The sequence below is a fragment of the Gilliamella sp. B2785 genome, assembly GCF_026537005.1.
Classification (GTDB): Bacteria; Pseudomonadota; Gammaproteobacteria; order Enterobacterales; family Orbaceae; genus Gilliamella; species Gilliamella apicola_E.
On record NZ_JAFNNC010000005.1, the window covers coordinates 173,015 to 230,685 of the forward strand.

Genomic DNA, 57,671 nt, shown 5'->3' on the forward strand with positions numbered 1-57,671 from the left:
TGGGTTGGATTTAATTTTAAAAAGCGGTCAATTGACGCAATGGCCATAGGATAATCCGCATTTTTATAATAAGCATAAATCAAATCGAGTTGGACTTGTTGTGAATAAGGTCCAAAAGGATAATTTTTATCAATCGTTTCTAAAACAGTAATACTCGATTTTAAATTCCCACCTTCAAGCTCAGTTTTGGCTTTATTGTGTAACTCAATTTCTGATACATTTTCAACATCAGGCTTTGTACTCGTACAACCAATTAGCGCGCTACTTAAAGCGATGGCTAACAAAGTATTTAAACGAAGTTTCATTCAGTTTTAATCCAAAATATAATTAAACATTAAAGGCAATGATTAGTATATAATACTCTAAATCATAACAGCTTAAAATAGATAAATTACACATGCACAAGTTAAAACTTTCATCAGAAATAGAACCAACACAACTTGGAATGCGTCTGGATCAAGCTTTATCGGAGCTTTTCCCTGATTACTCAAGATCTAGAATTAAAGAATGGATCGTCAATAATCACGTGTTAGTTAATAATAATATTGTAAATAAACCCAAAGAAAAAGTTCTCGGTGGAGAAAAAATTACTATAGACGTTGAAATCGAAGAAGAAACATATCACCAACCTGAAAATATCGAACTCAATATTGTTTATGAAGATGATGATATCTTGGTTATCAACAAACCTCGAGATCTTGTTGTACACCCCGGCGCAGGTAACCCAAATGGTACAGTGCTAAACGCATTGCTTTATCACTATCCTGATATTTCAAGAGTACCAAGAGCGGGTATCGTTCATCGCTTAGATAAAGACACAACTGGGCTAATGGTCGTTGCTAAAACCATCGAGGCACAAACCCACCTAGTTGAATCGCTACAACATCGTGAAATCACACGTGAATATGAAGCGGTAGCGATGGGAATCATTACAGCAGGTGGCACAATCGATCAACCGATCACTCGCCATCCTACTAAACGAACGCATATGGCCGTATTCCCGACAGGAAAGCCAGCGGTAACCCATTATCGAGTCATGGAAAAATATCGACTTCATACTCGACTACGGCTAAGGCTAGAAACTGGCCGAACTCACCAAATTCGTGTACATATGGCTCATATCGCGCACCCACTCGTTGGTGATCCACTATATGGTGGACGACCAAGACCACCAAAAGGCGCGAGTGAATCCTTTATCCAAACGCTACGCGAATTTGATCGTCAAGCTTTACATGCAACAATGCTACGTTTATATCATCCAATTACAGGTGAACTTATGGAATGGCATGCGCCAATACCGGATGATATGTTAACACTAATTCATGCGTTACAAGAAGATACAGAACTTCATAAAGATGAACTTGATTGGTAAATAAAAATGATTAAATCAATATATCCTTATTGGCCTGCACCGAGTAATGTTCGCGCTTTCACCTCCACTCGTATTGGAGGGGTAAGCCTTCCCCCTTTTGACAGCTTAAATTTAGGCAGTCGAACAGGGGATGACTTAAATAACATCGTAGAAAATAGAAATCGCTTAATACAAGCTGAAAAAGTACCGAGTGAACCTTATTGGTTAAATCAAACACACAGTACAACTGTCCTAGATATCACAAAAGTAAAACCAGCAATCAATGCGACACGATTTGAAGCTGATGGCTCCTACACTAAGCAAGCTAATCAAGTCAGTGTAGTTTTAACTGCTGATTGTATGCCGGTACTATTTTGCTCAGTTAAAGGCGATCAAGTTGCTGCTGCTCATGCGGGTTGGCGAGGACTATGCCATGGTATTTTAGAAGAAACCGCAAAAAAATTTCAATGCAACACCAATGAAATTCTCGTCTGGCTAGGACCAGCAATCAGTGCACAAAAATTTGAAGTAGGTATTGAAGTTAAAGAACAATTTGAAGAGTATGACAAAAATGCTCACCATGCATTCAAATTTATCGAAGGCAAAAAATATCTGGCCGACCTTTACATGATAGCTAAACAGCGATTAAACGCGATCGGAATTACTCAAATTTATGGTGGTAATTATTGCACGTATACTGAGCGCGATCTGTTTTACTCCTATCGAAGAGAAAACAAAACGGGAAGAATGGCGACAATGATATGGTTTGAAGAAAAGTGATAAACCACTAGTTTAATGGCAGTTAATAAAAAACTACTCAATATCAGCAAACTTATGAGTCTGTAAACTTAACAGCCATTTATTATCGATACGATTATGGTTAATCTGACCTAACAACTCAATGGTATCAAACATATTCATCTCACCATTTATCTCGCAAGGAGACAAATAATAACGCTTAGCTTCAATATGCTGTTCAATGAAGTGACAAAAATCGATAAAGCCCGCTTGTTTTTCAGCGACGATTCGAACTTCATTGGCAGTTGATTGCAGAATGTTTTGGTAACGACTTTGATAACAAAATTTAGGACTCAGAGCAACATAGTCAATTAATGGATCAACCTTACCCAGCCCATTACTCTCAATAGCAATATAATAACCAGCCTGCTTCAAATGGGACAACAATATTGGTAAATCTCTAACCATAGTAGGCTCACCACCGGTGATAATAATATTAGAACTCTTATATTGCCCGACCATCGCCAGTAATTGCTCTAACGAAAAGCGCTTAAAATGACGAAAATTAGTATCGCACCAACTACAATTCAAATTACAACCAGCAAACCGAATAAAAATAGCAGGCATACCCGTATTATAACCTTCGCCCTGTAAAGATTCGAAGATTTCAACAATGCGATACTCAATCATTTTTCGCTCCGATGATACTCACAATAAGAAGAGGGGGTCTCCCAAAGCTTAATCATCGACACCGGCAAAAACTGAGACAAACGTTCGAAAATAAATTGGCTCATTCCTTCCGCCGTAGTACGGCAAGGAAAAGCAAAAACTTTACGCTCCATTTGTTCTAAAAGCATAGCTATTTGGCGTTCATTAGCATTATCTTGATGATAAAGATAAGCATGATCCAATTGATCAACAATCTGCTGTTTTACAATCAACTTAAGATCTGCATAATCCATTACCATATCAGCGCTGGATCCACTGGAAATAAGATCATCGCTGATCTCGACTAACAAACGGTAGGTATGACCATGAAGGTTATGACATTTTCCATTATGCCCATCAAGCATATGACAAGCATCGAATTGAAACTCTTTAGCAATTTTAAACATATAATTTCCTAGTTTTTTTACGTGGGATGGATCACGAACCACGGTTGGCTAACTTAAAAGCGAGGCTAATATAAAGGATAAAAACCCATGTGTCACCCAAATTTTCTCAACCTAATTGATTAATCGATGATTTTTCAAGCTACTTTATCTTTCGCAAAGAAACGAGTAATATATATACAGCTTTGTTTCAAAAAATCGTCAAAAATATTGTTAATCAGCTCTTGAAATTTATTCTTCCACACTTATTTAGTGAATATGCAAATGGATTGAATGTTTTAAACATTTAAACCAAATCTATTGCTTAGGAGATAAATAATATGAGGTTAGATAAACTCACAAACAAGTTTCAACAAGCTTTAGCTGATGCTCAATCAATGGCATTAGGTAAAGACAATCAATACATAGAGCCTATACATGTGCTATCAGCCATGTTAAACCAAGAAGGAAGCAGTATAAATCCATTACTCGCTGCTTCAGGCGCAAATGTTGCGACATTACAACAAGAACTAAATCAAGCAATCGAACGCTTACCACAAGTTCAAGGTATTGGTGGTGAAGTTATACCATCACAAGAATTTATTAAAATCTTAAATTTATGCGATAAATTATCCCAAAAAAATGGCGATAGCTACATCTCGTCTGAACTATTTATATTAGCGGCATTAGATGAAAAAGGAAGCCTAGCAGATATCTTAAAAAAAGCAGGCGTTACTAAAGAAAAATTTAGCCAAGCTGTTAACCAAGTGAGAGGAAGTGATAACGTGAACGATCCTAATGCTGAAGATCAACGTGGTGCATTAAAAAAATACACCATTGACCTAACTGAACGCGCAGAACAAGGAAAACTTGACCCAGTAATCGGTCGTGATGAAGAAATTCGTCGCACAATACAAGTATTACAACGTAGAACTAAAAACAACCCAGTACTCATTGGTGAACCAGGCGTTGGTAAAACCGCTATTGTTGAAGGACTTGCACAACGAATTGTTAACCGAGAAGTACCAGAAGGATTACGTAACAAACGCGTATTATCATTAGATATGGGCGCATTAATTGCTGGTGCTAAATATCGTGGTGAATTTGAAGAACGCTTAAAAGCGGTATTAAAAGATATTGCCAAAGCGGAAGGCAGCATAATTTTATTTATTGATGAAATTCACACCATGGTTGGTGCAGGTAAAAGTGACGGGGCGATGGACGCTGGAAACATGTTAAAACCAGCATTAGCTCGAGGTGAACTACACTGCGTAGGAGCAACTACACTTGATGAATATCGTCAATACATAGAAAAAGATCCAGCATTAGAACGTCGATTCCAAAAAGTCTATGTAGCAGAACCAACAGTTGAAGACACGATCGCAATCTTACGTGGCTTAAAAGAGCGCTATGAACTGCATCACCACGTACAAATTACTGATCCAGCCATTGTTGCTGCTGCAACTTTATCGCATCGTTACATCTCTGATCGAATGTTACCCGATAAAGCGATCGACTTAATCGACGAAGCAGCATCAAGCATCCGTATGCAAATGGATTCAAAACCAGAATCATTGGATCGACTTGAAAGACGTATTATCCAACTCAAACTTGAACAACAAGCGCTCAAGAAAGAGTCTGATGATGCAAGTAAAAAACGACTAGAGATGTTAAACGATGAACTTGCTGAAAAAGAAAAGGATTATGCATCACTTGAAGAAGAGTGGAAGTCAGAGAAGGCTGCACTTTCGGGCACTCAAAATATCAAGGCGGAGCTGGAAAAAGCGCGTACCGAGATAGAACAAGCTCGCCGAATGGGTGACTTGAACAAAATGTCCGAATTACAATATGGCAAAATTCCAGAGTTAGAAAAGAAACTGGCTTCTGCAACGCAATTAGAAGGCAAAACCATGAAGTTATTGCGTAACAAAGTCACCGATAACGAAATTGCCGAAGTGCTATCTAAAGCAACGGGTATTCCTGTATCAAGAATGCTTGAAAGCGAAAAAGATAAACTACTTCACATGGAAGAAGCCTTACACAAACGTGTAATCGGTCAAGACGAAGCGGTTGTTGCTGTTGCTAATGCGATTCGTCGCAGTCGAGCAGGGCTATCTGACCCTAACAAACCAATTGGATCATTCCTATTTTTAGGACCAACAGGGGTTGGTAAAACTGAACTTTGTAAAGCATTAGCTAACTTCATGTTTGACAGTGAAGATGCAATGGTTCGAATTGACATGTCCGAATTCATGGAAAAACATTCCGTGGCTCGATTAATCGGTGCGCCTCCTGGATATGTTGGTTATGAAGAAGGTGGCTATTTAACTGAAGCAGTAAGACGTCGACCATACTCCGTCATCCTACTTGATGAAGTTGAAAAAGCGCACCCAGATGTATTTAATATTTTATTACAAGTGCTTGATGATGGCCGATTAACTGATGGACAAGGGAGAACTGTGGATTTTAGAAACACAGTCATTATCATGACATCTAACTTAGGTTCAGACCTAATTCAAGGTCACGTCGAACTAAGTTATGACGAAATGAAAGCTTTAGTTATGACAGTGGTAACCCAACATTTCAGACCGGAATTTATTAACCGAATTGATGAAACAGTGGTATTCCACCCACTAGGTCAAGAAAACATTAAAGCAATTGCAAAAATACAACTCGCTCATGTTGAAAAACGCCTAGAAGAACGTGGATATGAAATGGATATCTCTGATAGTGCACTAGAACAACTTGCCAAAGTTGGCTTCGACCCAATTTATGGTGCAAGACCATTGAAACGTGCAATACAGCAAGAGATTGAAAACCCACTAGCTCAACAAATTTTATCGGGTAAATTAGTGCCAGGTAAAAAGATTCATCTAGACGTAGATGATGGAAATATTGTTGCAAAACAATAAGGTTACTTACTTATTGCGTCGAATAGGCAACAATATAAATAAGCCAAAAAGCCTGAAAAGAAATTTTCAGGCTTTTTTATCACAAAAATTGCCGCCATGTGCATCTCAATTAAATAAAAAAAAGTTGAGGAGCGGGGTTTTTGAGGTGTTAATTGCAGAAATAATTAGAAAATAAAAGTCCTGAAAGCTTTTTGTCAGACTTTTTTGTAGAAAATCTTAAAACTTAAAATTGACAGTTCAACTAATTAGAAAAAATTCTTGTCTTAAATTTATCACCTAAATTTAACACCTAAATAACCGCCTTATTGACTATAAAAATTGGTAATATTTTGGGTTTAATCCTTTCAATTAATAAAAAAGATGGAATTAAATGTTCATCTCTATTTCGGCTTTATCATATTGTTTCTCTATAGAGAATTTGACAAAATAAATAAAAAGCCAGTTAATTCATTCTAAAGGACACAAATATGATCAAGTTAATCATCACTGATTTAGATGGAACATTCTTAAATAGCCAAGGCGACTATGACCGTACATTATTTACCCAAGTCTATGACCTTATGGCAAAACAAAATGTCCAATTTGTTGCATGTACTGGAAAACAGTGTGAACGAGTAGACGAACTCTTTGCCGATTATCTCGATAAAATTTGGATAGTAGGCGATAGTGCCACCACAATCAAACATAAAGGTGAATTTATCTATCGCTCTTTCATTGAAAATCAACTTGGTCAACGTATCATCAAAACCCTTGAACAAGCGAGTCAAGAGCATGTCATCATTGCATGTACTGCAAAAGGTGCAGTAATTAAATCTAATTTGCCTGCACACCTAAAACAAAAAGTCCGAGGATCGTATGCAACAATCATCGAAGTGGATGATTTTAAAACTGTCGCTGACAACTTTATCAAAATTACCGTGTATGACGAAAAAGAACAATGCCCACAAACACGCAAGCATTTAACACCGTATGATAATGACGTCTACATCGTCGTATCAGAAGCCGCTTGGATAGATATCACTGAACACAACGTCCACAAAGGCAACACTATCAAAAAACTACAACAAATCCTAAATATCACCTACCAGGAAACAATGGCATTTGGTGATGGCCTCAACGACATTGAACTACTCGAACAAGCCAATTACAGCTTTGCAATGCGTAATGCTTTCGACGAAACTAAAGCAGTAGCTAAATTTATTACTGGTTCAAATAATGAAAGTGCCGTAATGACAACAATACAACTTATGTTAGCACTTCAATAAAAAATTGAGGAGTGGGGTTTTTAAGACTTCAAAAACCCCGCTCCTCAACTTTATTTATTCTCAATTTGCCACTGATTTATCTCATCTAAAAGCAATCATTAAAATACTGCTCGGATTAAATCATCGTCATATAAACCTGATTATTGAGTAAATTCTTCGGATCAAACTGCTGCTTGATAGCGTGCATAAGTTGGCGATTGGCTTTGGGAATAGCATCATTATAATAGCTCACTTTCGCTGTACCAATGCCATGTTCTGCCGAAGGTAATCCACCAAGTTCAAGGCATTTTTGATAAAGAGCTTGATGAACTTGCTGTAGATCGGTATCCCACTGTTTATCATCACGATCATCACGCAAAATGCATAGATGAATATTTCCATCACCAGCGTGACCAAAGGCTAACATGCGTACCTTGGTTTTTGCTTCAAGCTGTTTGGTGAAGTGAATAAAATCGGCAATACGATTTATTGGAACCACAATATCAATCGGATCTTGTTCGGTCACTGCCTCAACCGCTCGCACTAATGAACCGCGAATCGTCCAAATTTGACTAGCTTGATTGCTATCTTCAGCAACAAAATAGTCACAGTCACCTAAATTCGCTAATAATTGCTTTCGTTGCTGTTCGATGGATTGTTGATCTGATCCATCAAGCATAATAATCAAATAAGCTTGGCTATGAGGTAGTGGGAATTGAAATCCTGAATACTTTTCGCCCCATTGTGCAACTTTACGTTCCACAAACTCTAGCGCGGTTGGCGTTAGGGTATGTAAAATGGTTGTGATACTGGCAATAGCCTGCTCAATAGTATTAAAACCAACAACAAATGTTTGAGATACTTTCGGCTTGGCGATCAGTTTTAACGTACATTGGGTAATGATGCCTAAAGTACCTTCACTGCCAATAAACAGATGCTTTAAAGCAAGACCAGTATTGTCCTTAACATTTTTACTGCCAATATTTAACACACTCCCATCTGCCATCACCACCTCAAGTGCTTGCACATAGTCACGAGTTACACCGTATTTTACCGCACGCATCCCTCCTGCATTAGTACTGATATTTCCGCCAATAGTGGAGGTTTTAGCACCCGGATCAGGTGGATAAAAAAGATCATACTGCTCAACAAACTGTTGTAAATCCTGCAATAAAATGCCGGGCTGTACCGAAATAGTGAAAGTTTCCTTGTCTAACTCAACAATCTCATTCATCAATGATAAATCAAGAATAATGCCACCATTAGGAATAGTTGAACCCACTAAATTCGTCCCAGCACCGCGAGTGGTAATATTCAGATTATTGGCATTGGCAAATTTCACCACATCCGCTACTTCTTCGGTCGTTTTAGGATAAACTAATATATCAGCCTGCCCATATTTAAGCTTTAAACCATCGGTCAAGTAGGATTGTGGGATGGCATCTGCCAAAACAATGCGTTTTGAATCTTTAATGATAAGATTGTTCATACTAAATTACCCACTATTTATAGCTTCTATCAAAGTGATTGGCTAACTTGTCACCGAGGTATTGAATCACCATCACAATAAAAATAAGAATAACAATACACAAAATAAGCACCTCGGTTACATAGCGTTGATAACCATAACTGATCGCTAAATCACCAATACCACCGCCACCAACAACCCCAGCCATTGAGCTAAAGCTGATAAGTGAAATAGTGGTAACCGTTGCGTGTCGTATTAATTGCGCCATTGCCTCAGGAAACAATATCCCAAAAATAATACGCATATGTGATGCACCACTTGCTACCGCAGCTTCGATCACGCCTTTATCAATTTGGCTAAAAGCGTTTTCTGCTAATCGTGCATAAAATGCAATAGCGGCAAGTGAAAGCGGTAAAATTACCGCTTTAGGGCCAACTGCGGTATCAACCAATAGCGCGCCTAAAGGTAACACCGTAACCATTAGGATTAAAAATGGAATTGAACGGGTTGCATTGACAATAAAATTCGCAATACTGTTAATGATTCTATTTTTAAAGAAGAATTGATTTGACATTAAAAACAGCAATAATCCGATTAATGTGCCGAAGATCAAACCAGCTAATAATGACCAACTTACCATAATGAATGTCTCGTAAGCGGCTTTCCATAACATTTGCGCTATTTCGTTAATGGTGAGTTTAATCATTAGTTTATTTCCTCAATAATGACTTCTTGATCGGCCAACTTGGTGATTAAATTTTGGATATTAGTCGATTCACCAATCAGCTCGATCACCAAATTACCTAAAGCTTGATTGTCGAAATATTCAATAAACCCATGCAAAATATTAAATGACACACCGGTTTCAATCGCTGATTGATACAGAATTGGCTGGGTAGTGTTTTCGTTAATGTAACGCAAACGGACCAATTTTCCTTTTACATTTTGCTTTATAATATCTGGCAAATGGGTATTTTCATCGATATTAAGAAATTCTTGTGTGAATGGCTGTTTAGGGCAGGCAAAAAGGTTAAACGTGGTATTCATTTCGACAATTTCACCTTGTGACATTACTGCAACTCGGTGGCAGATTTTTTTTACCACATCAATTTCATGGGTGATTAAAACAATAGTTAAACCAAATTTTTGATTAAGCTGTTTTAACAAATCAAGAATCGCGCTGGTAGTAGTTGGATCTAAAGCACTGGTGGCTTCATCACACAACAAAATTTTGGCATCATTAGCCAGCGCTCTGGCAATACCGACTCGTTGCTTTTGCCCACCACTGAGTTCAGCAGGGTAGGCATTCGCTTTATCACTTAACCCAACTAAAGCAAGCAATTCGTTGACTCTATTTTTAACCGCATCGCCTTTTTTACCAGCGGCTTTAAGCACAAAAGCAATATTTTCATAAACGGTTTTTGATGATGCTAAATTAAAGTTCTGAAAAATCATCCCAACATGAAAACGAAACGCTTGCAATTCACGCCCACGTAAGGTTTGAATATCAACACCATTAATAATAACTTGCCCGGACGAAGGTTCAGCAAGCCGATTAAGCGTTCTTACTAAAGTACTTTTTCCCGCACCGCTCGAACCAATGATCCCGAAGATCTCGCCTTGATTGACATCAAACGAGACCTTTTTAACCGCTTCAACAACTTGATCTTTGGCTTTAAATCTTACAGAAACATCTTTTACTTGAATTAAAGTCTGCATAATTAAAATAACTGATAATCAGGTTTTTGGAAGGTATAGAAAATACCGTTTTTATCATTAATGACTTGAGCAAACTCAGGTGATTTAAGCACGTCGATAATGTCTTTACCTAATGTATCTTTTGATTCAGTGCGAATCGCAATTACATTTTTATGATCTTTATCTAACACTTCATGATAAAGCGCCTTAGAAAGATCTAAACCCGCACCAATTGCATAATTACCATTAACCACTGACAATGCAACATTGTCAAGCGAACGTGGAGTTTGTGGTGCTTCAATTGGCACAATCTCTAAACCATAACGGTTTTCGATAATGTTTTTAGGGGTTAAATTGTTTTTATCCACATTTGGATCAAGCTTAATCAACCCAGCTGCTTCTAAAATGCGTAAAGCGCGAGCTTCGTTAGTTACATCACTTGAAATAGTCACTTGATCGCCTTGTTTTAATTGCGAAAAGTCAGTAATTTTATTTGAATAAATTCCTGCGCCAGCTGTTGGTACAAAACCAATCGCCATAATATCTAAATTACGCGCTTGCTTAAAATTATTAAGATAAGTTAAATGTTGAAATAAATTAACATCAATATCTCTATTTGCTAATGCTAAGTTTGGTTGAACATAATCGCTAAATTCACGAATTTCGATATGGTAACCTTTCTTTTCTAATCCAGGCGCAATAGCTTGTTTAAACATGTCGCCATAAGGACCAGCTGCAACACCAACTGTAATTTGATTCTCTTTTTTAGCATTATCACAGCCAGTTAATACTGAAGTTAAAATGACTAAACTTGCCACAATTAATTTTTTAAACATAATAATTTTTCCTTAAGTTTGGATAATCTTTCTAAAGCTGCAATCAGCGTTGGTTCTTGTTTAGCAAAATGGAAACGAATATAACGATATTCAGGATGTTTAAAAAAGGCTGACCCAGGCACAGCCGCTACGCCGACTTCTTTAATTAACCATTCGCAAAATTCAAAATCGGTCTTAAATGGATTAAACGCCGAAATATCTACTAAAACATAATACGCACCTTGAGGCTCATAATAAGCAAGGCCCAACTCATCTAATCCGTTCAAAAATAAACGGCGCTTAGCGGTGTAAGTCTCGGTCAATTGTTGATAATAATCATCCCCTAAAGCTAACCCAGCACAAGCGGCTTTTTGTAGTGGGGCAGCAGTGCCAACGGTAAGAAAATCATGGATCATCTTACAACCGTCTATAATCCTTTTATCAGCAATAATATAACCAAGGCGCCAACCGGTTATCGAATAGGTTTTCGACAACGAGCTACAACAAATAGTCCGCTCTTTCATATTTGGAAAACTTGCCAAATAAAGATGTTTATGCGGAGCATAAACCATATGCTCATACACTTCATCGGTAATAATGTAGGCATCAAACTCAATCGCCAATTGACTTATATAATCAAGCTCATCCTTAGTAAATACCTTGCCACAAGGATTGCTAGGATTACATAAAATCAGCGCCTTAGCGCCTTGCTCAAACGCTTCACGAAGTTGCTGTTTATCAAATTCAAATGTCGGCGGGATCAAAGGTACATAAATTGGGGTGGCATCAGAAAGAATGGCGTCCGCTCCGTAATTCTCATAAAACGGCGAAAAGATAATAACTTTATCTTTTGGATTACAAACCGTCATTACCGCACACATCATCGCCTCGGTACTACCACAAGTTACCAACACGTTTTCGTCTGGGTTGATATCAATTTGCATTAACTTTTGTTGCTTTTTAGCTAACAGACGCCGAAACTCAGCCGATCCCCAAGTGATCTCATATTGATGAGGACCACAATCGGCAGCTTGTTTTAACGCATCGATTAAAGGTTTCGGCGGATCAAAATCTGGAAACCCCTGTGACAAATTGATAGCTTGATATTGATTAGCGATCCGAGTCATCCGACGGATAACCGAATCGGAAAAGTGATCGAGTCGATTGGCTAGTTTATGCATTGTTTTTTATATATTAAAATTATGAAGTTGGAGATTATAATATAAAATCTTTCTATGACGGTTAAATAATATATTTATATATAGTTATACTTTTTTCTTATAACGGAGTCGAAAATAGCGACTAGATTTTAAAAAAGTTGAGGAGCGGGGTTTTTTAATCTCCAAAAAATATTATTTTTATAACCCTTTTTTTAATCAAAAAATAAAATAATTAAAAATCATAATATTAAAAAGGTATTAAAAAAAAGGGTTTTTAAAACTCCAAATGCCCTTTGCCTTTTTGCAAACAACGATTATAGTATGTCTTGTTCTAGGTTTATGCCGTGTAGGCAGTTAATAAATCCAGACCATAATCTATTCAATGGTGAGCTAGGGTTTATGCCGTGTAGGCAGTTAATAAAATATAATTTTCGAATCAATCAACTCAAGTCAGTTTATTCAATGCAGATAATATCCCGTTTCTTAAAAAGTTGAGGAGCGGGGTTTCTGGGGTTTTAAATCCGCCCTAATAAAACTTTCATAGGGTTAAAAATGAGGATTTTTAGTGAGTGATAAATTTGATATTGATCAAATAGCAAATAGTTTATCTAATGATTATCTTTAGATCTTTCCTGATCCTCTTTACAAAGATTAACGATCTTAAACGCAAAAAATATTGCGTTATATTTTTCGGGTCACTATACTTTGAGATCATTTTAGCTGAGTAGCTAAAACATCAGCAATAAACATAAAATTGCAAATAAATCATAAATTTAATTGACAAGGTAGTCTAAATGCATTATAATTTTCAACAGGCAACAGGCAACAGGCAACTTGGCCAACCTATAATTTAAATTCGCCTAATTTAAACTCTCAACCTCTTTTTTTTCACTCCAGTTTATTAATCGACGAAAATGTAAGATCGCGTAGTCGATCGTTGCGTCTACCGTTACTTCGATCGCCATTTGGATCAATCCGATCCTCTCTCGGATCTAAATTATTCCGACTGATCTTTTTATCGCTAAGCTTATTGTTAATACCTTTTTATTCCAGCTATGCATTAACCTCTAAAACCTCAAATCTGATTCACGGTAATGCTCCGTATTTAACGTTTGATGGTGGTTATACAAGAGTGACAAACACTGACGGTCTGCTTGGTATTACATTATCTAACGGTACACAATATACGCCTTCAACCAATCCTTCATCTTCTTCAGCACCAATCGTCTTGCCCGTTGCAGGTCAGAGTTTTGCTGATATAGGTATGTTGGTTCCTACTGATACTAATTCAGTCGCTTTAAGTTCTCTTATCGGTCCGCCTTATAATTATTGGGGAGATGATGATGGTGATGGAGATATCAGTGCGACCGGCTCTTTAAATTTATCTATCGTCGATAAAAATGGGCAATCAGTATCACGTAATGCAGTACCAAAAATCTGTAATGCACCTTATCAAGTAAAATTAACCAATACAGATGGTATATTAAGCACACGTTATGGTCTTCCAAGTCATAGTAGCTTTAGTGCAAGTAATGTGACCTATTATATCAATCCTAATCCATCGCCAACGGTTTGTTTTGCAAGGCCTAACCTATTGTATGGTAAGAACAAGGAGAATAATTGGCCACTAGATTTTAGCGGTCCTGCCTCGATTTGGGACCCTGCTAATGGTTTTCTTCCTCAATCATCTTACGGTTTAAACTTTCCGACTACTGGTGCTAATGGTTTGTACTTCGATTTAGTCATTTCGGATAGTAATCAGGTATTGTCTTGGCCTCCTGTTTCTCAGGGGGGGATAACCGCTACTATGAGCAATTCCACAAGTACAGGTGTTCGAGTTACATTAACAGGTCCTTTCGCCACTGAGTCCCAACAAGATTCTGGCTTTCCAGGTCCAATACCTAAGCCACCTTTACCTCTGACCTTTGAATTAGTCGGTCGCGATAGTCAAGGTAATGCAATTGTTAAATATGGTTTTACGCTAAAGCAGTGGTTCGTTAACCGTGGTACTGGCTATGAGGACTTTTATCCTGATCTTGCCTTTTGGTGTAACAATTTAGGTTATCGCGTATCACGCGTAAGTGATTTAACTAATTCAAATCATCGTATGGGCGCAATCCCTTCGTCATCTGGTAATCATTATCAGCGTCGCATTGGTTCAGGTTTTTTCACGGAGTGGGGCAAAATGGACGATTACTCAGGAGCTGACTTCATAAGTGCTTACTATTGGACTAGTGATCTGGATGCTAATCGCAATTTTATTGTGTACGCACTCAACGGTTATGTGAATTCGTACCAAAATGACGCAAATAACGGCGGACTTTGTACTTATCCTTAGTTCTTATTTCTTCATCCTTAATCTTTAGGTCGGGGGTTGGAGTGATAAAAATAGTATTAAGTGATTAAAAGTAAGCTACGAGTCAACGTCGTTTAGCCATAAAAAGCGATTTTGTGGCTTAGCGACGTTTGAATAACCCGCTTAGGCGGGTTTATTTTTGAGGTGTTTTATCGCAAAAAAGTTGAGGAACGGGGTTTTCTAAGCCCCCAAAAATATTATTTTTATAACCCTTTTTTTAATCAAAAAATAAAATAATTAAAAATCATAACGTTAAAAAAATATTTAAAAAAAGGTTTTTTAAAACTCCAAATGCCCTTTGCCTTTTTGCAAACAATGATTATAGTATGTCTTGTTCTAGGTTTATGCCGTGTAGGCAGTTTAGAAAACCAGCGCCCAGCAGATGCGGATCTAGCATTTGGTTTATGCCGTGTAGGCAGTTTAGAAAAGAACGAAGCATTAAAAATAATTAGAGCTATCGGTTTATGCCGTGTAGGCAGTTTAGAAAATAGCGTTGAATCAATTTCTTTTTTGAATCCTGGTTTATGCCGTGTAGGCAGTTTAGAAATGTGCCATTCGAAGAAACCGTACCAACACCCTGGTTTATGCCGTGTAGGCAGTTTAGAAAATCTTTCATATCAGAACTAACAAATGGTAAGGGGTTTATGCCGTGTAGGCAGTTTAGAAAATTACCGGGTCCGTTGTTTCCAACTGATAAACGGTTCATGCCGTGTAGGCAGTTTATAAAATAAAATTTTCGAATCAATCAATACCAGTCCGTTTATTCAGTGCAGATAATATCCCGTTTCTTAAAAAATTGAGGAGCGGGGTTTTTGAATTATCATTTTTATTAAAAATCCCCCTCAATCTGAAATATCTAATTTATCTATTAGAGCGAAAGCTGAAATCTATATAACCTAGTTAACTTTCTACGTTAAAATAACTAACTTTATTTTTTATCGCAAATTAAAGGACAAACCTAATGACAACCGAATTGACAACGCTTGATAAGATTAAACGCCAAATTGCCGAAAATCCGATTATTCTTTATATGAAAGGTTCGCCAAAATTGCCAAGTTGTGGTTTTTCAGCTCAAGCTGTGCAGGTGTTATCGCAATGTGGTGTGCCGTTTGCGTATGTTGATATTTTACAAAATCCAGATATTCGTGCTGAATTGCCAAAATTTGCTAACTGGCCAACCTTTCCACAACTTTGGGTTGAAGGGGAGTTGATTGGTGGTTGTGATATTATGTTAGAGATGTTTCAAACCGGTGAACTACAAACCTTGATCAAAGAGACTGCAGAAAATCATAAAAACGATTAATAATGTTGAGAAAGAGAGCGCTGAGCTCTCTTTTTTTATATTTTGACTATTCTTCTGTTTTCGACTCGACTAAAGGCCAGCCACCTAATCGTTTAAAACGGTTAACGATTTCACAAAATAAAATAGCCGTCTTTTCGGTATCATAAAGAGCTGAATGTGCTTGTTTATGATCGAACGGGATATTTGCCGTTTCGCAGGCTTTAGCCAGAACTGTTTGCCCAAAGACTAAACCACAAAGTGATGCCGTATCAAAAGTCGCAAAAGGGTGGAAAGGGTTGCGTTTAATACCCACTCTTTCAGCCGCAGTCATCAAAAAACTGTGATCAAAATGCGCATTATGTGCCACTATTACAGCACGGGTACAGTCATTGGCTTTGATTCCGGTGCGAACTAATTTAAAGATTGCCTCAATTGCTTCTTTCTCATCAACCGCGCCTCGTAACGGATTATTGGGATCAATGCCGTTAAAAGCTAACGCTGTTGGCTCTAAAATAGCATCGGCAAAGGGATTGACATTAAATTGCAATGTTTTATCAGGCTCGAGCCAGCCGTCATCTGTCATTTTAAGTGTAATGGCTGCGATTTCTAAAATAGCATTGAGTTTTGGATCAAATCCGGAGGTTTCTATATCGATAACCACGGGATAAAATCCTCGAAAGCGTTCACAAAGTTTTGGCACAATAGTTAGTCTTATCTATCTAAAATGAGAGGTATTATGCCAGTTTTTACTTTTTTCGCCTAGTTTTACCTACTTAAATCAATTAAGTTTTTAACTTAGTATGACCAGTTAATCCTCTTAAGTTTTATTCTTTATAGGCGTTATTAGCATCTTACTTATCCTATTTTGCTTTGCTATCAAATTTTACTACTGTGCGTTAAGTCTATATTAAGCATGTTGTCCCGAAATCTAAACGAGCCAAGTGAGTGATTAAATTTGAGACTTAATCTTGAATAAGCAGGATGGTAAAAGACTTAAAATAATTGTTTAATTAATCATAATATCGGGTGAGATATTACGAGAAAGCGACTATAATTAGCGCCAAACAAAAGGGCGAAAAGTTTTTATCTTAAGCATTTTGTTAAGACTGTTTTAGTTTAATTCTAAGGTTTGCGAGGGCATTGTGCATAATTTCGAACTTCAACACATCATTGATACACATCTGCAAGTGACACGATATCGTGACTATGCGCCAAATGGTTTGCAAGTTCAAGGTCGTCCGGAGATTAACAAAATTGTGACAGGGGTAACGGCTTGTCAGTTATTGTTAGATAAAGCGGTTGAGCTAAATGCTGATGCGATTCTTGTTCATCATGGCTATTTTTGGAAAAATGAGCCAGAGACAATAACTGGCATAAAGTATCATCGAATGAAGACGTTACTTAGCCATGATATCAATTTATATAGTTATCATCTTCCATTAGATGGTCATCCAGTATTGGGTAATAATGTGTTGCTTGGGCAAATGTTTGATATTACGGTTGATGCGCGTGATGATATTACCGATTTGCTTTTTAAAGGCACGTTAGCGAATCCGTTAACCGCAATTGAATTTAAACAGCTACTTGAACAGAAGCTACATAATGGTCGCCATTCAGTTTTATTTTGTGGTGATAATGCCCCAGCAGTGATTAAGCGAGTTGCATGGTGTAGTGGTGGTGGTCAGGATTATATTGAAACGGCTGCTCAGCAAGGCTTTGATGCTTTTTTTACTGGAGAAGTATCAGAACGAACCATTCACATTGCCCGTGAATACGGTATCAATTTTTATGCTTGCGGACATCATGCCACAGAGCGATATGGTATAAAAACATTAGGAGAATGGTTATCGACTAACCATGGCTTAGAAACTATTTTTATCGATATTGATAATCCTGCATAACAAAAGTTGAATTTAAATAAGAAATATCGCATACTTATTCGCAGTTTTTTTAATCTTTAAGTTGTTTTATAAACACAGAATATGAGAGGTCGCTTTATGTTTACAGGAAGTCTGGTCGCACTTGTTACTCCAATGGATACGAAAGGAAATGTGGACCATGTAAGCCTAAAAAAAATGGTCGAATATCATATTGAAAATGGCACATCTGCTATTGTATCAGTAGGAACTACTGGCGAATCAGCAACGCTTGATCATCATGAGCACATTGATGTTATTAAACGCACTATTGATTATGCAGATGGTCGAATTGATATTATTGCTGGCACAGGTTCAAATGCCACCAAAGAAGCGATCGAATTAACTCGTCAAGTTGAAAATATCGGTGTAGTAGGTTGCTTAACGGTAGCGCCTTACTACAATAAACCAACGCAAGAAGGTTTATACCAACACTTCAAAGCTATTGCAGAAAGTTCTCCATTACCTCAAATTATTTATAATGTTCCTGGTCGTACTTGTAGTGACATTAAACCAGAAACTGTCGGTCGATTAGCTAAAATTAAAAACATTGTTGCGTTAAAAGATGCAACGGGTGATCTGTCTCGCGTTTACAAAACTCGTAAATTAGTTGGCGAAGATTTTAAGCTATTAAGTGGTGATGATGCGACTTTCTTAGACTTTATCATTTTAGGTGGTGATGGTGTTATCTCGGTAACCGCTAACGTAGCAGCGAAACAAGTTGCAACCGTTTGTGAATTGGCATTTAATAACCAAATCCAACAAGCACGCACGTTAAACGATACTTTAATGGGTCTTCATACTCATCTATTTATTGAACCAAACCCAACGCCAGCAAAATGGGCGTGTACTCGTTTAGGTTTAATGGCAAACGGCACTATACGTTTACCATTAGTGCCATTGAGTGATGCTTCTATTCCTGTAGTTGAACAAGCATTAAAAGATGCTAAATTAATTTAAAATTGACTATAACCTTACTTAAAAGCAGAAATCTATGTTGAATAAAACTGAATTGAAAAGCAATGCCTTTAAAAAACTAGCTGTTTTATCGGTTATTACATCGATGTTTATGGTTGGATGTAGTAGCGATCAAAGTTATAAACGAGAGGTTGATGGCAATGAAGATTACCTCAATTCGCCCGCTTTAAAAGCGTTAATTATTCCTGAAGGTGTTTCTGTACCAGTTGAATCTGGTGATTTTTATGTGGACAACAACAAAATTGATGGTGCCGTTGGTAAACAACTTGATATTCGTCCACCAACATTAGCTATTGCAACTATACCAGAATCTTTTGTACATCATGAACAAAACACTGTTACCTTTAACGTGCCAGTTAGTTATGGTGTATGGAATAATATTCCAAATACGTTGAATAAACAAAATATACTGGTTAGTTCAAGCGATAGTAAAACCATTAAAACAAATAATGCAATTATTTCTCGCCAAGATGAACAACAACCGGTTGAGGCTTCTTTTGTCTTTACCCGCCATAATTTAGGCGCAACAGAAACTATCACTATCGTATTAAGTTCATTAACACGTAGTGGTGAAAATCTTATGTCACAACCGATCGAAGTTCAGCGTTATGTAGTTGGATTATTTAATCAAATAATGGATGATGTCGCACCTGAATCGCTACGAACTGTGCCGGTTAAAACAGATGAAAAAGAGTCAGATACAAATAAAGAGCTGAAAGAAGATCTTAAAGACAGTGTCAGAGATAGCATCAGAAATGATCGCTAATTTAACGATTAGATAATCTTTCATCTAAATGAGTTAAAACCGCGTAAAGCCGATTTTAACCCAATAGCGGAGTAACTTACCTTTGCTATATAAATGAATGTTTATAACTACAGTTTATAACTACAATTTATAACTACGGTTTATAGCGAACACTTATAACAGCAAGGTACTTGATTTGAAATTAAGGGGCGAATAGCTCCTTAATTATTTATTGGCAATTTGATATAAGGTTATAAACATGAAAAAGTTGGCTGAGCTTTATCGTGGTAAAGCAAAAACGGTTTACACCACTGACAACCCAGATCTATTAATCCTTGAATTTCGTAACGATACCTCGGCATTTGATGGACTGCGCATTGAGCAGTTAGATCGAAAGGGGATGGTTAATAATAAATTTAACTATTTTATTATGACCAAGTTACGTGAAGCAGGTATTCCAACTCAAGTTGAAGCCCTATTATCAGATAATGAAGTTTTAGTTAAAAAACTTGATATGGTGCCAGTTGAATGCGTCGTTCGTAATCGAGCTGCTGGTTCATTAGTAAAACGTTTAGGCGTTGAAGAAGGCAAAATCCTTAATCCTCCAACATTTGAACTTTTCTTAAAAAATGATGCCCTGCATGACCCTATGGTCAATGAGTCACACTGTAAAGCATTTGGCTGGGCAACGGATGAGCAGTTAGCAACGATGAAGGAACTTAGCTTTAAAATCAATACCGTGCTAACGGAGCTTTTTGATAAAGCCGGATTAATTTTAGTTGATTACAAATTAGAGTTTGGTCTATTTCATGGCGAAATCACATTAGGCGATGAGTTTTCACCAGATGGTTGCCGTTTATGGGAAAAACAGACCTTGAAAAAAATGGATAAAGATCGCTTCCGTCAAGGTTTAGGTGGTGTGATTGAGGCCTACGAAGAGGTAGCCAAACGTATTGGTGTTCCACTTTAATGTTTGCCCAATTTGATATCTCCTTTTTTTTATTATTAGGTTTAGCTGCACTGTGTTATATCACGCATAATAACACAGTGACCTTTGCAGTATTGCTACTGTTGTTATTCAAATTAACACCGCTAGCAACCTATTTTCCGTTCTTAAATCAATATGGATTAACCATTGGCATTGTCATTTTAACGGCGGCTATGATGGTTCCTTTAGCGGATGGCTCGTTAAAAATTACCGATATTGTAAAATCATTCACCACCTGGCAATCGTTACTAGCTATTTTAGTTGGCATATTAGTCTCATGGTTAGGTACGCGTGGCATATCCTTAATTGGTGCTCATCCAACTATAATTAATGGCTTAATTATTGGTACACTTATTGGTGTTGCCTTTTTCAAAGGGATACCGGTTGGTCCATTGATTGCAGCAGGAATTTTATCCTTATTGATTGGAAAAAGTTAATCAATGATTAATAGCACCAGAAAGCTATGGGTGTTAAACGGTTCGCATCCCCAATTATTTAATCAAGTCAGCGCTATTATTCAACAGCACCCGGGCGATTGGCTTACAGTTACCACAAAAACAGATTTGCCCGAAGCGATTAGCCATCATATTCATCCCAATCAAACCAAATCATTACTTGGCAAAGAGTTTAAACATGCTATTTTTGATGCCACCGAAGGTTTTAATTTAGATGCTTTTGCGATGCTAGCCGGCACTTTAATCAAAGGTAGTGTGCTAATTTTATTACTGCCCGATGATTTGACCAATTGGATGGACCAAGATAGTTTGCGTTGGAATGAATCTACAAAGCCGATTCGTGTGCCCAATTTTGTTCAACATTTACAACAAACCTTATCAAAATTTGCCACAGAAAAGCCACCAGAGTTTACGCAGCAAGATGATGGGCAAAAGGATTTAACCGAGCAACAGTTAGTGCTGAACCAACTCCTACAAAGCAATAGTCGTTTAAATATCTTAATGGCTAAACGAGGGCGCGGTAAATCAGCATTAGCTGGGCAATTTACTCATTATCATGAATGCTGGGTAACAGCACCGAATAAAAGTGCGCTAACGACTTTTTTTCAGTTTGCTAAACCAGGAACACCGTTTTATGCGCCAGATCAACTAATTGAAATGGTCGATCATCCATTTCCTGAGTGGTTGATCATTGATGAAGCGGCGATGATCCCATTGCCAATGTTGGAGCAACTGCTAAAGCTGTCACCATCGACTAAAATCCTATTGATCACAACGGTAGAAGGTTACGAAGGAACAGGGCAGGGGTTTTTATTAAAATTACTGGACAGGCAAATTTGCCAGCGATTTTATCTTAATTCGCCTATTCGTTGGCAAGATAACGATCAACTAGAACAACTTTGCGATAACTTATTGCTTAATGGCGTCATAAAATCGCAAACCAATGAGCAAGCTACCGTCTATTCTCTTAACGAAAGAACAGATATCGACCTACTTAAGTCTATCTACAATTTATTAAAAACGGCTCATTATCAAACAACCTTGGTTGATTTAAGACGACTATTTGATGCACAAAACTTAGCTGTTTGGCAGGCCAAAAAAGGTGAGCAACTTATTGCTGGGGCAATTACGATTGATGAAGGTAATTTGACTGATGACTTAATCGATGCCGTTTGGAAAGGCACACGCCGACCAAAAGGCAATCTTGTCGCGCAATCATTGGTTGCACATGCTGGTGATAAACTAGCGGCAAAACTAAAATCGGTCAGAATTAACCGTATTGCGGTTATAGAGCCTTATCGACGTCAACATATCGCCCTGAAGTTGATCGAACATATCTATCAACAAGCAATGAAAAATCACAACGATTTTGTCTCTGTCAGTTTTGCTTACAGCGCCGTTAATTATCAATTTTGGCATAATTGTGGCTTTACCTTAGTCCATATTGCCAGCCATAAACAAGCCAATTCTGGTAGTTATTCAATGATGGCAATCAAACCCATCACTCAGCAAGGTTATGAACTAAGCCAACGTTTAGCGGAAAATTTAAGGCGTAATAGCTATTGGCTTAATGCCATTATCGATTTACCTTTCAGTCAACTTATCACCATTGATGATCAGCAGGCGTTAACTCATCAAGATCTTCAGGATCTGCAAGGATTTTGTAATTATCATCGACCGTTTGAAGCAACTTATCCGGCACTGTGTCGTCTAAAACAGGCAACAAATGGTAAAATACCTTCACTATTATTACAAAGTAGTGAATCGATAAATAAACTACCAAGTCGAAATGAGATGATCCAAGCTATCAAACAAGAAGTAAAAACATGGCTTGAAAAATTATCAAACTGACCAAATAAAGATCAGCTAATTTACGATCAAAAAATGAAAAGTCAGTTGCCGTCAGATGAAAACTACGTTTAAAATGACGCCGATTTTAAATAAAAGGATCCTATTGTGTTAGAAAATAAATCACAACATTCCAATTCTAAATCAGGTATAGAATACTTTTTCCAAGGCTGGTCTTTAGCATTTAGCCCTGGTTTAAAACGCTTTGTATTTTTACCGTTGCTGGCTAATATCGTTATTATGTCAGCGCTATTTTATTGGTTTTTTGTTTCAATCACTGGCATGGTGGATTGGGGCTTATCGTTTATGCCAAGTTGGTTGCACTGGTTGGGCTACATCATTAGTGCTATTGTCATTTTAACTTTAACAATTTTATTTTGTTATTTTTTCAGTACGATAACCAACGTTATAGCTGCGCCTTTCAATGGTCTGCTGGCCGAACAGGTAGAAGCACAGCTCACCGGTGTACCTGCGCCTGATACCTCTTGGTTGAGTTTAATAAAAGACTTACCTCGCATCTTAAAGCGCGAGTTACAAAAATTTGGCTATTATTTATTATGGGCGATTCCGATATTGCTAACCTACTTGATTCCCATCATCGGGCAATCGGTTACTCCGATAGTGTGGTTTTTATTTACTGCTTGGCAGATTAACATCCAATATGCGGATTATGCCTTTGATAACCACAAAATCTCTTTTGAGCGTATGCGCCAATTATTAAGACAAGATCGCGCTGACAATCTGCTATTTGGTATGTTAATCAGCTTCTTTACCATGGTGCCATTATTGAATTTAATTATTATGCCAATTGCGGTTTGTGGCGCGACAGCGATGTGGGTTGATCGCTATCGTCACCAAGCTATTTTTGCAAGTAAAAGTCAGGACTTTCGATAATTTATTTTTGCTTAGGACGACTTGGCCAATCGTCGTCCTCATCATCAGAATAAGGGATAGGTTTTATCCCTTTCTTTTTTTCTAAATAGTGCTTATAGCTTAGTTTATTCAGTGCTTTAATTGTATTAATAAAGATCCCCACCAAAATAATAAGAATCACCCACCAATAATCTTTAAGCCACTCCATTTAAATCCCCTTGAGTATTTAGCACAAAGCATGATCTCATATTAAAATCTATAGTAACTTTTCTAAAATATCGATATAGATAGCTTGTAATGTAATGACATCTTGGCAATTTACATTTTCATTCACTTTATGAATAGTTTTATTTAACACACCAAGCTCAATCACCTGACAACCTAACTTAGCAATAAAACGCCCGTCGGATGTTCCGCCACTGGTTGATAATTTGGTATCAATTTGTGTAAAGGCCTTAATTGCACTTGCTGCTGCATCAGTTAGCTCGCCTTGTGGTGTTAAAAATGGATGGCCGGACAAACGCCAATTTAACGTATAGTTTAAATGATGTTTTTGCAAAATCGCCTCGACTTTTGCTTTAATCATCTCATCGGTTAACTCACTGCTATAACGAAAATTAAATTGCACTGACAAATCACCAGGAACCACATTTTCAGCGCCGGTACCACCATTAATATTGGCTATTTGCATTGTCGTTTGTGGAAAATATTCATTACCATTATCCCAAACCGTCGTTACCAGTTCATTTAAAGCAGGCGCAAATTTATGCACCGGATTATCAGCAAGATGAGGATAAGCAACATGTCCCTGAATACCATGTACCACTAAATTGGCTGTCAAAGAGCCACGACGACCATTCTTAATCTGATCACCAAGAACACTATCACTTGAAGGCTCACCAACAATACAGTAATCGATCTGTTCTTGACGTTTAATCAGCCAATCAACCACTTTTACCGTGCCATCGGTTGCATCTGCTTCCTCATCGGAAGTCAGCAAAAACGCAACCCGACCAGTATGGTCAGGATATTTTTTAACAAACGTCTCAGCGGCACAAACCATAGCCGCTACGCCACTTTTCATATCGGCTGCGCCACGACCGTACAAGATACCGTTTTCATCAATAGTTGGCTCAAAAGGCGGGTAACACCACTTACTCTCATCACCGGCTGGCACCACATCAGTATGACCGGCAAACATCAAAGTTTTACCACTACCATGGTAGGCCCAAAGGTTTTTCGTCTTACCAATATTTACCTCTTCAATCACAAAGCCTAACGGCTTTAGACGATCGATAATCATCTGCTGGCAGTTCTTATCATCGGGGCTTATTGATCTTTCAGCAATCAATGCTTTGGTTAGTGCAATAACAGGTTCAGTCATGGTGATCTCGATCTTATGATTTAGGTTTAACAAATTGCGAATAGCTCTCGTTAGAAAATCCCAACAAAGCCCGCTTACCATCAACAAGTAGTGGACGCTTTAAAATAGAAGGATTAGCTAACATAATCTTGATAGCGGCATCTTGATTATCAACTTGATTACGTACTGTCTCGTCAAGCTTACGCCAAGTCGTACCACGAGTATTTAACAAACTCTGCCAATCAACAAGTTTTAATAAATCACTTAACAACTCAACCGACAAACCATCGGTTTTATAATTATGAAATTGGTAATTGACTTGATGATCATTGAGCCACGTAAATGCTTTTTTCATGGTATCACAATTCTTAATTCCATAAATAATATACATAACTATTTGCCCTAAAATGAAAAGATAAATCGATTATAACAGCTAAAAAACAGCAAACAAAGGGAAAGCGGGTTTTGTAAAATGGATGATTTTTTGATAAAAAAGTTGAGGAGAGGGGTTTTCTAAACCCCAAAAAATATTATTTTTATAACCCTTTTTTTAATCAAATAATAAAATAATTAAAAATCATAATGTTAAAAAGATATCAAAAAAAAGGGTTTTTAAAACTCCAAATGCCCTTTGCCTTTTTGCAAACAATGATTATAGTATATCTTGTTCTAGGTTCATGCCGAGTAGGCAGTTTAGAAAGTTCATGTTAGGTGAAAAAAATAACCTGGCATGGTTCATGCCGAGTAGGCAGTTTAGAAAATACTGTCACCGGTTGCCTTTGATAGTAAATTGGTTCATGCCGAGTAGGCAGTTTAGAAAAATACATGACCAAAACACCAGGTAACATAATAGGTTCATGCCGAGTAGGCAGTTTAGAAAATCAGCATGGAAGTAAATAAAGGCTTTTAAAGGGTTCATGCCGAGTAGGCAGTTTAGAAAACTCACACGTAAACAATATAGACAATGCTCTAGGTTCATGCCGAGTAGGCAGTTTAGAAATTATCAATAGCCGATTTTCTTTTTTCGGCCGCGGTTCATGCCGAGTAGGCAGTTTAGAAAGCCCTGCGGTTGCTCAACCCCGAAACAACACGGGTTCATGCCGAGTAGGCAGTTTAGAAAATGCGTTGTCTGCTAACACTAAGTTATAACCTGGTTCATGCCGAGTAGGCAGTTTAGAAATTGGTTTTGGGTAATTCATTTAATAATTCTTCGGTTCATGCCGAGTAGGCAGTTTAGAAATTTATCAGTACAATTAATCGCGGACAAAATGCGGTTCATGCCGAGTAGGCAGTTTAGAAAAAGCGGAGCATTTATTAGTTAGCCCTACAATTGGTTCATGCCGAGTAGGCAGTTTAGAAAGATGTGCTACGTAACCAAGACATACTTGAATAGGTTCATGCCGAGTAGGCAGTTTAGAAAGTGGTACGTTGAAGCTGCGGGCGAAAATCAACGGTTCATGCCGAGTAGGCAGTTTAGAAAAATACATAACTGGATGTGACCATGGAAATTCCGGTTCATGCCGAGTAGGCAGTTTAGAAAGATTAACAGCGAAAAACTAGCTAATTGTTCTGGGTTCATGCCGAGTAGGCAGTTTAGAAAGATTGCAGCAATGGATCGTGTCATGGCAGCGTGGTTCATGCCGAGTAGGCAGTTTAGAAACACTCTATTAATGAATGCCCTAAAATACCCAGGGTTCATGCCGAGTAGGTAGTTAATAAAATATAATTTTCGAATCAATCAATGCCAGTCAGTTTATTCAGTGCAGATAATATCCCGTTTCTTAAAAAGTTGAGGAGTGGGGTTTTTGAGGTTCTAAATTTTACATAAAAACGTTTAAATGATCACAATCACGATTTTAAACACTAAAATAAAATTTTTGAGGATCAATAACCTTAATTTTTTAAAGATTTGTAATGATAATATCTTTAATTAAAACAGTAATTAACTAAATGTCACCTAGATCTTTTTTAGATCATCTTTACAAAAGTTAACGCAATTGAGTGAAAAAAAGTGTTGCATCGTGTTTTTCCAATCACTATACTTTTTACACGGTTTTAGCTAATAGGCTAAAATTTGATAGAAAAGTATAAAATTACAAATAAATCAAAAAATTACTTGACAAGGTAGTCTAAAATGCATTATAATTTTCAACAGGCAACAGGCAACAGGCAACCTGGCCAACCTATCTTTTAAATTCGTCTAAGTCCAGCACCCAGTTTAAATTTTTCACTGAAGCTTATTTTTCCACTCAATCAAGTGAAATTCTGCGAATTTTCGCGCGATCGCTTCCGCGATCCTCTTCTCGATCTTTTTTCCGGTCGTTTTCCGGATCCTCTTTCAGATCTGGTTTTCGATCCTTCGGCTTTCTCAAATTATCCCGGCAGATTGTTTTTTTCGTGGTCTTTTTCCTTCCTTTTTCGGGTCACGCATTGACATCACAGACAACTAGGAATGCGATACAGGGTAGTGCACCTTATCTGACTTTCGACGGTGGTCGTACACGTGCAGTTGATACTAATGGTCTGCTTGGGATTACGCTATCTAACGGAGCTAATTACACGCCTTCTACCAATCCTTCATCTTCTTCAAGACCTATCGTCTTGCCGGTTGAGGGTCAGAGTTTTGCTGATATTCGTATGTTCGTTCCTACTGATACAAATTCAGTCGCTTTGAGTTCTCTTATTGGTCCTCCTAATAATTATTGGGGTGATGATGATGGTGATGCTGACGTTACTGCTACAGGTTCTTTAAGTTTATCTATCGTCGATAAAAACAATCAATCAGTATCACGTAATTCCGTGCTAACAATTTGTAATTCACCTTATAAGGTTACGTTATCCAGTTCTAACGGTACATTATCAACTCGTTACGGATTTCCTAATCGTAGTACTTTCAGTGCTAGTGATGTGACTTATTACGTCAATCCTAAGGCTTCGCCTGTGGTTTGTTTTGCCAGACCTAACTTAAGGTTTGGTAAGCGTGGTGATTGGCCTTCTTACCCATCTTGGGATTTTGCTGGCCCATCTTCAATGTGGGACCCTGCTAATGGTTTTATCCCTCAGTCAACTGGTCCATCATCTTACGGTAGAAACTTTCCTACAACTGGTGCTAATGGATTGTACTTTGATTTAGATATTGGTGGTCGTAGTCAGCCATTGTCTTGGTCTCCTGTTTCTCATGGAGGTATCACTGCTACTATGTCTAATTCTACTGCTACAAGCGTTCGTGTTACTTTAACTGGTCCTTACGCTACTCCATCCCAGATTAGTTCAGCCAATCCTGGTCCTCTTTCCACTATTTCTTTGCCTCAGACATTCGAGTTGGTCGGTCGTGATAGTAATGGTGCTCCTGTCGTCAAATATGGTTTTACTTTGAAGCAGTGGTTCGTGAACACTGGTTCTGTGCAGAAAACTTATCCTCAAGCCTTATCTTGGTGTAATAGTATTGGTTATCGCCTTCCTAAGGTAAAGGATTTAACCAACGCATCTTGTCCAAACAACGATTCTAACTGTCGTGGTTCAGTCGGCGCCACTCCTTCTTCTTCTAATAATCATTACATGCGTCATATAGATGCTGGGCTTTTCACGGAGTGGGGTCGTATGGACACTTACTCAGGCGTTGGCTTCACCCACGATTATCACTGGACTAGTGACCCGGATGGTAGTAACCAGTTTGTCGTAAGAGCAAACAACGGTGATGTGAGTTGGTACTACACCTACATCTCCACCTTCATCTCCACCTACGTCCTTTGCACCCATCCTTAGTTTTTATTCCTTCGTCCTTAATCCTTAGGCCGGGAGTGGGCGTGATAAAAAATAGTGTTGAGTCATTAAAAGTAAGCTGACTCAAGGAGTCAACGTCGTTTAGCCATAAAAAGTGATTTTGTGGCTAAGCGATGCTTCAATTACCCGCCTCGGAGGGTTTATTTTTGCGGTTTTTTATCTCAAAAAAAGTTGAGGAACGGGGTTTTTGAGGTTTTAAATTTTACTTAAAAAATTATTAAAATATCAAAATCACTAAATTTCTAATTCAAAGTCCTAAAATAAAAATTTTCGAGGATCTTTAATTATCTTTTTAAAGATTTGCAATGGTAATATATTTAATTAAAACAACGGTTAATAAATTATAATTTAGATCCCTTTTAGATCCTATTTACAAAAGTTAACGTAAATGAGCGAAAAAAAGTGTTGCATCGTGTTTTTCCAATCACTATACTTTTTACACGGTTTTAGCTACAAGGCTAAAATTTGATATAAAAGTATAAAATCACAAATAAATCAAAAAATTACTTGACAAGGTAGTCTAAAATGCATTATAATTTTCAACAGGCAACAGGCAACAGGCAACCTGGCCAACCTATCTTTTAAATTCGTCTAAGTCCAACTCCCAGCTTAATTTTTTCACTGACGCTTATTTTTCTACTCAATCAAGTGAAATTCTGCGAGTTTTCGCGCGATCGCTTCCGCGATCCTCTTCTCGATCTTTTTTCCGATCCTTTTTCCGATCGTTTTCCGGATCCTGTTTCAGATCCGGTTTTCGATCTTTTTCCCAATTATCCCGGCAGATTGTTTTTTCCGTGGTCTTTTTCCTTCCTTTTTCGGGGCACGCATTGACATCACAGACAACTAGGAATGCGATACAGGGTAGTGCACCTTATCTGACTTTCGACGGTGGTCGTACTCGTGCAGTTGATGCTAACGGTCTGCTTGGGATTACGCTATCTAACGGAGCTAATTACACGCCTTCTACCAATTTATCATCTACAACTCCAATCGTCTTGCCGGTTGAGGGTCAGAGTTTTGCTGATATTCGTATGTTCGTCCCAACTAATGCAAATTCAGTCGATTTAAGTTCTCTTATCGGTCCGCCTAATAATTATTGGGGAGATGATGATGGAGATTCTGGCGTTACTGCTACAGGTTCTTTGAGTTTATCTATCGTTGATAAAAGTGGTCAAACGGTATCACGTAGTACCGTGCCAGAGATTTGTAAGGCACCTTATAGGGTTAAGTTATCTAGTACTAACGGCACTTTAGCAACTCGTTACGGTTTTCCTAATCGTAGTAATTTCAGTGCAAATAGTGTTACTTATTACGTTAATCCTAAGGCTGTGCCGGTTGTTTGTTTTGCCAGACCTAATTTAAAATATGGTAAGTTCGATGATGATAGATGGGCTTCGCATTTCGAAGGTCCAGCTTCGATGTGGGACCCGGATAATGGTTTTTTCACACAAAAAACAAACCCTCTCTATTACGGTCAAAACTTTCCGACTACTGGCGCTAATGGATTGTACTTTGATTTACTCATTAATGGTGTAAGTCAGCCATTGTCTTGGTCTCCTGTTTCTCAGGGAGGTATCACAGTCACAATGTCTAATCCTACTGCTACAAGCGTACGCGTTACTTTAACAGGTCCTTACGCTACTCAATCCCAGATTAATTCATCCAGTCCTATTCCTATTTCTAAACCTACTTTGCCTCAGACCTTCGAGTTGGTTGGTCGTGATACTAATGGTACTCCTGTCGTCAAATATGGTTTTACTTTGAAGACGTGGTTCGTCCACCGTGGTTCTAAGAAAGATACTTATTATAATACTTCATCTTGGTGTGATCGCATTGGTTATCGAATGTCTGACGTATGGAGTTTAACCAATGCTGTTCGTACATCCCATGGAGTTATCTCTGGCGCAACTCCTCCCTCACCTGGTAATTATTACCAACGTAGAATTGGTTCTGGCTTTTTCACAGAGTGGGGCAAAATGGGTGATTATTCAGCCGGTTTCCTCAGCGAAGACGGTTGGTACTGGGTTACTGAATCGTATGGTGGTTACCAGTTTATCGTGGGCGCACCCAACGGTTCTGTGTCTTGGAACGACTTCCCCCACCCCGGGCTTTGCTACCATCCTTAGTTTTTATTCCTTCGTCCTTAATCCTTAGGGCGGGGGTGGGCGTGATAAAAAATAGTGTTGAGTCATTAAAAGTAAGCTGACTCAAGGAGTCAACGTCGTTTAGCCATAAAAAGCGATTTTGCGGCTAAGCGACGTTTGAATTACCCACTTAGGCGGGTTTATTTTTGAGGTGTTTTTTAGCAAAAAAAGTTGAGGAGTGGGGTTTTTGGGGTTCAAAATTTTGTTTTGCAATGTTGTCTCAAATAAATAATTCCGCTTTAAGCTGTGGCGTTTTTTAGTAGCCGTTTTTTTCCATCAAAAAAAGTTGAGGAGCGGGGTTTTTGAGGCTTTAAATTTCACTTAAAAAATTATTAAAATATCAAAATCACTAAATTTCTAATTCAAAGCACTAAAATAAAATTTTTGAGGATCAATCGCTCTAATTTTAAAGATTTGTAATTAAAATATATTTAATTAAAACAGTGATTAAACAATTGTAATTTAGATCCTTTTTAGATCCTATTTACAAAAGTTAACGTAAATGAGTGAAAAAAAGTGTTGCATCGTGTTTTTCCAATCACTATACTTTTTACACGGTTTTAGCTACTAGGCTAAAATTTAACAGAAAAGTATAAAATTGTAAATTAATCAAAAAATTACTTGACAGGGTAGTCTAAAATGCATTATAATTTTCAACAGGCAACAGGCAACAGGCAACCTGGCCAACCTATCTTTTAAATTCGTCTAAGTCCAACACCCAGTTTAAATTTTTCACTAAAACTTATTTTTCCACGCAATCAAGTGAAATTCTGCGAATTTTCGCGCGATCGCTTCCGCGATCCTCTTCTCGATCTTTTTTCCGGTCGATTTCCGGATCCATTTTCAGATCCTTTTCGCGATCCTTTTTCGGATCCTGCTTTCGATCCTTACGTTTTTCTAAATTATCCCGGCAGATTGTTTTTCTCGTGGCTCTTTTCCTTCCTTTTTCGGGTCATGCATTAACTTCACAGACAACTAGGAATGCGATACAGGGTAGTGCACCTTATCTGACTTTCGACGGTGGTCGTACACGTGCAGTTGATACTAATGGTCTGCTTGGGATTACACTATCTAACGGAACTAAATATACACCTTCAACCAATTCTTCATCTTCTTCAAGACCTATCGTCTTGCCGGTTGCGGGTCAGAGTTTTGCTGATATTCGTATGTTCGTTCCTACTGATACTAATTCAGTCGCTTTAAGTTCTCTTATCGGTCCTCCTTATAATTATTGGGGAGATGATGATGGTGATTCTGGTGTTAGTGCTACTGGTCGTTTAAGTTTATCTATTGTCGATAAAAACAATCAAGTTGTATCACGTAATACAGTGTTAACGACATGTACTGATTCTGCACCTTATAAGGTTACGTTATCCAGTTCTGACGGTATATTATCTACACGTTACGGATTTCCTAATCGTAGTACTTTCCGTGAAAGTAGCGTGACTTATTACGTCAATCCTAAGCCTGGTTCCTCAGTTTGTGTTAAATTTGCCAGACCTAATTTGATTCCTGGTATAGGTGATTTGGCTGGTCCTGCTTCAATGTGGGCCCCTGGTAAGGGTTTTATCCCTCAGTCAACTGCCCCGTCACGTTACGGTCAAAACTTTCCTACTACAGGTCTTAATGGATTGTACTTTGATTTAGATATTAGTGGTAGTAGTCAGCCATTGTTTTGGTCTCCTGTTTCTCTGGGTGGTATCACCGTCACAATGTCTCGTTCTACTGCTACAAGCGTTCGTGTTACTTTAACTGGTCCTTACGCTACCGAATCCCAGCGTAATTCATCCAGTCCTAGTCCTCTTTCCACTATTTCTTTGCCTCAGACTTTCGAGTTGGTCGGTCGTGATAGTAATGGTACTCCTGTCGTCAAATATGGTTTTACTTTGAAGCAGTGGTTCGTCCACCGTGGTGATAAGCGGGACACTTATTCTAATACATTATCTTGGTGTACTCGTATTGGTTATCAAGTACCTAAGGTAAAGGATTTAACCAATGCATCTTGTCGTGGTACTAATTCAGGTTCTCACTGTCAGGGTTCAGTCGGCGCAACTCCTTCTTCACCTAATAATTATTACCAGCGTCATATTGGTTCTGGTTTTTTCACGGAGTGGGGTAATATGACTGATTATTCAGGCGTTGGCTTCCTCAACCATTGGTTCTGGACTAGTGACCCGGGTGGTAGTGGCCAGTTTGTCGTCTACTCAGACAACGGTAGCGTGGTTTGGACCTACAACGACCGCTTCGGACTTTGCTCCCATCCTTAGTATTTATTTCTTCGTCCTTAATCCTTAGGGCGGGGCGGGGGTGATAAAAAATAGTATTAAGTAATTAAAAGTAAGCTGACTCAAGGAGTCAACGTCGTTTAGCCATAAAAAAAGCGATTTTGCGGCTAAGCGGCAAAAATGCTGGGCACCGAGGTGGTGGTTAAAAATATAGATATTAAAGGAGTAATATAAAATGAATATTGAAGATAAAATAGCATTAAGTAAAAGGCCGGTTCAGTTTATTGCTGAAGGTAATTTTTTAAAGCTTTATAATCAATCATTATATGTGGTTCAGCAATTATTGGGTTTTAACTTAAAGGCAACGGCAAAGTATATAAAAAAAATTGATGAAATTATTATTTGCGGTGGGTTTCCTACCCGTTCTATTACTAAACGTTACCCCAATGCCAGCCCTAATTTAACGGGTTATGAGTTATTGGGTGATTATGATTTAAGTGGCTATGAGCTATGGTACCAAAAGCATTGCCAAGTACCGAAGCAAAAAACACCACAATCCCTTCTCACAACATCCCAAGAGGTAAACGAACAGTTAAACGAATTTCGCGATATGAACAAACCGTTAACGGTTCAGCATCTATTATTTTTACAATCATGGCAGGCAAATAAATACCCTGCCATGGTAGATAGTGCGTTTATTCAGGCGTTGAAGAATTATTTTAGTGAATTGCATTAATAGCAGAGCACACTGTGCCTGATGGCACTATCGGATAGGATTTATCAAATCCGCTGATAGAAAAAAGGCTATAAATAAGGTCAGTATTTTTTACGCAGAGCTTGATGTCGAAACTAAACCATCCGCCCCAACTAGGGCGGATTTTTTTAGGCGTAGGGATTCTTTTGCCTTGCTATATCGCTAGAATTTCATACTGGCGCTAATGATAGCGTGGAATTTAGCAGCTGGTATCGATTCGTAAGCTGTGGTGTAGTTTCTGTTTAAGATATTATTGAGGTCTAACCCAATATGGTACTGGCGATTAGCACCAAATGAGGTTGTAGTTGATAAGTTTAATGTTGACCATCCGCTGTAGTGATAAACAGATGAATCACCGCGTTTTGTTGCGTTGGTGGCAAATCGCATAAATAGGTCTGAATCAATATCAAATTTATCAAAATAAGCTGTATGTTTTATCCCTGCACTCCCTGTAAAGCGTGGGTTGCCGGTGTCACGAGTTCTGTAGGTATCTGTTTCGATTTTACGGCTTAGGTAATTCCCTTTTAGATAAGGATTCACCGGAAGGTCTAGGTATTCAACACTTAATTCTAAGCCATGGGTTTTGGCTTTGTTGGCATTGCCATAATAAGTAATAGAACGTCCGGATGCGCCACTACAAATCGATGAGCCATTACAGTTCATTTGGGTGATATAATCTTTTGCATCCGAGAAGTATATAGCCCCATCAACTAATAATTTGTTATTGTTATAACGTAAACCAATTTCGTAGTTGTTGGATTTTTCAGCTTTTAGATGCGAGTTTCCATAAATCGTTTGCGAAGCAGCCGAGGTGACGGCATAAAGATGTGCAAGGGTTGGATAAACATAACCTTGTGCAAACGAGGCTCTTAGTTGGGTGTTTTTAAAACCTGAGTAGGTTAATCCTGACGATACAACAAAGTTGTTATCATGAGTTTTCTTTTTTCGATCGATACTGTGGCTGGTTGTTGCCGATCCCATAACCGGGATTTTATTTATGGTGGTATTGCCGTTTTTTAGTTTTGATTCGACCCAATATTTACGAGCACCAAGATTCCAAGAGATATCATCGGTTATTGCCCAATCATTTTGCCCAAATAGTGCGATACTCGATTGTTGCCATTTGTTAGTTAGGTATTTATGTTGGGTATAACTAGCTGGTGGTGCAGGCATTTTTGATATCACGACATTGTGTGAGTCTTGGTCAACATTATCTTGTTGATACTGTACACCAGCAATTAATGTCATATCTTTATGTGGTTGCATGTCTGATTGGAATGTCATGCCATAGGTTTTTTGTTCGTCATTGGTGGCCGTGTTGGTCGTTACTTTCATTATCGGTCTAGGTGATACTACGACATGGTTTCTAAATTGACGATTGAGTTTTTGGGCGTAAGCATCATAATGCAGTTTTTTTAAGAAACCTGCATCGACGTCATAATCATAAAAGAATCCCACTTTTTCACGTTTTAGTAGTGGGATGTTTACCCAAAATTCTTTTATTTCTGGTGAGTTATCATCGGTGTAGGTTTTAGTATTCAGTTTATAACGATCTAATGATATACCAAATTTGTGTTTATCAAGGTTAAGTCCAAACCATGAGCTTATGCTGTTATTATCAAAGTCGGTATCATGTAGTTTGCCTTGATACGCTTTGCGATCATTGTTTTCAGAGTAGGTTCCACTAATTCGGTAATCAAATATTTCATCAATCGTGCCGTTTACCGTGCCCATTTCGGTAAAGCCATTGGTCGATTGGTTATAGATTAATTTGGCATCTCCGGCTAGTGGTTTTCCATCTTTACTTCCTTTACGGGTTATAAAGTTAACGACGCCACCAATCGCTTGCGAGCCATATAATACTGAGTGAGGCCCTTTAATCACTTCGATGCGTTCAACTGATTCCATGTCGATTAATACACCCGCACTTGAACCGTGTCCGGAACGGTGATAAGTCACTTCTTGACCATCAATTAACATTAAAATACGCGAAGGAGCTTCACCACGAATCATGATTTGTTTGCGTCCTGCTAGTGCGTTATCGGTAATTTCAACGCCTGGAATATCACGCAGTGCTTCAACCACAGAATCGCCATTGAGTTTTTCAATCTCGTCACGGTTGACTGCATTAACAGATACTGAGCTATCCCATACTGTCTTTTCATTCCGATCAGCGGTAACGATAATGGTATCTTGTGGATTGCCTTTTTTTTCTTCTGCATAACTATCTGCACAAAAACAGATGGTTAATATTGCAACATAATGTAATTTTGGGGTCATAAAACTTCTCTTTGTCTCTTTTGTATAACGTTGTATTGATATAAAATTGCAAATGATAATCATTATTATTATGGATGTAAATAATTAAATTAATTCGAATTGTATTAACTTTGAGGATCAGTGTGGATTTTTTAACTTTGTCACATTTTTAACAACAAAATCACGCAAATTGCCGATTTTTTATTTGTGATTATCGATAACAAATTTTACAATAACCACTCAATATATAAGTTAGGTTATGCAAAATGTCTATTGCTGTTGTAGAAGTTAATCGTAAATCAATTTTACACAATGTTGAATTTTTTAAACAAAAATCTCCAAACTGTACTTTAATGGCAGTGGTTAAAGCGAATGCTTATGGCCATGGTATAGAAGGGGTGGCTCAATTGTTAGATGATAAAGTTGATTGTTTTGGTGTTGCACGAGTTTCAGAAGCAATAGCTTTGCGTCAAGTTGGTATTCGTAGTCCTATCGTGCTTTTGGAAGGCTTTTTTCCGCACGATGATATTAACGATTTGCTTGATTTTAATTTGCAACCAGTCATCCATTCAAGTTGGCAAATCGATGTTTTAAATACGATCCCTTTTGCAAATGAGATCACAGTTTGGTTTAAGATTGACACCGGTATGCACCGTTTAGGTTTTCATTTTGATGAAGCAATAAACGAGTTTCATCGTTTAGCTAGCTGTAAAGCAGTTCGCCAGCCGATTAATATTATTAGCCATTTTAGTAGTGCAGATGAGTTAGGTTCTTCACAAACTAATACGCAAATGGCTCGTTTTGATCAATTTGCTCGTTCGGTTAATGGCTGTCAACAATCGATTGCAGCGTCGGGTGGTTTGCTTGCTTGGCCTGATTCTCATCGTGATATGATTCGAGTTGGTATTGCGTTATATGGGGTTTCGCCATTTTCTGATGCGGTCGCTGATTTACAACCCGCTATGACGCTCAAATCTGAATTAATCGCAGTACGTAAGCATGAAAAAGGACAATCAGTTGGTTATGGTCAAACTTGGACAAGTGAAAGTGACACTGTACTAGGGGTTGTGGCGATGGGATATGGTGATGGTTATCCGCGCGATATTCCAGAAAATACACCCGTGAGTATTAATGGTCGCTTGGTACCGATTGTTGGTCGTGTTTCTATGGATATGATTGTGGTCAATTTAGGACAACACTGCCAGGATAAACCCGGCGACGAAGTCATTTTTTGGGGCAAGGAGTTGCCGGTTGAACAAATCGCTAAGCACACGGGAATGAGTGCTTATGAGTTATTAACGCGCTTAACTTCACGCGCAAAAATTCGTTATAAAGACTAGGTTATGATTAAAAAATTTATTTTGTATACGTTACTGACGGTAGTTTTACTCGTCGGTGGTTCATTAGCTATTGGTTATTATTATTTACAACAATTTTCTAAGCAACATATGAATGTCACGGCTGATAATCAGATGTTTGTGTTGAAAAAAGGCACTTCTTTGCATCAATTAGTTGAGCAAGTTAAGGAGAGTGATTTAATGCAACAAGCGTATTTGTTGCCTTATTTGTATAAACTCAATCCCTCTTTAAGTTCGATTAAAGCGGGAACTTATCAATTGCATCCTCATATGACTGTTGATGAGTTTTTAAAGTTGTTGGTGTCGGGTAAAGAGAGCAGTTTTTTTGTGCAATTTGTTGAAGGTAAGCGTGCTAAGGATTGGTTAAATGTGCTTAGTAATACGCCTTATATCAAGCAAACATTGACCGGTAAGTCACATGATGAGATTGCGAAAATATTGGGCATTGATGATGGAAAATTGGAAGGTTGGTTATCACCAGATACATATCAATATACCGCAGATAGTTTAGATATTAATATTCTTAAGCGCGCCCATTTGACTATGAAAAACAATCTACAAAAAGTGTGGGATAATCGCGATAAAGATCTGCCTTATAAAACACCTTATGAGTTGCTGATTATTGCCTCGATTATTGAGAAAGAAACAGGCATAAGCTCTGAACGTGCTAATGTTGCTTCGGTTTTTGTTAATCGTTTAAAAGCAAATATGAAGTTGCAAACCGATCCAACCATTATTTATGGGTTAGGGGATAATTATACGGGTACGATTAGGCGTGTTGATTTGACTGATACCAATAATCCTTATAATACTTATGTGATTGAGGGGCTACCACCAACACCAATTGCTATGCCAAGTTTAGCATCACTTGAAGCAGCAGCACATCCAGCTAAAACGAATTATCTATTCTTTGTTGCTAATGGTACTGGTGGTCATACATTTAGTAGCAATTATAGCAATCATCAACAAGCGGTTAATGAATACCGCAGAATGAACAATTAATTTTTCAATTTTACAGCCACGGTTGTGGCTGTCTCTCTTTTCGATTATTCGTTTGTTGACCGAGTGGTGGTTAATTCATCAAGTTGTTTAATTAGTGCTAATAAATTATCTACCTCTATTTCTTGCTGTTTGAATGCCTCTTCAAAATAAGGATGTAGAGCAAATTTAGGTATTTCGCTTTTAGCATCGATTAACGCCTGTATGCGCGGAATAAAGATCCACTGTAACCATTCATGCGGTTGCATGGTGTCGAGTGCAAATGGCTGCTCACTTAAAAAAGCTTCTGCCTCAGGGGGTGAGGGTTGCCATAAGTTAAGGTTTTGCAGTTCATCTTTAATTAGGTTAAGTTGTATTGAAATTGTTTTCATATTAATCAGTGTTTGATAATAATTCCAATCAAAATAAGGACCAGGATCGGTTTTGCGATCTGGGGCGATGTCACTATGTCCGGTTATATTTTCGATTGGGTAGGTTTGTTGTAATAGTATGGTAACGTTGGCAAGTTGCTGGTATTGTGCTTCGGTAAAGTTGTCGGTATCACATCCTTCCATTTCTATGCCAATTGAGAAGTCGTTGCAGTTTTCTTTACCTTCAAATACTGATTTACCTGCGTGCCAAGCACGTTTATTAAATGGCACAAATTGAATAATTTCGCCATCGCGTCTTATAAATAGGTGACTTGATACTTGTAATTTATAGATATCGGCAAAATAAGGGTGCTGATTTGGATCGAGCTTACCGGTAAAAAGTTGTTCAACATAAGGCCCGCCATATTGGTTGGGTGGCAGGCTGATATTATGAATAACTAATAATGTGATGGGGTCAGTGCGATCATTATAATACGGCGATTTGACCTGTTTGATATTGCTTATCCAACCATCAACTATTTTTAACACTTTTAAGGTCATTATGGCTCCAATAGTGTGTATTGCGATCTTGTTCACAACTTTGATTAATACAATGTTGATTGTGGTAATCAATTTGTATTTTAACTTCCAAATCTTTCATCTGATCATTATTTCATTTTTTCAGTTTGCTATAAAGTCACTCTATCTATCATTTGATTAATCTTTAGAGGAATTTATGTACAAGCAGTCTGGATTTACCTTATTTGAGTTAATGATCGCCATTGTGGTAGTCGCCATTTTAACAGCTATCGGTTTGCCAGCCTATCAAAGTTATGTCAAAAAGGCCGCTTTAACCGATATGCTTCAATCAATGACAGCCTATAAAACAGCGATTGAAATTTGTGCTATTGAGCAGGGCGCATTAAATAAATGTAATGCTGGAGCAAATGGTGTGCCCACGACAAGATCGACTAACTATGTTACTTCGATCAATGTTACTAATGGCGTGATTACTATTGTCGGTAAGAGCGCGTTATCTAGCTTAACCACAACTTTAACACCTAAGTTGAACTCATCGTTAGGCAATTTAGATTGGTCACGTACCTGTGTCACCAATCCTGTTGATAACAGTTTAAAAACGGCTTGTGAAGATATTTTTAAATTTCAATAAATTATGATGCAAGAAGATCAATTGGTTGAAAGTCTCGATAAGCTATTATTATCAGCACTGGATAAGCGAGCATCTGATATTCATTTCGAGCCTTATCAAAATTATTATCGAATACGCATGAGAATTGATGGCGTTTTGCAAAATAGGCTAATGCCACCACTTAGCCTTGCTAAGCAGATCACCGCCCGATTAAAAATTATGGCTAATTTAAATATTGCTGAACACCGCTTACCGCAAGATGGTCAATTGGTAATTAATAACTATGCAATGCGAATTGCCACCTTGCCGGTGATCAACGGTGAAAAGATTGTATTGCGGGTTATGGATAATCATGAATCTGAGCTAACCATTAATGATTTAGGATTAACCGAACAAGATCTTCTCACACTTAAACAGATTTTAGATTATCCGCAAGGGTTGATTTTGGTTACTGGCCCAACCGGCAGTGGTAAAACTATGACTTTATATAGTACGTTAAAGCATCTAAATAAAGCTGAATGTAATATTTGTAGTGTTGAAGATCCGATCGAAATTCCTTTAGAAGGTATTAATCAAACCGCGATTAATCATAAAGCCGGCCTAACTTTTTCGGTGATATTACGCGCTTTATTGCGCCAAGATCCAGACGTGATGATGATTGGCGAAATTCGTGACCATGAAACTGCCGAAATTGCCATTCAAGCAGCTCAAACAGGCCATTTAGTATTATCCACTTTGCATACTAATTCGAGTGTTGAAGCAATAGTTCGGTTAAATCAAATGGGCATCAAAAATTATCTTTTATCGTCCAGTTTGAAATTGGTTATCGCTCAACGCTTGGTGAGAAAGCTTTGCCAACATTGCAAAGTCGTTGCTAGTGAACTAACCCTAATTGATAATCAACCTTCACCACACTTTATCGCCATGGGGTGTGACAAGTGTGTAGGTGGTTATTTAGGACGAGTAGGTGTATATGAACTGTTAATGGTGACCCCAGAAGTGCAACAACAGATTATAACTAATCAACCAATCTCACCCCAAAATAGAGTCACATTACTGCAAGCTGGCTTTAAATTAGTACAACAAGGTATCACTACTTTGGCTGAATTAAATCGGGTTTTAGGTGAAGTAGTCATAGGGTGATAGTGTATGAAGCGGATCTATTTTTGGTATGACATTAATTTTCATCAAAATAAGATTATTGCCACATCAAAGCAAGATGTGAAAAGACAGCTTTTATTGCAAGGGCAAATCGCGATTAAAATTCGTGCCGGAAATATTATTACTAAAAAAAGTTTTCATCCGAGCGATCTGCTAATTATCACAAAACAGTTAGCCACTATGTTAAAGGCTGGATTATCGATTGTTGATAGTTTGAGATTACTTCTTGATGATCAGCCTAAACCTCAATGGCAGTATTTGTTATCAGACATTAGTCAGCAAATCGCCAAAGGTGAATCACTGTCATCTGTTTTAAAGCAATATCATTCGGTATTTCCTGCGCTTTATTGTGAAATTATTGCTATTGGTGAATTAACCGGACAACTCGATCACAGTTTTGAACAACTAACCGCGCATCTTGAAAAATCATTGCAATTACAAAGACAGATTAGAAAGGCAATGCGTTATCCGCTTTTTTTATTGTCAGTGTCAGTAGTGGTTATTATCGTGATGATGTTTATTGTATTACCAAAATTCGCCGATATTTATCAAAGTTTTGATGCTCAATTACCTTATTTTACCCAGCTAGTGATTGATATTGCGAATAAGGTTCAGCAAAATGGTATACTCATATTATTAGTGCCATCGCTGGGTTACTTTTTATTCCAGCGTTTTTTTAAAGTCCGCTATCAACTCACGATTGATCGGCAAAAATTAGCATTGCCGTTATTGGGGCAAGTGATTCAATCACAATGCTTAATGCAGATTTTCCACACATTAGCGATCACTCAACAAGCAGGTATTCCATTACTAACAGGACTTAGTGCTTCGGCAAATACTACAGGAAATAGTTACTATCGTGACATTATCAATAAAATAATTAACGGTATTGAACAAGGTAATGCCTTTAGTCAAATGCTATCGTCCTATTTTCCTAAACTTTGTGTACAGCTAGTTCATGCTGGCGAAGAGTCAGGCTCATTAGATGTTATGCTTAATAACTTGTCCCTCTACTATCAACAACAAAATCAAACCTTAACCGATAATTTAGTCAAAGCATTTGAGCCGATTTTGATGCTATTTTTAGCATTGATAATTGGAGGATTAGTGATTTCGATGTATTTACCCGTATTTCAAATGGGAGATGTGATTCATTAATGGCTGTCGTGGTTTTTTGTGTTGGACTTGCGGTCGGTAGTTTTTTGCAAGTTGCTTATTGGCGATATTCGCCTTCACAATCTTTGTTTGATTATTTGGTCGCTATCACTTTTCCTCGTTCTTCGTGCCCACATTGTCAACACTCACTTTCTGCTTGGCAGTTAATTCCAGTGCTATCATGGTTAATATTAAAAAGGCGATGTTATTTTTGTCAGCAAAAGATCGCTTTTTGCTATCCAATTTTTGAGTTGGCTGTAGCGGGAATATTTTTACTAATATATTTGAACAAAGATCTCAATTTTCAAAGTATGTTATTAATGCTACTTGCGAGCTATTTTTTGCTTTTAGCACTGATTGATTTTCGCTATTTTTTACTGCCTGATTTTTTTACACAACCGTTGATGTGGGCTGGGTTGATGATGGCTTATTTTGATCTAAATTCGTTAACCATCAGCGACGCCTTAACGGGGGTTTTTTGTGGTTATTTAATGCTTAAATTACCTGCTGTCTGTTATTTTTGCCTAACAAAACGAGCCGGTTTAGGTGGTGGGGATATTAAGCTTGTCGCGGCTTTGGGTGCTTGGCTACCTTACCAATTAATTCCATTATTGTTAATTATGGCTTCATTGTCAGGCATACTTTTTTTTATTTTGGCAAAATATAAGCAAACAATGCATGACATGATCGCCTTTGGTCCTTTTCTGTTGCTATCTGGTTATTTAATCATTTTCAGTTTGTGATCTTGATTGTTTTTTTAATTACATCTCTTTGGGTATTCACATAAAATTCTTGCACTCCTTGGCTTATAACTAAAAAAGATAACGATAAAAGAATTAGTTATTTTTACTTTATTCAAATTAAGATTATAGTGCGAATAAAGTCTTTTCAGATTTATAGCTAAATGTAAGGAATAATCAATGACTAGTACTACCGCGAAAAGCATTGCTGCATTAAAAGATGAGATGATTGAATGGCGTCATCATATTCATTCTCACCCTGAAACTGCATTCGAAGAGAAGCAAACAACCCAGTTTATTATCGAAAAGCTAAAATCGTTTGGAATCAATGAACTGTATACCGATTTTGCACCAACTGGTGTAGTAGGGGTTATTCATGGTAAGAATAAAGGTCGTACTATTGCTTTACGTGCAGATATTGATGCGTTGGATATCGTTGAAGAAAACAAAATTGGCTACTGTTCAAAAATTCCCGGTAAAATGCATGCTTGTGGGCATGATGGTCATACTGCAACATTGTTAGGTGCAGCAAAATATTTAAGTGCTAATCGTGATTTTTCTGGTACGGTGGTGGTGGTCTTCCAACCCGCTGAAGAAAACGAAGGCGGTGGTCGAGTGATGGTGGAAAATGGTCTATTTGAAAAATTTCCTATCGAAGCTGTTTATGGTATGCATAATCAACCTAATTTAGCGTTAAACCATTTTTTAATTAATCATGGTCCGGTGATGGCATCTTATGATGTTTTTGAAATTAAAATTACTGGTGTTGGTTCACATGCTGCTGCACCACATTTAGGTAGAGATACCATTTTAACCGCTACTAATATTGTCAATAGCTTGCAAACAATTGTCAGCCGTAATTTAAATCCAACTGATTCGTTGGTCATTAGTGTGACACAGATTCATAGTGGTGATACTTGGAATGTGCTACCGCAACATGCGGTGATTCGTGGAACAGTTAGGGCATTGAGTGCTGAAGATCAAGATTTGGCAGAAGAAAGAATCAAACATATTTCAACTGGAACCGCTTTAACGTTTTGTACTAAAGCCGAAGTTGATTATCAACGCCGTTACCCAGCAACTATCAATCATGCTAAACAAGCGGATATAGCAATTAAAGTTGCCCAAAAACTTGTGGGTAACGATAAAATTGTGATTGATTCACCACCAACAATGGGGTCAGAAGATTTTGCTTTTATGTTGCAAAAAGTGCCGGGCGTTTATATCAAAATTGGTGCGGGAGAGGGCGCGAATCTTCATAATCCGTCGTATAATTTCAATGATGAGCTGTTAACGACTGGTGCACAATATTTTGTTGAAATTGTTCATCAAGAGTTAGGAAATTAAGATATTAAAAAGCAGGAATAATTATAAAACTATTCCTGCTTGATCGATATTAAATTATAAATTTAATTCACTATCAGGTTGGCCTTTGACTCTGAATTTTGTTTCACTATCAAGACCATTTGCTAACACTACTTGAACATAAATTTCATCATTTTGCCCAACTTTTAATGCCGCCAAGACCTGACCACCTTCACGCCAGTTTCCTTCAAGTTCATATTCAAGTTTATCACCGATTTCCGGTAATGCTTTACTATGACCTTTTAATAGATAAAGCCCTCGATTATTTGCACCGCGGAATTGCGCTCTAGCTACCATCTCTTGTCCACAATAACAACCTTTATCAAAGCTTATCGCTTTAAAATGTTGTAAATTACAAGCTTGAGGAAGCAGACTTTCAATATTAGGAGCATCAATAATAGCGTGACCTGCTTCTAATTCAAGTTGTAACCAGCGATCAGATGGTTGTAAATCACATGGTTCAGACGATACTTTTATCACCCGCAACTTAGGCGAAGTGAGTTTAAGATACGTAACACCATTAATAGTGACACAATTGTGATCGCCCAATGCTGAGATCACAGAAGGATCTATTGCATCATCTTCCAATCCGACTAGATTTAAATCCAGAACGGGTTCTATAGTTACTTTAGAAAAAACTGCTGTTTTTTTCAATTCACTAATTTGTCTTTCGGCAACACTTTTACGTAAGATATAGAATATATCTTCACCTCGTTGGAATAATATAAAATTACTCCACATACGTCCTTTTGCATCACAATGTGCTGCAAATGATGCTGAGTTTTCGTTAATACGATTAAGGTCAGCGGTTACTTGTCCCTGTAAAAATGTACGGTTATCCATACCTGATACTTTGACTAATTGCCAATCAGATAGGGAGGTTTGTTTGTAATAAGAATTGGCCATTAAACACACCTTTCAATTATAATGAGCCCTAATATACATATATAAAAGAGCGTAAACAAAAGCGAAAACGCCTTTAATAATTCAAAATTAATCAATTAGTCGATCGATTAATTTCTCACTATTATTGCATTAAAATAGATAAAATAAACTTTTACAAGTTATTTCTTTCAAAAATGAGTACTAGTACCCAAAATTGAGAATAAGTTAACTTATATTGTTGACTTTATTGATTTTCTGTATTAGTTCATGCAAAATGGGGAAAAAATGACAAAATAGTTATAAATGGAGGCAACAACCATGGCAAAATTGTCAGGCGCAGAAATGGTCATTCAATCCTTGATTGATCAGGGAGTTAAGCAAATTTTTGGTTACCCAGGAGGCAGTGTTCTAGATATTTATGATGCCATTCATACCCTAGGTGGAATTGAGCATATTTTAGTCCGTCATGAACAAGCTGCTGTGCATATGGCTGATGGTTATGCCAGATCAACTGGAGATGTCGGTGTCGTTTTGGTTACCTCTGGTCCTGGTGCAACGAATACTATTACCGGTATTGCTACTGCTTATATGGATTCTGTGCCTTTAGTTATCTTATCTGGTCAAGTCGCCAGTAATTTAATTGGTAATGATGCTTTCCAAGAGTGTGATATGGTTGGGATCTCTCGCCCGATTGTTAAACATAGCTTTTTAATAAAAGATAGCAAAGATATTCCAGAAACGATAAAAAAAGCATTTTATATTGCCTCAACAGGCCGGCCCGGTCCAGTTGTGATTGATTTGCCAAAAGATATTGTTAATCCGGCAAATAAATATAACTATAGCTATCCACAATCAGTCTCAATGCGCTCTTACAATCCAACCATTCAAGGGCATAAAGGACAAATCAAAAAAGCATTAACTACATTATTATCAGCTAAAAAACCTGTTCTATATATTGGTGGCGGTGTAATTAGTGCCAATGCTAGCGACGCGGTTAAATCTTTAGCTGATAAATTAAATCTTCCTGTTGCCTCAACATTAATGGGAATTAGTGCTTTTCCAGGAACTGATAAAAAATATTTAGGTATGATTGGTATGCACGGTGTCTATGAAGCAAACATGGCCATGCATAACGCCGATGTGATTTTTGCTGTCGGTGCTCGCTTTGATGATAGAACGACTAATAATGTTGAAAAATATTGTCCTAAAGCAAAAATTATTCATATTGATATTGATCCAACGTCAATATCTAAAACAGTATCCGCTGCAATTCCGGTAGTTGGCGATGCTAAAAAAGTACTTGAAACAATGTTAACTCAACTCAATGAAATTAATGTTGATCGTGATTTAGATGCGCTAATCGATTGGTGGAAGCAAATTGATCATTGGCGTGCGCGCAAATGTTTAGCATACAGCCACAAAGGTAAAAGCATTAAGCCACAAGAAGCCATTGAAGTTTTATATAAATTAACCAAAGGTGACGCATATATTGCTACCGATGTTGGTCAACATCAAATGTTTACGGCACTTTATTATCCATTTGACAAACCGCGTCACTTTATTACCTCAGGTGGACTGGGTACTATGGGATTTGGTTTGCCAGCGGCATTAGGTATCAAACTCGCATTTCCTAAAAAGCATGTGGTTTGTGTGACTGGTGATGGAAGTATTCAGATGAATATTCAAGAGCTTTCAACCGCATTGCAATATGGCTTGCCAGTGATTGTATTAAATCTTAACAATCGCTTTTTAGGGATGGTTAAACAGTGGCAAGATATGATTTATGCTGGTCGTCACTCTTCATCTTATATGGAGTCACTCCCCGATTTTGCAAAAATTGCCGAAGCTTATGGTCATGTAGGTATGAGGATTGATAAACGTGAAGATCTGGAACCGAAACTTAAAGAAGCACTTTCGATAAAAAATCGTTTAGTCTTTATTGATGTCATGACGGATGCGACAGAACATGTTTACCCAATGCAAATTCGTGGTGGAGCAATGAATGAAATGTGGCTAAGTAAAACGGAGAGAACCTAATGCGTTATATACTATCAATTTTAACAGAAAACGAACCGGGTGCTTTGTCACGAATCATTGGTTTATTTTCACAACGTGGATTCAACATTGAATCGATTACTACCGCACAGACCGAAGATCCAACCATGAGTCGTATGACGATTCAAACAACGGGGGATGAGCATGTAATTGAGCAGATCCAAAAACAACTGCATAAGCTGGTCAATGTTTATCGGGTGAATGATTTAACCGAAGGTCCTCACGTTGAGCGTGAAATCATGCTGGTTAAAGTAGCGGCGAAAGGTTCTGATGCGCGTGATGAAGTAAAACGCTGTGCTGATATTTTTCGAGGCTCGATAGTCGATGTAACTGCTACTCATTACATTGTACAGTTATCAGGAACGAGCGAAAAGTTAGACTCGTTTTTAGCCTCAATTCGTGAAACGTGTAATATTGTTGAAATTGTGCGTTCTGGAATTATCGGTCTATCTCGGAGTGAAAAAACAGTCAATCATTAATTTTATAATTAAAAGTTAAATTTTTACTTTATTATAAAATAAGACTTATAAGGAATAAGTTTTAATGCGTTTTTTTGCTTTTTTGACGATAATTCAATTAATTATTTCATTTATTTATTTATTCTATTATTTCTTATCCAATAAAAAAGTTTAGAATAAATAAATATAAAAATAAGCTAATAGCCGGTAGTTTTACTGACCTCAAACCTTTTAGAATATTAACTAAACAGGAAAGAGATGGTTTAGAAACCTATTTATCGATGAACCCATCTTCTGGGAAAAAGAAGTCATCATTAGTTTCTCGAGAAGTGATGTTAATATCCGGTAGTTGTGCCAAACAAACTAAATTTTCGCATAATGAAAACACTTGTTCCTATAAAATCCAAAATATTGATGTTGTATTTCCTTTCAATATGGATCGTTACCTTACTGATTATAACGAAGTTGAAATTGCGCTTACGCAAAATTTCGCTATTGCTGTTGATTTAGATGTTGATGTTGATAGTAAAAAAATTGTCCGTTATGGCTACGATATGTCGATTAGTAAAGAGGTTGAACAATTTGGGCCACCAAAATTTTGGGGACGTAATTTATGGCTTTTTTTAGCTGGCATGTTCTACCTTTATGCTATCAATAATCAAGCAAAGGTGAGTGACAATTTCTTATTTGCTTATCATCAATACAATCACGATTCTAAAAGTTGGTTTTTTGATGATCCATCAAAATTAGTTACTAGCGACATCAAGTCGGGTGATGTAGTGAAATTAAATTTTTTAGATGTGTCATGTGAAGTACCTGTTAAAAATAAAGCCGATAGATGTATTGAAGCATTAATTCAAAGTGCCGATACCTCTTTTCATTTAGCCAGTTCCTCAAGCTATTTTCTTCTACATGGTTTAAAAGAAAATACAACTTCTCAATCAGGTGAGAGTGAAGATCCACAATCTATTGTTCATGCAGATCATGTCACGGTGTCGGGATTTGTTTCGAATGTTGATTATGACGCTAATCGTACCATTTCAACATTAACCATAAATACGCAAGAGTTATACCAAAAAGATATAAGCGAAAATCTATTACCAATTTGTGTAAACCTGCTGTTATTTTTGCTTTTAACTTCAGCCACCATTTTTAACGGTATTATGTTGTTATTGAAACCCATTGTGAATCGAATTCGTAACTTTAAAATTAAAAATATCTATACTTATCGTCTACTTTAAGTTGATTTTTACCATTATTGAGATTTTTTTTTAAAAAAATTGGCAGATTAAAGACGAGAAAATTTAAATCTAACGGCGCATTAAGCGCTTTTTTTATCAATAATCATTTATTTCCAAATTAATTTCTAAAAATGTGGCATAGAACATTGGCTTCGGACTTATGTCCTAGTTAATTGAAAAATTTCCTTATTATAATTAATTCAAATCACTCATTATTCAGGAAATATTATGACCGCACATATCAATGCTAATCCCAACGACTTTGCACAAACCGTTATCATGCCAGGTGACCCTTTACGGGCGAAATTTATTGCAGAAAATTACTTAACCGATGCCAAAGAGGTTTGTAATGTACGTAATATGCTTGGATATACTGGTTTATATCAAGGAAAAGCCGTGTCAGTAATGGGGCACGGAATGGGTATTCCATCAATAACCCTTTATGCACATGAACTAATTAATGACTTTAATGTTAAACGGATTATTCGAGTAGGTTCTTTAGGTGCCACACAGCAAAGCGTTAAAATGCGTGATGTGATTTTAGCTGTAGCAGCAGGAACTGATTCGATGACAAATCAAAAAAGAGCAAATGGTTATAACATTGCTACATCAGCGACATTTTCCTTATTACATCGAGCTTATGAAATGGCTAATAACATGAATTTACCGGTTAAAGTAGGGAATGTATTTAGTGGTGATCTTTATTATGATCCTGACGAAACATTAATAAGTACACTCGAAAAATCAGGGGTGTTAGGTATCGATATGGAAGTGGCAGGTCTATATGGAATTGCTCAACAATTCAATGTCGAATCGTTAGCGATTTTAACCGTTTCAGACCACTGCTTAACTGGTGAAGAAACAACTGCGGAAGAGAGGCAAATGACATTTAATAATATGATCAAACTTGCTTTAAACGTGGCTGTTAACTCTTAATTTATTGCGTTTCTCGGATGGAAATATGAAAAATAAATTATCGCTCACACTTATTAGTTTTTTAGCTAATTTTATTATGGCTGGCTTTGCCAGTCAGTTTGGTATGCTAATAGAACCCATAGCACAGAGTTTTAATGCAGATGTAAACAGTGTCGCATTCATTTTTTCTTTATTAAATGGTGGGGCGTTAATAGGCACTATTTTGGCATTCTTTTTAATCGATATTATTGGGATTAAACGCATCACCTTGCTTAGTTATTCGATTATAATTGCCTGTTCGCTCATTTTATATATCACAAACTCGCTTTTGATACTTCAAGTTTGTATGACTTTGATTGGTTTGTGTGGTGGAATAGGGCTCTGCATTGCGGGGACGATTGTGGTATCAACTTGGCAAGATAAGATACAAAGTACAATGTTAGTTGTACAAGATGCGACATTTAACATTGCTGGTGTCATCTTCCCACTGATTACTACCTACGCTTTAACGCATGACTTATCTTGGGCAAGTAGCTATTTAATGGTTGGGCTGGTAACAGTCTTAATGTTATTCATCATTATATTGACTAATTTCGATTTAATTAGTCATCCAACAGTCAAACAGTCTCAGCCATCTGAGTGGAATTTTGGGATATTATCTGCTGGTATTGGATTATTTTTGGCAATGTTAGCATTATATACCTTCTTAACTTGGGCCCCGTTATTTGTTAGCCAAAAATTTTCTATATCGTTTGAATTGGCTGGCAATATTATTACCCAATATTGGGCAGCAGCTTTAATTGGGGCATTAGTTTCAACAGTGATCGTGACGCGAGTTAAAATTGAACACTTTTTTATCTCAATTATTTTATTAGCTTTTATTATGACATTGATGATCGTCAACACCGAATACAGTGATAACGATAGCCTTGATCGCATTGGCTACTTAACTTATGGATATGGATTCGTCTGCTCTGCTTTATATAATGCCTTTGTCGCTTATGGTGTAACCTTTGTAAAAAATGCATCAAGCAAAAATGTTTCATTTATTTTAATCAGTGGCAGTGCAGGGGCGATGTTTAGCCCAGCTATTAGCTCAATACTGCATAACTATTTAGACATTCAAGTTATTATGAATACCATACCAATATATTATGCCGTTATTATCGTTATGTTGGCTATATCAATGTTCTTAAAGCAAAGAGCTCTAAAAAGTAATCAATGAAATTAACTTAGGATATCGCTTTTATTACAATGGTTGACTATAATGATGCCTCTTCAGAATGAGATAACGCGATAGATAATTAACTATCAATATGTTATCGATTCTGATGGGGTATATATTTTGTGGTTAAAAACTTCGGTGATATGCAATTAAAATCATTAAATAAAGGTCGATTTAGCCGTTATTGGCAGGAAAACAATAAATTACTCGAATCAATTATAGAACAATGCATTGTAGAAAAGAAAATTGTCGATGAAAAAACCACGCTTTTTCATCAAGGATGTAAAGTCGATAATTTAGTTGTTGTTTATAATGGTACGATTTCGATACGCTATCAGGCCAATAATGGTCGTCGATTCCATCTTGGTACAGTAGATTGTGATGAGCATATATTTGGTGAAATGGAGTTTTTTACCGACTATTTATGTCAATTTGATATCATTGCCGAAGAAGCCCTAACTGTCGCTATCGTCAGCATTGATAAACTATATCAATCATTACTCAAATATCCTAAATTAGCACTGTTTTTTGCTAGTGCTATTGCTTTTGATTATCAAGAAACATTAGATATCTTCTTAAAAAGAACTTTATATTCAATCTGTTATAACATTGCTTATGATATATATCAGCATCATCTAAATATTCATCCCGTTAATAATTTTCAAAAAAACTACTTAGAAGCAGAACGTTTTGGCACTACCGATCGTGTCTATCGTCGGGCCGTTAATGAATTAATTCATTTAGATATTATTCATAAAGTTGCTGGTAAATTGGAAATTAAGGATATTGATAATTTAAAAGATTTTATCGAATTCAGAGGAAAATTCGCTAAATAGAGTAGGAATAGATTAAAAATAAACTCGTTTTTTAAAAACGCAGTTTTTTAATAAAAGAATTATTGGATTAAGAAATTACTATGGATTGGTTTACGCTTGTAAAAATTGGCATTTTAATTTTTGGAATGGTTAGCTTTATTCTTTTTAAAGGCGAGCGCAGTATAAATAAGGATAATTTAGACGACCACTTAAGCCTACGTGAACCAATAAGAGATCTAACGGATGAAGAGCTAGACCTATTACAACCGTTTTTAACCAGTAAAATGGCGGTTTATCCCTATAAATTTCAATCCTCATTAGTTGATAACAAAGTATCACAATTTCAAGGGATTTGTTGTCGTCATAGTCTTAACAAAAATACTGATGAAATTGACTATTATTATGAAATAGACGATATAGAGCTGTTCTTTCCATATAATATGGATAAGTATATTGATCAATTTAATCTCATAGAAGTTGTATTTACCAAACGGTATGGGATTGTCGTTAACATTAATGATTACGATATCAAAACCGCACAGGAAAACTATGATCCAAACGAGGAATATGAATTCAACGATTTTGGGCACTTAAAAGACCATACTGACAAATTTTATCAAAAACGCAACGATAATATAGATGCTTTTGAAATTGAGTCACTCACTCTTTATGATGATGATTTGAAAAGCACCGATGAGGTAAATTTAGACGAGTCAAAGAATAAAACCCTCTACCAACGAGAAGAAACACCATTCGAAGCCACAATTCGAAGTAAATTTAACAATTATTTACCGATTTCGATGTGTTTATTATTAGCCACCTTTTTATTCACATTATCATGGCATAATAGTGATGATCATACATCCATTATAATCCTGCTTTGCATTGGTGGTGCTGCTTTTTTTGCTTGGCGTAAACCTAAATTTGATCTAACCCCACAGCAAGTGAACGTCATTGAAGCTAGAATTCATGATAACTATTTTAACAAAGTGGGGATAGACGAAAATACGGTATTAAAATACCCTAAGCATTGGTCAAACTTTATCCCTAAAAGTTCAGATTCTGCTACCGAAATGGTGATTAGTGAGGATGGGAAAAAATTACTTCGCTATGGTCACACGTTATCAATCAATGACGAAGTCGAACAATTTGGAGCGCCTAAATCAGTCAGGCAAAATATCATTTTATTGGTGGTTGGGATAATCTTATCTATTACGCTCATATATTATACTGATCCAATTAATAATGGATATTTTGCATATCGATATTACACGCAACAATCTAAAAACCTAAAAATTAACGATCTCACCACGTTAAATAATAGTGATATCAAGCATGGTGATATTGTGAATATCTCGATTAAAAACACATCGTGTGATGTTAATGATTTAACTGAAAATTATAAATGTCATAACTTCTTTATCAATAGCCAGCCAATTGATGTTAAAGAAAATGATTTTATGAGCATCGAAAAGTCATTAAAACATATATTTTCTCCCAATTTTATTGAATATATCTATGATGAAGAATTAAAACGTTTTAAAAATTCGCAAGAAGTAGCCGTTGCGAGAGTTAATTATGAGTTAGGGTATGAGGCTTTTGAGAAAAATCCTTTCTCTAAAATAAAAGATTTTGGGCAAATGGTAATTGACATCGACAATAGCTGTAATATTTTGCCTGTAGCACAGTGTGATGAAGTTAAACTCCGAATGAGTAATTTATTTTATAAGGGTGATATTTTTTTTAGATATGATGAATGGGATGATTTACTCGCTAAAACCAAAGGAAATCCTGATTTAGCTATCATAGCTGAAAATAGAAGAATATATGCTCTTTCAAGAGAATTAGGTTTATTTAAATCAGCATTGCAAAAAGAGATAAAAAAAATTGTTTCTCAATATCAGTCTGAAATAGAAATTACATTAACCAATCAAAGCTATATTGACATGACACCATTAATCAAAATTGACATGGCATCGCGATTTAAATCGATGAAACTCTACGAATATGAAATGGTGAATTATTATTTTGATATTTTAAATAGCACTATCTCGCCTAATGTTAATATTATTGGTGTGGTAAGTGATATTCGTTATGGTAAGGATCAAAATGCTAAAACGATTTCTGCTTTAAAAGTTAATGCAAATCCTCGTTATAATTTTGGTGAAAATCAAACAATATCCTATATTTCTTTAATTATTGTTAATCTTATCATATTTATCGCTATGGCATTTACCACAATAATTAACGGCGTTAAACTTGTTAAAAACACAAAATTTAACCAACACCGAATTAAAGAAATTAAAAAATATTATGAAAATAGATTAGGTACTATCATTAATCTTAAATAAACCGTTTTAATATAAAGTTTAAATAAAAAGATCTTAAAAGTATGTTAGTTATTATACTGTTTGTTATTATTTTTTTCGCTATTGCGTATTTTGAATTATCTGGTCCCGATTTTACAGAAGTCAAAGAGCCTCTAATTAACGAAAAAAGCCTGCCTGAGAAGTATGAGTTTATCCGTAAACATGCAATACGACAGCTAACAGAAGAAGAAACCCTTGTTCTTCAATCTTATCTTGATAATGAAAACAATTTTACCACTCCTTATCATTGGGAAAACGTATTAATCAGTTCTGAAGTTGTGAAACTAAAAGGTTATATTGAAAAAGATTTTACTGATGAAACCCTAAATAAATATTATTATCAGATGAATAATATCCGGTTATTTTTTCCTTACAATATGGATATCGGTATTAGAGGGTTTAAAGAGCGAGATCCAGATCTACAAGAAACTATCACTTATGATATTAATACGGTTGAAATTGTCTTTACTTATAGTTATGCCGTTGTAGTTAAAATAAACAGCTATGATTTAGTGCAAGCTAGTTTGAGACTGCAAGCTCGTAAACAGGAACAACTTTATGATTTTTGGCAGACGGGAATATTTAGACCTATTCGTTTAAATAACATAGAAAAATCTAATGAGACCTTAACACAACTAGTCACTGAAACATCTGAAAAAAAACCGCTTTTTGAGATTCTTAGCAAACGAGAAAAAAATCAATTTGAAATCGCGAACCAAGACCGAAGCAATTCTGGCAAATTAATGACAGTTTTTTTTGTTTTAGGCGTAATGCTTTTGTTAGCTTTAGAACATTTTCAGTCAATTGCCTTGGTTATTTTTTCAATCATCTGTTTTATTTTTGCCCTAATTGCATCGAGTATAAAACGAAAATTGCCGACCAAATATGTTAATCATATTAAAGCACCAATTAGGCGTAGTTGGTCAGCCTATCTTAATTTAACTATTGATTCAAGCTATGATATTTTCTTTCCCACATACTGGGAACCGTTTCTCCCCAATAATAATATACCTATTGACATGCAGATCGAAGTTGATACAGCACGAGTACTTAGTTGTGGTGAACACTTATCAATAAGTGAGGAGGTAAGAAATTATGGTGCGCCAAAATTTGTTCATCATAATGTTATGTTATCTATTACGGGATTGATACTGGCTGTTTTAATTTTCTTTTTTACTAATGCGGGTGAAAAATTAGATTTTACCTATCGACAATTAACCGCGCCACTCACTACTTGGAATATTGATGATAAAGTCACGTTAAAGCAATCCGCCATCCAATCTATGGATCGGGTTAATTTGAATTTATCTAGTGTTTCATGTGATATTCATAATATACAAAATATAAAAAAACATTATTTTCAATGTAATAAAATATTTGTTAATCTCAATCCAATAGACAGCAATAAACTTAGTCTTTTCCCTTCTTGGCCTCAATATTTACAAACAATTTATTCTGAAAATCTTATTAAGATGAAAAAAGACGATGAAGTTCACGAAATAACTCTCGCAAAGCGTTTAAATAAGCTTATAGGTAATTATCGTTACTCTCATCGCTATAATCCACAATACAAGCCAAATAGCCAAGATACATCAGAGTTGATAAAAATTTACGATATTAGCAAGGCTATTTTAATCATTAATGATGGTTGTAATCATTCAAACCTTGAACCTTGCGAAGAAATTAAAAATAGCTTAGCAAGTTTACTACCAAATGGTAATCTAACCGATAATTGGTCAGAGGTGGTGGCTTATGCCAAATTGCATCCTGATATGGAAAAAATTGTAACATTATCCTCAGCTAAAAAGCTCGACCGACTCGTTGCTAAATATCGAACATGGTTACTAAAACAATTAGCCGATAAAGCAAAACAACAAGTGGTCATGCTACAAAATGATGCAAATAACCTTAGTATACAATTAACCAATTTAATTCCACTGTATGATCAAAACTATATATACTCAAATGGGAATTTCAAAGAGCAACTTGATTACTACAATAATATTTTATTAGGTAATAGTGCCAACTTAAAAATTACAGGTATTGTTACCAAAGTTAGCTATCATAATGGAGAAATTTCGAAACTAACACTTTCAACTGATTATGGAAATGATATCGATAAAAATCAGTTATTTTCATCGCCAATTTTGATCAACAATTTTGTCTTTCTGTTTGTTATCTTCATCGCCTTAATTAATACTATTATTTATATATGGAAAAAAGCCGCCAACCAATTTAGGCTCGAAAAAATTATTAGTCATTATCAAGATAAAATTCTTGAATATAACGATTAACTGTTCTGGGTTAATAGCAGTAATTAAATAATAGACACCAAGTTAGTAAACAAACTAAGTAATTAAACTCAATTATTCAATTGTGAGAGAAACCATATTCTGTTATACTAATTTCCCGTCTGATTCATCATATATTGCATTTATCATTTAAACTAATGTGATATTGTTCAATTAAATTAATAATGGTCTGGTATTAATGGTCACGAATTATATTTTTGTTACAGGCGGTGTCGTTTCTTCTTTAGGTAAAGGCATTGCCGCAGCCTCATTAGCTGCAATTTTAGAAGCCCGCAATTTAAAAGTCACCATGCTAAAACTCGATCCCTACATCAACGTCGATCCGGGAACAATGAGCCCAATTCAACATGGTGAAGTTTTTGTGACTGAAGACGGTGCCGAAACCGATCTCGATTTGGGTCATTATGAGCGTTTTATTCGCACCAAAATGAGCCGAAAAAACAATTTTACAACTGGACGTATTTATTCTGACGTTTTACGAAAAGAGCGTCGTGGAGACTATTTAGGCGCGACAGTCCAAGTTATCCCCCATATTACCAATGCGATTAAAGATCGTGTTATTGATGGTGCCAAAGGTTACGATGTCGCTATCGTTGAAGTGGGTGGCACAGTGGGTGATATCGAATCACTACCATTCTTAGAAGCAATTCGCCAATTAGCGGTTGATGTTGG

General features: G+C 36.9%; 47 protein-coding genes, 2 pseudogenes, 2 CRISPR repeat arrays and 1 riboswitch (2 of these 52 running past the window's edge). Of the genes and pseudogenes, 33 read left to right on the forward strand and 16 right to left on the reverse strand.

What is annotated here, in order from left to right:
- A pseudogene (gene bamD / locus J3U24_RS07450) lies at positions 1–305 on the reverse strand (outer membrane protein assembly factor BamD) (its annotated part extends 418 nt beyond the left edge of the window); the annotation flags it as partial.
- Positions 306–397: 92 nt separating this feature from the next.
- Here bamD and rluD point away from each other — a divergent pair.
- On the forward strand, positions 398–1,372 hold the full coding sequence (rluD, locus tag J3U24_RS07455; RefSeq protein WP_267337387.1) for a 23S rRNA pseudouridine(1911/1915/1917) synthase RluD: 975 nt from the start codon (positions 398–400) through the stop codon (positions 1,370–1,372).
- A gap of 6 nt (positions 1,373–1,378) precedes the next feature.
- Positions 1,379–2,131, forward strand: a complete 753-nt coding sequence (pgeF, locus tag J3U24_RS07460; protein ID WP_267337386.1) for a peptidoglycan editing factor PgeF — start codon at positions 1,379–1,381, stop codon at positions 2,129–2,131.
- Positions 2,132–2,164: 33 nt separating this feature from the next.
- Here the strand turns inward: pgeF and J3U24_RS07465 are convergent, their stop codons facing one another.
- Both J3U24_RS07465 and queD read right to left on the reverse strand, forming a co-directional pair.
- Positions 2,165–2,779, reverse strand: coding sequence for a 7-carboxy-7-deazaguanine synthase QueE (locus J3U24_RS07465; protein WP_065562593.1), 615 nt, complete (start codon positions 2,777–2,779; stop codon positions 2,165–2,167).
- A complete protein-coding gene (queD, locus tag J3U24_RS07470) occupies positions 2,776–3,204 on the reverse strand; it encodes a 6-carboxytetrahydropterin synthase QueD (RefSeq protein WP_065733885.1) in 429 nt (142 codons plus the stop codon). Before queD ends, J3U24_RS07465 begins: the two co-directional genes overlap by 4 nt.
- A gap of 2 nt (positions 3,205–3,206) precedes the next feature.
- A riboswitch (PreQ1 riboswitch) is annotated at positions 3,207–3,252 on the reverse strand.
- 269 nt (positions 3,253–3,521) lie between these two features.
- Between queD and clpB the strand changes: the two genes are divergently transcribed.
- On the forward strand, positions 3,522–6,092 hold the full coding sequence (gene clpB, locus J3U24_RS07475; protein ID WP_065562591.1) for an ATP-dependent chaperone ClpB: 2,571 nt from the start codon (positions 3,522–3,524) through the stop codon (positions 6,090–6,092).
- Positions 6,093–6,559: 467 nt separating this feature from the next.
- The gene (locus tag J3U24_RS07480; RefSeq protein ID WP_267337385.1) at positions 6,560–7,357 is read left to right on the forward strand and encodes a Cof-type HAD-IIB family hydrolase; all 798 of its coding nucleotides are present in this window, start codon (positions 6,560–6,562) and stop codon (positions 7,355–7,357) included.
- 115 nt (positions 7,358–7,472) lie between these two features.
- Here J3U24_RS07480 and J3U24_RS07485 read toward each other — a convergent pair whose 3' ends face one another.
- The 5 genes from J3U24_RS07485 to J3U24_RS07505 are packed head-to-tail and all read right to left on the reverse strand — an operon-like array spanning position 7,473 to position 12,498.
- Positions 7,473–8,825, reverse strand: a complete 1,353-nt coding sequence (locus J3U24_RS07485) for an FAD-binding oxidoreductase (RefSeq protein WP_267337384.1) — start codon at positions 8,823–8,825, stop codon at positions 7,473–7,475.
- A 13-nt stretch (positions 8,826–8,838) separates the two neighbouring features.
- Positions 8,839–9,510: a methionine ABC transporter permease gene (locus J3U24_RS07490; RefSeq protein ID WP_065562588.1), complete on the reverse strand. Its 672-nt coding sequence runs from the start codon at positions 9,508–9,510 to the stop codon at positions 8,839–8,841.
- The gene (locus tag J3U24_RS07495; RefSeq protein ID WP_220225878.1) at positions 9,510–10,523 is read right to left on the reverse strand and encodes a methionine ABC transporter ATP-binding protein; all 1,014 of its coding nucleotides are present in this window, start codon (positions 10,521–10,523) and stop codon (positions 9,510–9,512) included. The genes J3U24_RS07490 and J3U24_RS07495 overlap by 1 nt, the downstream gene beginning before the upstream one ends.
- Before the next feature lie 2 nt (positions 10,524–10,525).
- Positions 10,526–11,338 (reverse strand): MetQ/NlpA family ABC transporter substrate-binding protein, encoded by an 813-nt coding sequence (locus J3U24_RS07500; protein ID WP_065733890.1) that lies wholly within the window; start codon positions 11,336–11,338, stop codon positions 10,526–10,528.
- Positions 11,323–12,498, reverse strand: coding sequence for a pyridoxal phosphate-dependent aminotransferase (locus J3U24_RS07505; protein WP_267337383.1), 1,176 nt, complete (start codon positions 12,496–12,498; stop codon positions 11,323–11,325). The genes J3U24_RS07500 and J3U24_RS07505 overlap by 16 nt, the downstream gene beginning before the upstream one ends.
- Positions 12,499–13,507: 1,009 nt before the next feature.
- Between J3U24_RS07505 and J3U24_RS07510 the strand changes: the two genes are divergently transcribed.
- Positions 13,508–14,815 (forward strand): hypothetical protein, encoded by a 1,308-nt coding sequence (locus tag J3U24_RS07510; RefSeq protein ID WP_267337382.1) that lies wholly within the window; start codon positions 13,508–13,510, stop codon positions 14,813–14,815.
- A gap of 357 nt (positions 14,816–15,172) precedes the next feature.
- Positions 15,173–15,560: a CRISPR direct-repeat array (repeat unit 28 nt; unit sequence GGTTTATGCCGTGTAGGCAGTTTAGAAA).
- Between the two features lie 246 nt (positions 15,561–15,806).
- The gene (locus tag J3U24_RS07515; RefSeq protein ID WP_065563338.1) at positions 15,807–16,136 is read left to right on the forward strand and encodes a Grx4 family monothiol glutaredoxin; all 330 of its coding nucleotides are present in this window, start codon (positions 15,807–15,809) and stop codon (positions 16,134–16,136) included.
- A 46-nt stretch (positions 16,137–16,182) separates the two neighbouring features.
- Here J3U24_RS07515 and rnt read toward each other — a convergent pair whose 3' ends face one another.
- The gene (rnt, locus tag J3U24_RS07520; protein ID WP_416380499.1) at positions 16,183–16,830 is read right to left on the reverse strand and encodes a ribonuclease T; all 648 of its coding nucleotides are present in this window, start codon (positions 16,828–16,830) and stop codon (positions 16,183–16,185) included.
- Positions 16,831–17,257: 427 nt separating this feature from the next.
- On the opposite strand from rnt, the gene J3U24_RS07525 reads away from it, so the two are divergent.
- The 7 genes from J3U24_RS07525 to cysZ all read left to right on the forward strand — a co-directional run bounded on the left by J3U24_RS07525 (position 17,258) and on the right by cysZ (position 23,939).
- Entirely contained in the window at positions 17,258–18,016 is a 759-nt protein-coding gene (locus J3U24_RS07525) for a Nif3-like dinuclear metal center hexameric protein (protein ID WP_065563335.1), read from the forward strand.
- Between the two features lie 96 nt (positions 18,017–18,112).
- Entirely contained in the window at positions 18,113–18,991 is an 879-nt protein-coding gene (dapA, locus tag J3U24_RS07530) for a 4-hydroxy-tetrahydrodipicolinate synthase (protein WP_065563334.1), read from the forward strand.
- A 34-nt stretch (positions 18,992–19,025) separates the two neighbouring features.
- On the forward strand, positions 19,026–19,775 hold the full coding sequence (gene bamC / locus J3U24_RS07535; protein WP_065563333.1) for an outer membrane protein assembly factor BamC: 750 nt from the start codon (positions 19,026–19,028) through the stop codon (positions 19,773–19,775).
- 238 nt (positions 19,776–20,013) lie between these two features.
- The gene (gene purC, locus J3U24_RS07540; protein WP_267337379.1) at positions 20,014–20,724 is read left to right on the forward strand and encodes a phosphoribosylaminoimidazolesuccinocarboxamide synthase; all 711 of its coding nucleotides are present in this window, start codon (positions 20,014–20,016) and stop codon (positions 20,722–20,724) included.
- Complete coding sequence (locus J3U24_RS07545; protein ID WP_065563331.1) at positions 20,724–21,179, forward strand: DUF441 domain-containing protein; 456 nt, start codon at positions 20,724–20,726, stop codon at positions 21,177–21,179. Before purC ends, J3U24_RS07545 begins: the two co-directional genes overlap by 1 nt.
- A gap of 3 nt (positions 21,180–21,182) precedes the next feature.
- Positions 21,183–23,048: a tRNA(Met) cytidine acetyltransferase TmcA domain-containing protein gene (locus J3U24_RS07550; RefSeq protein WP_267346988.1), complete on the forward strand. Its 1,866-nt coding sequence runs from the start codon at positions 21,183–21,185 to the stop codon at positions 23,046–23,048.
- A 105-nt stretch (positions 23,049–23,153) separates the two neighbouring features.
- Complete coding sequence (cysZ, locus tag J3U24_RS07555; protein ID WP_065563329.1) at positions 23,154–23,939, forward strand: sulfate transporter CysZ; 786 nt, start codon at positions 23,154–23,156, stop codon at positions 23,937–23,939.
- A 1-nt stretch (position 23,940) separates the two neighbouring features.
- Here the strand turns inward: cysZ and J3U24_RS07560 are convergent, their stop codons facing one another.
- The 3 genes from J3U24_RS07560 to J3U24_RS07570 are packed head-to-tail and all read right to left on the reverse strand — an operon-like array spanning position 23,941 to position 25,672.
- On the reverse strand, positions 23,941–24,126 hold the full coding sequence (locus J3U24_RS07560) for a YpfN family protein (protein ID WP_065563328.1): 186 nt from the start codon (positions 24,124–24,126) through the stop codon (positions 23,941–23,943).
- Positions 24,127–24,174: 48 nt separating this feature from the next.
- Positions 24,175–25,302, reverse strand: coding sequence for a succinyl-diaminopimelate desuccinylase (dapE, locus tag J3U24_RS07565; RefSeq protein ID WP_065563327.1), 1,128 nt, complete (start codon positions 25,300–25,302; stop codon positions 24,175–24,177).
- A gap of 13 nt (positions 25,303–25,315) precedes the next feature.
- Positions 25,316–25,672, reverse strand: a complete 357-nt coding sequence (locus J3U24_RS07570) for an ArsC family reductase (RefSeq protein WP_267337377.1) — start codon at positions 25,670–25,672, stop codon at positions 25,316–25,318.
- Positions 25,673–25,953: 281 nt separating this feature from the next.
- A CRISPR array of direct repeats spans positions 25,954–27,001; the repeat unit is 28 nt; unit sequence GGTTCATGCCGAGTAGGCAGTTTAGAAA.
- 677 nt (positions 27,002–27,678) lie between these two features.
- Here J3U24_RS07570 and J3U24_RS07575 point away from each other — a divergent pair.
- The 4 genes from J3U24_RS07575 (at position 27,679) to J3U24_RS07590 (ending at position 34,169) form a co-directional block, all read left to right on the forward strand.
- Complete coding sequence (locus J3U24_RS07575; protein WP_267337376.1) at positions 27,679–29,046, forward strand: hypothetical protein; 1,368 nt, start codon at positions 27,679–27,681, stop codon at positions 29,044–29,046.
- An 812-nt stretch (positions 29,047–29,858) separates the two neighbouring features.
- On the forward strand, positions 29,859–31,190 hold the full coding sequence (locus J3U24_RS07580; protein ID WP_267346989.1) for a hypothetical protein: 1,332 nt from the start codon (positions 29,859–29,861) through the stop codon (positions 31,188–31,190).
- Positions 31,191–32,134: 944 nt separating this feature from the next.
- Positions 32,135–33,475 (forward strand): hypothetical protein, encoded by a 1,341-nt coding sequence (locus J3U24_RS07585; RefSeq protein ID WP_267337805.1) that lies wholly within the window; start codon positions 32,135–32,137, stop codon positions 33,473–33,475.
- Positions 33,476–33,668: 193 nt separating this feature from the next.
- Positions 33,669–34,169, forward strand: coding sequence for a hypothetical protein (locus J3U24_RS07590; RefSeq protein ID WP_267337804.1), 501 nt, complete (start codon positions 33,669–33,671; stop codon positions 34,167–34,169).
- Positions 34,170–34,349: 180 nt separating this feature from the next.
- Here J3U24_RS07590 and J3U24_RS07595 read toward each other — a convergent pair whose 3' ends face one another.
- Positions 34,350–36,467: a TonB-dependent receptor plug domain-containing protein gene (locus J3U24_RS07595; protein WP_267337803.1), complete on the reverse strand. Its 2,118-nt coding sequence runs from the start codon at positions 36,465–36,467 to the stop codon at positions 34,350–34,352.
- Between the two features lie 245 nt (positions 36,468–36,712).
- Between J3U24_RS07595 and alr the strand changes: the two genes are divergently transcribed.
- Together alr and mltG are read left to right on the forward strand one after the other, a co-directional pair.
- Positions 36,713–37,786: an alanine racemase gene (alr, locus tag J3U24_RS07600; protein WP_267337802.1), complete on the forward strand. Its 1,074-nt coding sequence runs from the start codon at positions 36,713–36,715 to the stop codon at positions 37,784–37,786.
- Positions 37,787–37,792: 6 nt separating this feature from the next.
- The gene (gene mltG / locus J3U24_RS07605; RefSeq protein ID WP_416379945.1) at positions 37,793–38,806 is read left to right on the forward strand and encodes an endolytic transglycosylase MltG; all 1,014 of its coding nucleotides are present in this window, start codon (positions 37,793–37,795) and stop codon (positions 38,804–38,806) included.
- Between the two features lie 44 nt (positions 38,807–38,850).
- On the opposite strand, the gene J3U24_RS11660 is transcribed toward mltG, so the two are convergent.
- Positions 38,851–39,174, reverse strand: a complete 324-nt coding sequence (locus J3U24_RS11660) for a YqcC family protein (protein WP_416380510.1) — start codon at positions 39,172–39,174, stop codon at positions 38,851–38,853.
- 3 nt (positions 39,175–39,177) lie between these two features.
- Positions 39,178–39,714 (reverse strand): annotated as a pseudogene (gene ampD, locus J3U24_RS11665) (1,6-anhydro-N-acetylmuramyl-L-alanine amidase AmpD); the annotation flags it as partial.
- 175 nt (positions 39,715–39,889) lie between these two features.
- Between ampD and ppdD the strand changes: the two are divergent.
- From ppdD to J3U24_RS07635, 5 genes are all read left to right on the forward strand, one after another.
- Positions 39,890–40,324 carry a prepilin peptidase-dependent pilin gene (gene ppdD / locus J3U24_RS07615; RefSeq protein WP_065733906.1) on the forward strand — a complete coding sequence of 145 codons (435 nt, stop codon included), beginning with the start codon at positions 39,890–39,892 and terminating at the stop codon, positions 40,322–40,324.
- Between the two features lie 3 nt (positions 40,325–40,327).
- Entirely contained in the window at positions 40,328–41,446 is a 1,119-nt protein-coding gene (locus J3U24_RS07620) for an ATPase, T2SS/T4P/T4SS family (RefSeq protein WP_267337799.1), read from the forward strand.
- 6 nt (positions 41,447–41,452) lie between these two features.
- Positions 41,453–42,622, forward strand: a complete 1,170-nt coding sequence (gene hofC / locus J3U24_RS07625; RefSeq protein WP_267337798.1) for a protein transport protein HofC — start codon at positions 41,453–41,455, stop codon at positions 42,620–42,622.
- Positions 42,622–43,362: a prepilin peptidase gene (locus J3U24_RS07630; RefSeq protein ID WP_267337797.1), complete on the forward strand. Its 741-nt coding sequence runs from the start codon at positions 42,622–42,624 to the stop codon at positions 43,360–43,362. The genes hofC and J3U24_RS07630 overlap by 1 nt, the downstream gene beginning before the upstream one ends.
- Before the next feature lie 177 nt (positions 43,363–43,539).
- Positions 43,540–44,706, forward strand: a complete 1,167-nt coding sequence (locus J3U24_RS07635; protein ID WP_267337796.1) for a M20 aminoacylase family protein — start codon at positions 43,540–43,542, stop codon at positions 44,704–44,706.
- 54 nt (positions 44,707–44,760) lie between these two features.
- Here the strand turns inward: J3U24_RS07635 and ygfZ are convergent, their stop codons facing one another.
- Positions 44,761–45,630 (reverse strand): tRNA-modifying protein YgfZ, encoded by an 870-nt coding sequence (gene ygfZ, locus J3U24_RS07640; protein WP_267337795.1) that lies wholly within the window; start codon positions 45,628–45,630, stop codon positions 44,761–44,763.
- Positions 45,631–45,927: 297 nt separating this feature from the next.
- Here ygfZ and ilvI point away from each other — a divergent pair, with 297 nt between their 5' ends.
- The 9 genes from ilvI to pyrG all read left to right on the forward strand — a co-directional run.
- Positions 45,928–47,646 carry an acetolactate synthase 3 large subunit gene (ilvI, locus tag J3U24_RS07645; protein ID WP_267337794.1) on the forward strand — a complete coding sequence of 573 codons (1,719 nt, stop codon included), beginning with the start codon at positions 45,928–45,930 and terminating at the stop codon, positions 47,644–47,646.
- A complete protein-coding gene (gene ilvN, locus J3U24_RS07650; protein ID WP_065563307.1) occupies positions 47,646–48,143 on the forward strand; it encodes an acetolactate synthase small subunit in 498 nt (165 codons plus the stop codon). Before ilvI ends, ilvN begins: the two co-directional genes overlap by 1 nt.
- A 260-nt stretch (positions 48,144–48,403) precedes the next feature.
- Positions 48,404–49,363: a hypothetical protein gene (locus tag J3U24_RS07655; RefSeq protein ID WP_267337793.1), complete on the forward strand. Its 960-nt coding sequence runs from the start codon at positions 48,404–48,406 to the stop codon at positions 49,361–49,363.
- A gap of 228 nt (positions 49,364–49,591) precedes the next feature.
- Positions 49,592–50,299 carry a purine-nucleoside phosphorylase gene (deoD, locus tag J3U24_RS07660; RefSeq protein ID WP_065563305.1) on the forward strand — a complete coding sequence of 236 codons (708 nt, stop codon included), beginning with the start codon at positions 49,592–49,594 and terminating at the stop codon, positions 50,297–50,299.
- Positions 50,300–50,324: 25 nt separating this feature from the next.
- Positions 50,325–51,503, forward strand: a complete 1,179-nt coding sequence (tsgA, locus tag J3U24_RS07665; protein ID WP_267337792.1) for an MFS transporter TsgA — start codon at positions 50,325–50,327, stop codon at positions 51,501–51,503.
- A 143-nt stretch (positions 51,504–51,646) separates the two neighbouring features.
- Positions 51,647–52,339: a Crp/Fnr family transcriptional regulator gene (locus J3U24_RS07670; protein ID WP_065734165.1), complete on the forward strand. Its 693-nt coding sequence runs from the start codon at positions 51,647–51,649 to the stop codon at positions 52,337–52,339.
- An 80-nt stretch (positions 52,340–52,419) separates the two neighbouring features.
- Complete coding sequence (locus J3U24_RS07675) at positions 52,420–54,669, forward strand: IgaA/UmoB family intracellular growth attenuator (RefSeq protein ID WP_267337791.1); 2,250 nt, start codon at positions 52,420–52,422, stop codon at positions 54,667–54,669.
- 41 nt (positions 54,670–54,710) lie between these two features.
- Positions 54,711–56,981 carry an IgaA/UmoB family intracellular growth attenuator gene (locus J3U24_RS07680; RefSeq protein WP_267337790.1) on the forward strand — a complete coding sequence of 757 codons (2,271 nt, stop codon included), beginning with the start codon at positions 54,711–54,713 and terminating at the stop codon, positions 56,979–56,981.
- 196 nt (positions 56,982–57,177) lie between these two features.
- Positions 57,178–57,671 carry the 5' portion of a glutamine hydrolyzing CTP synthase gene (gene pyrG, locus J3U24_RS07685; protein ID WP_065563301.1) on the forward strand. It continues 1,144 nt past the right edge of the window, so the window shows 494 of its 1,638 coding nt (coding positions 1–494); the start codon lies at positions 57,178–57,180; the stop codon falls past the right edge of the window.

Bases quoted from the DNA above. Each gene is read 5' to 3' on its own strand.
- J3U24_RS07620 (WP_267337799.1), top strand. From the start codon at position 40,328: ATGATGCAAGAAGATCAATTGGTTGAAAGTCTCGATAAGCTATTATTA.
- J3U24_RS07670 (WP_065734165.1), top strand. From the start codon at position 51,647: ATGCAATTAAAATCATTAAATAAAGGTCGATTTAGCCGTTATTGGCAG.
- ygfZ (WP_267337795.1), bottom strand. From the start codon at position 45,630: ATGGCCAATTCTTATTACAAACAAACCTCCCTATCTGATTGGCAATTA.
- queD (WP_065733885.1), bottom strand. From the start codon at position 3,204: ATGTTTAAAATTGCTAAAGAGTTTCAATTCGATGCTTGTCATATGCTT.
- J3U24_RS07655 (WP_267337793.1), top strand. From the start codon at position 48,404: ATGAACCCATCTTCTGGGAAAAAGAAGTCATCATTAGTTTCTCGAGAA.
- J3U24_RS07630 (WP_267337797.1), top strand. From the start codon at position 42,622: ATGGCTGTCGTGGTTTTTTGTGTTGGACTTGCGGTCGGTAGTTTTTTG.
- deoD (WP_065563305.1), top strand. From the start codon at position 49,592: ATGACCGCACATATCAATGCTAATCCCAACGACTTTGCACAAACCGTT.
- J3U24_RS07680 (WP_267337790.1), top strand. From the start codon at position 54,711: ATGTTAGTTATTATACTGTTTGTTATTATTTTTTTCGCTATTGCGTAT.
- J3U24_RS07485 (WP_267337384.1), bottom strand. From the start codon at position 8,825: ATGAACAATCTTATCATTAAAGATTCAAAACGCATTGTTTTGGCAGAT.
- J3U24_RS07635 (WP_267337796.1), top strand. From the start codon at position 43,540: ATGACTAGTACTACCGCGAAAAGCATTGCTGCATTAAAAGATGAGATG.
- J3U24_RS07590 (WP_267337804.1), top strand. From the start codon at position 33,669: ATGAATATTGAAGATAAAATAGCATTAAGTAAAAGGCCGGTTCAGTTT.
- ilvI (WP_267337794.1), top strand. From the start codon at position 45,928: ATGGCAAAATTGTCAGGCGCAGAAATGGTCATTCAATCCTTGATTGAT.
- J3U24_RS07570 (WP_267337377.1), bottom strand. From the start codon at position 25,672: ATGTATATTATTTATGGAATTAAGAATTGTGATACCATGAAAAAAGCA.
- J3U24_RS07550 (WP_267346988.1), top strand. From the start codon at position 21,183: ATGATTAATAGCACCAGAAAGCTATGGGTGTTAAACGGTTCGCATCCC.
- dapE (WP_065563327.1), bottom strand. From the start codon at position 25,302: ATGACTGAACCTGTTATTGCACTAACCAAAGCATTGATTGCTGAAAGA.
- J3U24_RS07505 (WP_267337383.1), bottom strand. From the start codon at position 12,498: ATGCATAAACTAGCCAATCGACTCGATCACTTTTCCGATTCGGTTATC.
- bamC (WP_065563333.1), top strand. From the start codon at position 19,026: ATGTTGAATAAAACTGAATTGAAAAGCAATGCCTTTAAAAAACTAGCT.
- J3U24_RS07675 (WP_267337791.1), top strand. From the start codon at position 52,420: ATGGATTGGTTTACGCTTGTAAAAATTGGCATTTTAATTTTTGGAATG.
- ilvN (WP_065563307.1), top strand. From the start codon at position 47,646: ATGCGTTATATACTATCAATTTTAACAGAAAACGAACCGGGTGCTTTG.
- J3U24_RS07495 (WP_220225878.1), bottom strand. From the start codon at position 10,523: ATGCAGACTTTAATTCAAGTAAAAGATGTTTCTGTAAGATTTAAAGCC.
- J3U24_RS07465 (WP_065562593.1), bottom strand. From the start codon at position 2,779: ATGATTGAGTATCGCATTGTTGAAATCTTCGAATCTTTACAGGGCGAA.
- J3U24_RS07480 (WP_267337385.1), top strand. From the start codon at position 6,560: ATGATCAAGTTAATCATCACTGATTTAGATGGAACATTCTTAAATAGC.
- J3U24_RS07490 (WP_065562588.1), bottom strand. From the start codon at position 9,510: ATGATTAAACTCACCATTAACGAAATAGCGCAAATGTTATGGAAAGCC.
- dapA (WP_065563334.1), top strand. From the start codon at position 18,113: ATGTTTACAGGAAGTCTGGTCGCACTTGTTACTCCAATGGATACGAAA.
- J3U24_RS07560 (WP_065563328.1), bottom strand. From the start codon at position 24,126: ATGGAGTGGCTTAAAGATTATTGGTGGGTGATTCTTATTATTTTGGTG.
- tsgA (WP_267337792.1), top strand. From the start codon at position 50,325: ATGAAAAATAAATTATCGCTCACACTTATTAGTTTTTTAGCTAATTTT.
- rluD (WP_267337387.1), top strand. From the start codon at position 398: ATGCACAAGTTAAAACTTTCATCAGAAATAGAACCAACACAACTTGGA.
- J3U24_RS07500 (WP_065733890.1), bottom strand. From the start codon at position 11,338: ATGTTTAAAAAATTAATTGTGGCAAGTTTAGTCATTTTAACTTCAGTA.
- ppdD (WP_065733906.1), top strand. From the start codon at position 39,890: ATGTACAAGCAGTCTGGATTTACCTTATTTGAGTTAATGATCGCCATT.
- alr (WP_267337802.1), top strand. From the start codon at position 36,713: ATGTCTATTGCTGTTGTAGAAGTTAATCGTAAATCAATTTTACACAAT.
- hofC (WP_267337798.1), top strand. From the start codon at position 41,453: ATGAAGCGGATCTATTTTTGGTATGACATTAATTTTCATCAAAATAAG.
- J3U24_RS11660 (WP_416380510.1), bottom strand. From the start codon at position 39,174: ATGAAAACAATTTCAATACAACTTAACCTAATTAAAGATGAACTGCAA.
- J3U24_RS07545 (WP_065563331.1), top strand. From the start codon at position 20,724: ATGTTTGCCCAATTTGATATCTCCTTTTTTTTATTATTAGGTTTAGCT.
- pgeF (WP_267337386.1), top strand. From the start codon at position 1,379: ATGATTAAATCAATATATCCTTATTGGCCTGCACCGAGTAATGTTCGC.
- J3U24_RS07595 (WP_267337803.1), bottom strand. From the start codon at position 36,467: ATGACCCCAAAATTACATTATGTTGCAATATTAACCATCTGTTTTTGT.
- purC (WP_267337379.1), top strand. From the start codon at position 20,014: ATGAAAAAGTTGGCTGAGCTTTATCGTGGTAAAGCAAAAACGGTTTAC.
- clpB (WP_065562591.1), top strand. From the start codon at position 3,522: ATGAGGTTAGATAAACTCACAAACAAGTTTCAACAAGCTTTAGCTGAT.